Raw genomic sequence first — 53,908 nt, forward strand, 5'->3', positions numbered from 1 at the left:
GCTGGACCGGGCCGGCGGGGGACATCACCGGCGGCGGCGGACAGCCCGCCAAGCTGGTGAACACCACCACGGAGTACGACCGCTGGGGCAACCCGGCCACCGTCACCGACGAGGTCGGCGGGGTGTACCGGACGACCACGACGACGTACGACGGAGCGGGCCGCCCGGTCCACTCGAAGACCACGGGCGGCCTCGGGCAGCAGGTCCCGGAGACCACCACCGAGTACGACGACGCCACCGGAGAGGTCACCAAGGTCTCCTCGACCACCGGCGGGACGATCACCACGGCGTACGACAAGCTCGGCCGCACGATCTCCTACACCGACGCCGACGGCGGTGTCACGAGGACCGAGTACGACAAGCTCGACCGCCGGGTCAAGGTCAGCGACTCGGTCCCGTCCACCGTGACGTACGCCTACGACCACGCGGCCGAACCGCGCGGCCTGGCCACCCGGACCACGGACTCCGTCGCCGGGGCCTTCTCGGCCACCTACGACGCCGACGGATCCGTCGCCACCGAGAAGCTGCCCGGCGGCTACACGCTGAACGTCACCGAGGACAGCACCGGCTCCACCGCCTCGCGCGTCTACACGCGCGACAGCGACGGCATCACCGTCCTCAGCGACCGGGTCAGCGAGTCCGTGCACGGGCAGGTCACCGGACACCAGGGCTGGTCGAGCCAGAGCTACCGCTATGACCGGGTGGGCCGGCTGACCGGCGTCGACGACACGGCCGGCGAGGTCTGCACCCGCCGCACCTACACCTTCGACCAGCGGACCAACCGCACCGCCCTGTCCACCGCGGCCGCCGCCCCCGGGGCCGCCTGCACCTCCACGGGAGCCACCTCCACCACCTCCGCCTACGACAGCGCCGACCGGCTCATCGGATCCGGCCACACCTACGACGCCTTCGGCCGTACCACCGCCCTGCCGGGCAGCACCGTCGAGTACTACGCCAACGACCTCGTCCACCGGCAGACGGCCGACGGCCGGCGCCAGACCTGGCAGCTCGACGCCCAACTGCGCTTCCGCTCCTGGACGGTGGAGTCGGGCTCCGGCTCCGCCTGGACCCGCACCGGCGCCAAGCTCAACCACTACGACAGCGACGGCGACAACCCGCGCTGGATCGTGGAGGACACCGGAACCGGGGCCCTGAGCCGCCATGTCGAGGCCGCTTCCGGCGACCTCGCCGCCACCACGTCCAGAACCGGCGACACGGTGCTCCAGCTCTCCACCGTCCACGGCGACGTGGCCCTCCAGCTCCCGCTGGACGCGAGCCGGGCTCCCGTCGCCCTGGACAGCGACGAGTACGGCAACCCCCGCGAGGGCCAGGAGGCCACCCGCTACACCTGGCTCGGCGCCAAGCGGCGCTCCACGGAGACGCTGACCGGCCTCACGCTCATGGGCGCGCGCCTCTACAACCCGGCCACCGGACGGTTCCTGTCGGTGGACCCGGTGTACGGGGGCAACCTGAACGCCTACGAATACGCCCACGCGGACCCGCTCAACCGCTTCGACCTGGACGGGAAGTGGAGCTGGAAGAAGGCCTGGCGCAAGACCAAGCGCTTCGTCAAGAAGCACAAGTGGGACATCGCGCTCACCGCCGCCGGCTTCATCCCCGGGGTCGGGGCGGTGGCCTGGGGCGTACGCGCCTACCGGGCCTACCGGGTGGTCCGCGCCGCCCGCACGGTGCGCAACGTCCGGCGTGCCGCTCCTCGCAAGAGGTCGTTCACCCGCTACGTCAGTCCGCGCTACCGTGGCGCGGCGAGCTGCGCGGCGAAGTGGGCCGGCGGCGGGGCCCTGGCGGGGTCCTACGGCGGAACGTCGAAATACGTCAGCGGCACCACCACCATGGGTGCGGGGATCGGACTGTGGCGCTTCGCGCGCGGTCGGTGCAGGGGATAGGACATGGACACGACCGAAGAGGCGCGCGGCGCGCGGCTCGCCAACCGGGTGGCCCACGCGGCCGTCACCGCCTGGATCGTGTGGGTGGTGAACACCAGCGCCGCGGCCGTCAGGGGCATCGGCCTCGCCGAGCAGTTCACCGAGCACGTCGCCTGGTGGCAGTACGCGCTCTACGCCGGGCTCGTCGTGATCCGCCCGGTCGCTTCGCGCAGCCTCACGCCCGTGCTCGTCGGACCCGACCGCGACCTGCGGCCCACCGGTCCCGCGGCACGGCTGGGCGCGCTGCTGGCGGTGCTCGCGGCGACCGTCGTCGCCGTCGGCCTGCCGACCCTGGCGGTGGGCGTCCTCATCGAGGGCGACCGTCCCGCCCGGCTGCTGTCCGCCCTCGGCGACCACCTGACCGGGGCCCCCTCCCTGGTCCTGGCCGGTGCGACGGCCGCTTTCGCGTTCCTGTCGCCCGCGGTGTGGCCCGTGGTGCCGCTCCGACGCGAACGGCGTCGCTGACGCACCCGGCCGCGCCCGCCGCGCGGCCTCGCCCGCACCCCGGCACGGCCTTGAGGCCCGTGCCGGGGTGCGGTGCGTTCGACCACCTCAAGGTGCGTTCGACCACGTGAAGATGTCACTCCTTCCGCCCCGTCCCGACGTGATCGGATCGGCAGGTGCGGAAACAGGCGCGGAAACAGGGGCGGAACGCGGTGACGCGGAGGCCGGCGACGGCGGCGGGGATCGAGGTCGCGGTGGTCCGGGCGCTGGCGGCGGCGGTGTACGCGGCGGCGCTCGGGACCTCGGTGCTCGCGGGCCCCCGGATGCTGGTGCTGTTCCTGCCGGCGATGATCGGCTCCGTCGTCGCGGTCCGGCTGGTGCGCCGGGGTGCGACGGCGGCCGAGGCCGCCCGGCGGTCCCGGGCGGCCTGCGACAATCGGGTCCGTGATCAAGGTGCTGGTGGTCGACGACCATGACGTGGTGCGGTCCGGACTGACGGCGCTCCTGACGACCGAGCTGGGCATCGAGGTGGTCGGCCAGGCCGCGGACGGCCCGGCCGCGCTCGCCGAGGCGCAGCGGCTCGGCCCGGACGTCGTGCTGCTCGACATCGATCTGCCCGGGGCGGACGGCATCGCGGTCGCCGCCGGGCTCGCCGAACGGCTGCCCGCCTGCCGGGTCCTGATGCTCACCGCGCTCGACCGCCCGGGGCATCTGCGCCGGGCCCTGGCCGCCGGGGCCGCCGGGTATCTCCTCAAGAGCACCACTCCGGCGCGGACGGCCGACGCCATCCGGCGGATCGCCGCGGGCGGCCGGGTCATCGACCCCCGGATGCGCGGGGAGGAGCGGGCCGGCGCCGGCCCGCTCACCGACAAGGAGGCCGAGGCCCTCCGGCTGGCCGCCGACGGGGCGCACTCCCGGGAGATCGCCGCCGAGCTGTTCCTCAGCGTGGGGACCGTCCGCAACCGGCTCTCGTCCGCGGTCGGCAAGCTCCACGCCCGGACCCTCGTCGACGCCGTGCGCATAGCCAGGGACCAGGGATGGGTGTAGGGCCCCGGTACCTCAGGGCGGTGAGGTAGGGGCCCTACGGTTCACGGGACGGCGGGTCGATCAGGTCCCCGCCGTCCCGGGCGGTGGGGTCGGTCAGACGCCCGCGATCGACTGGATCCAGGACCGGTACGCGGTGACGTTCGTGTACGCGGTCGTGGTCTGCCGGTCGCTGGTGGAGGCCACGCCGACCTGGATGCCGTTCGCCGTCATCGGGCCGCCGGAGTCGCCGCCGGCCGTGATGCCGTTGCCGCGGCGGGCGCAGATCGCCGAGCCGCCGTACGCGTCACCGCAGCCGCCGGTGACCGTCACGTTGGCGACCTTCAGGTAGCGGGACTGGCAGTTGGCCTCGGAGCCGCACTGCGAGGTGGCGCCCCAGCCCCAGACCTGCACGCTCTGACCGACGCTGACCGAGCCGGGCGAGCCGAGGCGGGAGTAGGTCGCCTGCACGGACCGGTCCAGGCGCACCAGCGCCAGGTCCGAGCTGTGGGTGTAGGTCTGGGCGCCGTTCGCGACGACACCGCCGCTGTGCTGGTCGAGGCTGCCGATCCGGAACGACAGGCCGCCGCCGGTGACGCAGTGCTTGGCGGTGAGGATCCAGGTCGGCGCGATGATCGTGGCCGAACAGGTCTCCCTGCCGTTCGAGAAGAGGCGGGCGGCCCAGGGGGCGTTGGTCGCCTGGCCGCCGCCGATGATCTGGGTGGTCGGGGGCGGGGAGTCCTGGAGCGGTGCCTCGGGAGCGGCCGAGGCGGACGGTGCGAAGAGGGCGATGACACAGGCCGCTGCGGCGGCGGCAGCGGGCACGAGCCTGGATATACGCATGATTCCTCGTTTCGCGCGACACGCTGGGGTGTGCGTGTCCGTGGGGGATGGTGGGCAACAGGGTGCCGGAGCGCGACGAGGCCGGGGTACTAACGTTTGGGCATAACACGGCTTTATGGGCCCGGAGTTGGGCCGGGCGTGGCCGCCGCTACGGACGCCACACCCAGGGCGCCGCGTCCGGCCCGAACCCCACGACGGCTACCCGCCGAAGCGCGGCGCGGGTGCGCGCCCGGCCCGCACGGCGACGAGCCGCTCCCGCGCGGCCGGCCGGTAGTACAGCTCCACGGACCCGTCGGGCGCGGCAGGCGCGCCGGGCGCGTGCGCCGGTACGGGGAAGTCGGTGAGCTGAGTACGGGCGGTGACGTCCGTGTCCGGGGCGTCCTGGGTCCAGTGGTGCACGGCATGGTGCCCGGCCGCGTACACGTGGACGGGGAACGGGGCGGAAGGGTTGCGCGGTCGGGCCCGGGCTCGCGCACCGGGAAGACGTCGTCCGGGTCCTCGCTCCCGGGCGCACCCGTGCCGCTCGTGGAGCCGTCGGGCCGCGCTGCCCCGGAGGAGGTTCGGGGGTGCGGCCACCCGCGCCGCGTCCGCGCGGGAGCCGGCCCGGCGGGATTCCGCCAGGGGGCCGTACGGGGGGTTCCGGCAGGTCCGCTGGGGTGTCGGCGCCGCCGGACGCGCGCCCGCGTTTGAGCACTCGCTCGCGCGGGGTAGGATTCCCGACTCGATTGGCCAGGCCCGCGCCCCGTATGGCACACTGACCAGGTTGCTCGGTTGAGTGTCAATGCTGCGCGCCTCCCGCCGGGAGGACCGGAAGCGAGTCCCACAGTACTCGTCGGCCCCCAGGGCCGGACGTACGGGAATCTTTCGGGAAGCAACGCAGGGCGCCGGCCAGGCACCCGGTGGGTGTTCCGCCCCCGGTTCCGCGGCCTCAGGGTCCGCACCCCCTTGGTTGGGATCTCCCTCGGGAGATTTTCGTAGAGGGGATGCGACACGCCCGACCGCGTGGGTCGGAGGGGGAGTCCAGAGAACCCCCGGGTTCCAGAGCGTTAAACAGAGAGACAGGACTACTAGTAGCCATGGCGGGACAGAAGATCCGCATCCGGCTCAAGGCCTACGACCACGAGGTCATCGACTCCTCGGCGAAGAAGATCGTCGAGACGGTGACCCGCACTGGTGCGTCGGTCGCGGGCCCGGTGCCGCTGCCCACTGAGAAGAACGTGTACTGCGTCATCAAGTCGCCGCACAAGTACAAGGACTCTCGCGAGCACTTCGAGATGCGCACCCACAAGCGCCTCATCGACATCCTCGACCCCACGCCGAAGACGGTTGACTCGCTGATGCGCCTCGACCTCCCGGCGGGCGTCGACATCGAGATCAAGCTCTGAAGGGACGGGCCGAGATGAGCAAGAACATCAAGGGCGTCCTGGGCGAGAAGCTCGGCATGACCCAGGTCTGGGACGAGAACAACCGGGTCGTCCCGGTGACCGTCGTCAAGGCCGGTCCGTGCGTCGTGACGCAGGTTCGCACCAACGACAGCGACGGCTACGAAGCGGTCCAGATCGCCTTCGGCGAGATCGACCCGCGCAAGGTGAACAAGCCCCTCAAGGGTCACTTCGCCAAGGCCGACGTCACCCCGCGCCGCCACCTGGTGGAGCTCCGCACCCCTGACGCCAGCGAGTACACGCTGGGCCAGGAGGTCACTGCCGAGGTGTTCGAGTCCGGCGTCAAGGTCGACGTCACGGGCAAGAGCAAGGGCAAGGGCTTCGCCGGTGTCATGAAGCGTCACAACTTCAAGGGCCTCGGCGCCGGGCACGGCACCCAGCGCAAGCACCGTTCCCCCGGTTCCATCGGTGGCTGCGCCACCCCTGGGCGTGTCTTCAAGGGCATGCGCATGGCGGGCCGCATGGGTAACGAGCGCGTCACCACCCAGAACCTGACCATCCACGCGGTTGACGCGGAGAAGGGTCTGCTCCTCATCAAGGGCGCGGTCCCCGGTCCGAACGGCGGCCTCGTCCTGGTCCGTACCGCGGCCAAGGGGGCTTGAGGTAATGAGCACCATTGACATCCTTTCGCCGGCAGGCGACAAGGCCGGTACCGTCGACCTCCCCGCGGAGATCTTCGACGCGAAGACCAGCGTTCCGCTGATCCACCAGGTCGTTGTCGCTCAGCTGGCGGCTGCCCGTCAGGGCACGCACAAGACCAAGCGCCGCGGCGAAGTCCGCGGTGGCGGCAAGAAGCCTTACCGTCAGAAGGGCACCGGCCGCGCCCGCCAGGGTTCGACCCGCGCCCCGCAGTTCGCCGGTGGTGGCGTCGTCCACGGCCCGCAGCCGCGTGACTACTCGCAGCGGACCCCGAAGAAGATGAAGGCCGCCGCCCTGCGCGGAGCCCTCTCGGACCGGGCCCGTCACTCCCGTATCCACGTCGTCACCGGCGTGGTCGAGGGTGCCGCCTCCACGAAGGCCGCCAAGACGCTGCTCGGCAAGATCTCGGAGCGCCAGAACCTGCTCCTGGTCGTCGACCGCGCCGACGAGGCCGCGTGGCTGTCCGCGCGCAACCTGCCCCAGGTGCACATCCTGGAGCCGGGCCAGCTCAACACGTACGACGTGATCGTCTCTGACGACGTGGTCTTCACCCAGGCCGCTTTCGAGTCCTTCGTGTCTGGCCCCCAGACCGCTGAGACCGAAGGGAGCGACGCCTGATGAGCGAGGCGACCGTTACCAGCAAGACGTACTCGGACCCGCGTGACGTTCTCGTCAAGCCCGTGGTCTCCGAGAAGAGCTACGCGCTGCTCGACGAGAACAAGTACACGTTCATCGTCGCGCCCGGCTCCAACAAGACCCAGATCAAGCAGGCCGTCGAGGCGGTCTTCTCGGTCAAGGTCACCGGGGTCAACACGATCAACCGGCAGGGCAAGCGCAAGCGCACCCGCACCGGTTTCGGCAAGCGCGCCGACACGAAGCGCGCCATCGTGACCCTCGCCGAGGGCGACCGTATCGACATCTTCGGCGGCCCGACCTCCTAACGGAGGCCGTGTCGTCCGGAATCGGACGAGGACTGAGAAATGGGTATCCGCAAGTACAAGCCGACGACCCCGGGCCGTCGTGGCTCCAGCGTCGCCGACTTTGTCGAGATCACGCGGTCCACGCCGGAGAAGTCGCTGGTCCGCCCCCTGCACAGCAAGGGCGGCCGTAACAACGCCGGTCGTGTGACCGTTCGCCACCAGGGTGGTGGCCACAAGCGCGCCTACCGCGTGATCGACTTCCGTCGTCACGACAAGGACGGCGTGCCGGCCAAGGTCGCGCACATCGAGTACGACCCGAACCGCACCGCGCGCATCGCGCTGCTGCACTACGCGGACGGCGAGAAGCGTTACATCGTCGCTCCCCGTGGCCTGTCGCAGGGTGACCGTGTCGAGAACGGTCCGACCGCCGACATCAAGCCCGGCAACAACCTGGCGCTGCGCAACATCCCGGTCGGTACGACCATCCACGCCATCGAGCTGCGGCCCGGCGGCGGCGCGAAGTTCGCCCGTTCCGCGGGTGCCTCCGTGCAGCTGCTGGCGAAGGAGGGCACCATGGCCCACCTTCGTATGCCGTCGGGTGAGATCCGCCTGGTCGACGCGCGCTGCCGCGCGACGATCGGCGAGGTCGGCAACGCCGAGCAGTCGAACATCAACTGGGGCAAGGCCGGCCGCATGCGCTGGAAGGGCGTCCGCCCGACCGTCCGCGGTGTCGCGATGAACCCGGTTGACCACCCGCACGGTGGTGGTGAAGGCAAGACCTCCGGTGGTCGTCACCCGGTCTCGCCGTGGGGTCAGAAGGAGGGTCGTACGCGTTCTCCCAAGAAGGCGAGCAACAAGTACATCGTCCGCCGCCGCAAGACGAACAAGAAGCGCTAGGAGCGGGTTTAGATGCCGCGCAGTCTCAAGAAGGGGCCCTTCGTCGACGGACACCTCATCAAGAAGGTGGACGTACAGAACGAGGCAGGCACCAAGAACGTCATCAAGACCTGGTCCCGTCGCTCGATGATCGTCCCGGCCATGCTGGGTCACACCATCGCGGTGCACAACGGCAAGATCCACGTCCCGGTGTTCGTCACCGAGTCGATGGTCGGCCACAAGCTCGGCGAGTTCTCGCCGACTCGCACCTTCCGCGGCCACGTCAAGGACGACCGGAAGTCGAAGCGCCGCTAAGCGCGGGGTGGAAACGACTATGACTTACACCGAAGGGACAACCATGGAAGCCAGGGCCCAGGCGCGGTACATCCGCGTCACGCCCATGAAGGCCCGCCGCGTGGTGGACCTCATCCGTGGCATGGATGCCACGGAGGCTCAGGCGGTCCTGCGTTTCGCCCCGCAGGCCGCGAGCGTGCCGGTTGGCAAGGTGCTGGACAGCGCCATCGCCAACGCCGCACACAACTACGACCACACCGACGCCTCTTCGCTGGTCATCAGCGAGGCGTACGTGGACGAGGGTCCGACCCTGAAGCGGTTCCGTCCGCGTGCCCAGGGCCGTGCCTACCGGATCCGTAAGCGGACCAGCCACATCACCGTGGTCGTCAGCAGCAAGGAAGGAACCCGGTAATGGGCCAGAAGGTAAACCCGCACGGGTTCCGGCTCGGCATCACCACGGACTTCAAGTCCCGCTGGTACGCCGACAAGCTGTACAAGGACTACGTCAAGGAAGACGTCGCCATTCGTCGCATGATGACGAAGGGCATGGAGCGGGCCGGCATCTCGAAGGTCGAGATCGAGCGCACCCGCGACCGCGTCCGCGTTGACATCCACACCGCCCGCCCGGGCATCGTCATCGGTCGCCGCGGCGCCGAGGCCGATCGCATCCGCGGCGAGCTGGAGAAGCTGACCGGCAAGCAGGTCCAGCTGAACATCCTCGAGGTCAAGAACCCCGAGGTGGACGCTCAGCTGGTGGCCCAGGCCGTCGCCGAGCAGCTCTCCTCCCGCGTCTCCTTCCGTCGGGCCATGCGCAAGAGCATGCAGTCCTCGATGAAGGCCGGCGCCAAGGGCATCAAGATCCAGTGCGGCGGTCGCCTCGGCGGCGCCGAGATGTCCCGCTCGGAGTTCTACCGCGAGGGCCGTGTGCCCCTGCACACGCTCCGCGCGAACGTCGACTACGGCTTCTTCGAGGCCAAGACGACCTTCGGCCGCATCGGCGTGAAGGTCTGGATCTACAAGGGCGACGTCAAGAACATCGCCGAGGTTCGCGCCGAGAACGCCGCGGCCCGCGCCGGCAACCGTCCGGCTCGTGGCGGCGCTGACCGCCCGGCCGGCCGCGGTGGCCGTGGTGGCGAGCGTGGCGGTCGCGGCCGTAAGCCGCAGCAGTCGCCGGCAGCCGAGGCCCCCAAGGCCGACGCCGCCGCTGCTCCGGCTGCTGAGAGCACCGGAACGGAGGCCTGACCGAAATGCTGATCCCCCGTAGGGTCAAGCACCGCAAGCAGCACCACCCGAAGCGCAGCGGTATGTCCAAGGGTGGCACGCAGGTTGCGTTCGGCGAGTACGGCATCCAGGCGCTGACCCCGGCGTACGTGACGAACCGTCAGATCGAGTCCGCTCGTATCGCGATGACCCGTCACATCAAGCGTGGCGGCAAGGTCTGGATCAACATCTACCCGGACCGTCCCCTGACGAAGAAGCCCGCCGAGACCCGCATGGGTTCCGGTAAGGGTTCTCCCGAGTGGTGGATCGCGAACGTCAAGCCCGGTCGGGTGATGTTCGAGCTGTCCTACCCGAACGAGAAGATTGCTCGTGAGGCGCTCACCCGCGCTGCTCACAAGCTTCCGATGAAGTGCCGGATCGTTCGGCGCGAGGCAGGTGAGTCGTGATGTCGGCCGGTACCAAGGCGTCCGAGCTGCGCGAGCTGGGCGACGAGGAGCTCCTCAACAAGCTCCGCGAAGCCAAGGAAGAGCTGTTCAACCTCCGCTTCCAGGCGGCGACGGGCCAGCTCGAGAACCACGGCCGGCTCAAGTCCGTCCGTAAGGACATCGCCCGGATCTACACCCTGATGCGTGAGCGCGAGCTGGGCATCGAGACGGTGGAGAGCGCCTGATGAGCGAGAAGACTGTGACTGAGACGAACACCGACCGCGGTTTCCGCAAGACCCGTGAGGGTCTGGTCGTCAGCGACAAGATGGACAAGACCGTCGTCGTCGCTGTCGAGGACCGTGTGAAGCACGCGCTGTACGGCAAGGTCATCCGCCGTACGAACAAGCTCAAGGCCCACGACGAGCAGAACTCCGCCGGCGTCGGCGACCGCGTCCTCATCATGGAGACGCGTCCGCTGTCCGCCTCGAAGCGCTGGCGCATCGTCGAGATCCTCGAGAAGGCCAAGTAATTCCTGAGGGATTCTCCCCTCGGGTCAGTTCCGCCAGGCTCGGTGGGGTGCCTCTCCGGTAGCGGAGAGGCACCCGCCGGGAACCGGCAGACGATCAGGAGATAGACGTGATCCAGCAGGAGTCGCGACTGCGCGTCGCCGACAACACGGGTGCGAAGGAAATTCTCACCATTCGTGTTCTCGGTGGCTCGGGTCGCCGCTACGCGGGTATCGGTGACGTCATCGTCGCCACCGTCAAGGACGCGATCCCCGGTGGCAACGTGAAGAAGGGTGACGTCGTCAAGGCCGTCATCGTTCGCACCGTCAAGGAGCGTCGTCGTCAGGATGGCTCGTACATCCGCTTCGACGAGAACGCCGCCGTCATTCTGAAGAACGACGGCGACCCCCGCGGCACCCGCATCTTCGGCCCGGTGGGCCGGGAGCTGCGCGAGAAGAAGTTCATGAAGATCATCTCGCTCGCGCCGGAGGTGCTGTAAGCATGAAGATCAAGAAGGGCGACCTGGTCCAGGTCATCACCGGTAAGGACAAGGGCAAGCAGGGCAAGGTCATCGTGGCCTACCCCGCTCAGGACCGCGTCCTCGTCGAGGGTGTCAACCGGGTCAAGAAGCACACCAAGGCCGGTCAGACGGCTCGCGGTTCGCAGACGGGTGGCATTGTCACCACCGAGGCCCCGATCCACGTCAGCAATGTTCAGCTGGTTGTGGAGAAGGACGGCAACAAGGTTGTCACCCGCGTCGGCTACCGCTTTGACGACGAGGGCAACAAGATCCGCGTTGCCAAGCGGACCGGTGAGGACATCTGATGACTGCCACCACTGCGCCGCGTCTCAAGACGCGCTACCGCGAGGAAATCGCCGGCAAGCTGCGTGAGGAGTTCTCGTACGAGAACGTCATGCAGGTTCCCGGTCTGGTCAAGATCGTGGTCAACATGGGTGTGGGCGACGCCGCCCGCGACTCCAAGCTGATCGACGGTGCCGTCAAGGACCTCACCACGATCACCGGCCAGAAGCCGGCCGTCACGAAGGCCCGCAAGTCCATCGCGCAGTTCAAGCTGCGCGAGGGCCAGCCGATCGGCTGCCACGTCACCCTCCGCGGTGACCGGATGTGGGAGTTCCTGGACCGTACGCTGTCGCTCGCGCTGCCGCGTATCCGTGACTTCCGTGGCCTGTCGCCGAAGCAGTTCGACGGCCGTGGCAACTACACCTTCGGTCTCACGGAGCAGGTCATGTTCCACGAGATCGACCAGGACAAGATCGACCGGGTCCGGGGCATGGACATCACCGTGGTCACCACGGCGACCAACGACGACGAGGGTCGTGCCCTCCTTCGTCACCTCGGCTTCCCGTTCAAGGAGAACTGACCGTGGCGAAGAAGGCTCTGATCGCTAAGGCCGCCCGTAAGCCGAAGTTCGGCGTCCGCGGGTACACCCGCTGCCAGCGCTGCGGCCGGCCCCACTCCGTCTACCGCAAGTTCGGCCTGTGCCGCGTGTGCCTTCGTGAGATGGCTCACCGTGGCGAGCTGCCGGGCGTGACCAAGAGCTCCTGGTAACTCCCCTCTGCCCTCGGGCAAAGGGAAGTTCCGGAAGCTCTCGGTAAGCATCTGGGTCGGCAGGAGCCCCTCCTTTCATGCCGTAGGCTTGAAGGGTTGGGCGCCTGCCGCCCACGACCGACTTACTACGCCGTAGGTCCCCGCACCGCACCCGTCCCGCCACTGAGTGGGGAGAGGGATGGCGCATACAGGAAACCCCGGCGAGAGAGGCCGAAGGCCAATTCATGACCATGACTGATCCCATCGCAGACATGCTCACGCGTCTGCGTAACGCGAACTCGGCGTACCACGACTCCGTCGTGATGCCGCACAGCAAGATCAAGTCGCACATCGCGGAGATCCTCCAGCAGGAGGGCTTCATCACCGGCTGGAAGGTCGAGGACGCCGAGGTCGGCAAGAACCTCGTCCTGGAGCTGAAGTTCGGCCCGAACCGCGAGCGTTCGATCGCCGGCATCAAGCGCATCTCGAAGCCGGGTCTGCGTGTTTACGCAAAGTCCACCAACCTGCCGAAGGTCCTCGGCGGCCTGGGCGTGGCGATCATCTCCACGTCCCACGGTCTCCTGACCGGCCAGCAGGCAGGCAAGAAGGGCGTAGGTGGGGAAGTCCTCGCCTACGTCTGGTAGTCGGGAAAGGAAGGAAAGCTCATGTCGCGAATCGGCAAGCTCCCCATCCAGGTTCCCGCCGGTGTGGACGTCACCATCGATGGCCGTACGGTCGCCGTGAAGGGCCCCAAGGGTTCCCTCACGCACACCGTCGCCGCGCCGATCGAGGTCTCCAAGGGCGAGGACGGCGTTCTCAACGTCACCCGCCCGAACGACGAGCGTCAGAACAAGGCCCTCCACGGCCTGTCCCGCACGCTGGTGGCGAACATGATCACCGGCGTGACCGCGGGTTACTCCAAGGCGCTCGAGATCAGCGGTGTCGGTTACCGCGTCCAGGCGAAGGGCTCCAACCTGGAGTTCGCCCTGGGCTACAGCCACCCGATCCTCATCGAGGCGCCGGAAGGCATCACCTTCAAGGTCGAGTCGCCCACGAAGCTCAGCGTCGAGGGCATCGACAAGCAGAAGGTCGGCGAGGTGGCCGCCAACATCCGCAAGCTGCGGAAGCCCGACCCGTACAAGGCCAAGGGCGTCAAGTACGCGGGCGAGGTCATCCGCCGCAAGGTCGGAAAGGCTGGTAAGTAGCCATGGCATACGGTGTGAAGATCGCCAAGGGCGACGCGTACAAGCGCGCTGCTCGCAAGCGGCGCCACATCCGCGTCCGCAAGCACCTGTCGGGTTCGCCGGAGCGTCCCCGTCTGGTCGTGACGCGTTCCAACCGCCACATCGTGGCCCAGGTCATCGACGACATCGCGGGCCACACGCTCGCGTCGGCGTCGACCCTGGACACCTCGATCCGTGGTGGCGAGGGCGACAAGAGCGCCCAGGCCCAGCAGGTCGGCGCCCTGGTCGCCGAGCGCGCCAAGGCCGCAGGCGTCGAGGCCGTCGTGTTTGACCGCGGTGGTAACCAGTACGCCGGGCGGATTGCCGCTCTGGCTGACGCCGCCCGTGAAGCCGGGCTGAAGTTCTAAGCCCCGGTTCCTACGCACAGCGGACGTAACAGAGAGAGGTAATTCCAATGGCTGGACCCCAGCGCCGCGGAAGCGGTGCCGGTGGCGGCGAGCGGCGGGACCGGAAGGGCCGTGACGGTGGCGCCAGCGCCGCCGAGAAGACCGCGTACGTCGAGCGCGTCGTCGCGATCAACCGCGTCGCCAAGGTTGTGAAGGGTGGTCGTCGCTTCAGCTTCACCGCGCTGGTCGTGGTGGGCGATGGTGACGGCACCGTCGGTGTCGGATACGGCAAGGCCAAGGAAGTTCCCGCGGCCATCGCCAAGGGTGTCGAAGAGGCCAAGAAGAACTTCTTCAAGGTCCCGCGCATCCAGGGCACCATCCCTCACCCGATCACGGGCGAGAAGGCTGCGGGCGTCGTCCTGCTCAAGCCGGCTTCCCCCGGTACCGGTGTTATCGCCGGTGGCCCGGTGCGTGCCGTGCTCGAGTGCGCCGGCGTTCACGACATCCTGTCGAAGTCGCTTGGCTCGTCCAACGCGATCAACATCGTGCACGCGACCGTGGCGGCCCTCCAGGGCCTGCAGCGTCCCGAGGAGATCGCGGCCCGCCGCGGTCTGCCCCTCGAGGACGTCGCCCCCGCGGCTCTGCTCCGTGCGCGTGCGGGAGCGGGTGCGTAATGGCTCGCCTCAAGATCACGCAGACGAAGTCGTACATCGGCAGCAAGCAGAACCACCGCGACACCCTGCGTTCGCTCGGGCTCAAGCGCCTGAACGACTCGGTTGTCAAGGAGGACCGCCCCGAGTTCCGCGGAATGGTGCACACCGTCCGCCACCTCGTGACGGTTGAGGAGGTTGACTGACATGGCGGAGAACAGCCCGCTGAAGGCCCACAACCTCCGGCCTGCCCCGGGCGCCAAGACCGCCAAGACCCGTGTGGGTCGTGGTGAGGCGTCCAAGGGTAAGACCGCAGGCCGTGGTACCAAGGGTACGAAGGCTCGTTACCAGGTTCCGGAGCGCTTCGAGGGTGGCCAGATGCCCCTCCACATGCGTCTCCCGAAGCTCAAGGGCTTCAAGAACCCGTTCCGCACGGAGTACCAGGTCGTGAACCTGGACAAGCTCGCGACGCTCTACCCCGAGGGTGGAGAGGTCACGGTGGCCGACCTGGTCGCCAAGGGCGCCGTGCGCAACAACCACCTCGTCAAGGTCCTCGGACAGGGCGAGATCTCCGTGGCACTGCAGGTTTCGGTTGACGCCGTCTCCGGCTCCGCCAAGGAGAAGATCACCGCCGCCGGCGGTACGGTCACCGAGCTCGTCTGAGCCGCGGGACACAGAACGGAGCCTGGCCGGCTGCCTCTTCGGAGGTGGCCGGCCAGGCTTTTCTGTGTTTGTGCCGCTGTACGGGAACCGTAAAGGCTCGGGAAAGGTTGAACGGGTGTCCACCGCACCGGCGGTGGGGGAGCGGAGGGGCGTTCACGTCCCAAATGGTGCGGCTTGGCCGGTCTTTCGCGGCGCGGGTCGGGAAGCGTGCGGTGCACCTGTGTGCGGCGCGTGTTTCCCGCTCAGTCCTGGGCCGGGTAGGGTGGCGCCGTTAATCTTTTGTGGCCTCCTTACGATGTAGGGCTGCCTTGTATCCGATCCCATCCAGTCCCATCCAGACCCGTCGCCTCTGACGCATAGCGCGGGGGTCGCAGGAGGCACCGTGTTCACCGCGTTCGCCCGAGCGTTCAAGACGCCCGACCTGCGCAAGAAGCTGCTCTTCACGCTCGGCATCATCGTGATCTACCGGCTCGGGGCGCACATCCCGGCCCCCGGCGTCGACTACTCGAAGGTGCAGCAGTGCATCGACCAGGCCGACTCGGGTGGTCTCCTCGGTCTGATGCAGATGTTCAGCGGTGGCGCCCTGTTGCAGATCACCATCTTCGCGCTCGGCATCATGCCGTACATCACGGCGAGCATCATTCTCCAGCTGCTGACCGTCGTGATCCCGCGCCTGGAAGCCCTGAAGAAGGAGGGGCAGTCCGGCACGGCGAAGATCACGCAGTACACGCGTTATCTGACGGTGGCGCTGGCCATCCTCCAGGGCACCGGCCTGGTCGCCACCGCCCGCAGCGGTGCGCTCTTCCAGAACTGCTCCGTGGGCAGCCAGATCGTTGCGGACAAGTCGATCTTCACGACGATCATCATGGTCCTCACGATGACCGCCGGTACGGCCGCCGTCATGTGGCTCGGTGAGCTGATCACCGACCGCGGCATCGGCAACGGCATGTCGATCCTCATGTTCATCTCGATCGCGGCCACGTTCCCCGGCGCCCTGTGGGCCATCAAGGAGAGCGGCAAGCTGGCCGACGGCTGGATCGAGTTCGGCACGGTCATCCTCATCGGCTTCGTGATGGTCGCCCTCGTCGTCTTCGTCGAGCAGGCCCAGCGCCGCATCCCGGTGCAGTACGCGAAGCGCATGATCGGGCGCCGTTCCTACGGCGGTACGTCCACGTACATCCCGCTCAAGGTGAACCAGGCGGGTGTGATTCCGGTCATCTTCGCCTCGTCGCTGCTCTACATCCCGGCGCTGATCGTCCAGTTCTCCAACTCCCAAGCGGGCTGGGCGACCTGGATCCAGGACAACTTCGTGACCGGTGACCACCCGTACTACATCGCGACGTACTTCGTACTCATCGTGTTCTTCGCGTTCTTCTATGTGGCCATTTCGTTCAACCCCGACGAAGTCGCGGACAACATGAAGAAGTATGGTGGCTTCATCCCGGGTATCCGGGCAGGTCGACCTACTGCCGAGTACCTGAGCTACGTGCTCAACAGGATCACTTGGCCGGGCTCGCTGTATCTGGGCCTGATCGCTCTGGTGCCGACGATGGCGTTGGCAGGCTTCGGCGGGGCTAACCAGAACTTCCCCTTCGGCGGGACGAGCATCCTCATCATCGTGGGTGTGGGTCTGGAAACCGTGAAGCAGATCGAGAGTCAGCTCCAGCAGCGCAATTACGAAGGGTTCCTCCGCTGATGCGAATCGTCCTCGTCGGGCCTCCGGGTGCCGGCAAGGGAACGCAGGCTGCGTACCTTGCTCAGAACCTCTCGATTCCGCACATCGCCACGGGCGACCTCTTCCGCGCCAACATCAGCCAGGGCACCGACCTTGGCAAGCAGGCCCGCGCCTACATGGACGCGGGACAGCTGGTGCCGGACGAGGTCACCATCGGGATGGCCAAGGACCGTATGGCCCAGGCGGACGCCGCCGGCGGCTTCCTGCTGGACGGTTTCCCGCGGAACGTCGGACAGGCCGAAGCCCTTGACGTGATGCTCAAGGACGAGGGCGTGAAGCTCGACGCGGTACTCGACCTGGAAGTCCCCGAGGACGAGGTCGTGAAGCGGATCGCGGGTCGCCGCGTCTGCCGCAACAACAGCGCGCACGTCTTCCACCTGACGTACAACCCGCCGAAGGCCGAGGGCGTCTGCGACGCCTGCGGCGGCGAGCTGTACCAGCGGGACGACGACAGCGAGGAGACGGTCCGTACCCGGCTGGAGGTCTACCACACGCAGACCGAGCCGATCATCGACTACTACCGGGCCCAGGGCCTGGTGGTGACCATCTCCGCGCTGGGCAAGGTCGCGGACGTGACCGCCCGCGCCATGGAGGCGCTGAAGGCCTCGGACGAGGGCTGAGCGTCACCACCGCACCACCCGTAGTGCAAGCCGGCCGCGGCGCCCCAGGGCGCCGCGGCCGACTGCTTGCGCCCGTATCGTTGAACACGCCGAGCCGTACCCGTCACCGTCGATGCAGAGAGGCGCCGAGCAATGGTGCAGATCAAGACCCCCGAGCAGATCGCGAAGATGCGCGAGGCGGGCCTGGTGGTCGCTGCCATTCACGCCGCCACCCGTGAGGCGGCCGTTCCCGGGGCCACCACGCACGACCTGGACCAGGTCGCCCGCAAGGTGATCGCCGACCACGGCGCCACGTCGAACTTCCTGGGGTACGGCGGGTTCCCCGCGACCATCTGCACCTCGGTCAACGAGGTCGTCGTCCACGGCATCCCGGACGAGAAGACGGTGCTGAAGGACGGCGACATCATCTCGATCGACGCCGGCGCGATCGTCGACGGCTGGCACGGCGACGCGGCCTACACCGCCTTCGTGGGCACCGGTCACGCTCCGGAGCTGGTCGAGCTCTCCCGGGTGACCGAGGAGTCCATGTGGGCCGGGATCGCCGCCATGAAGGTGAACAACCGCCTGGTCGACATCTCCCGGGCGATCGAGTCCTTCATCCGCCGCCAGCCCCGCCCGGCGACCGGCAAGTACGGGATCATCGAGGACTTCGGCGGCCACGGCATCGGCACCGAGATGCACATGGACCCGCACCTGCTGAACTACGTCTCCCGCAAGCGCGGCAAGGGCATCAAGCTGGTGCCCGGCGTCTGCCTGGCGATCGAGCCCATGGTCTCCCTCGGCACGGCGCGGACGGAGACCCTCGCCGACGACTGGACGGTCATCACGACGGACGGCACCTGGTCCTCGCACTGGGAGCACTCCATCGCGCTGACCGAGCAGGGCCCGCTGGTGCTGACCGCCCCGGACTGCGGCCGGGCGAAGCTCGCGGAGTACGGCGTGGAGGCGGCGCCCGACCCTCTCGGGTGATGTGACCCCCCGGGGAGGTCTAAGGATCACTCCGGCTGGGCAAACTTGACGGATTCGTCTTTTGGAGTCCGCTGACGTAGACTGACTCGTCGGCTCTCGTGCATCCGTGTGCCCGCATATCAGCACACGGAGAAGCAGGAGTCGATCAAGGTAGCCGATTCGAAAGGCGAAGCGTGGCCAAGAAGCAAGGTGCCATCGAGATTGAGGGCACCGTGATCGAGTCCCTCCCGAACGCAATGTTCAAGGTGGAGCTCCAGAACGGTCACAAGGTCCTGGCGCACATCAGCGGCAAGATGCGGATGCACTACATCCGAATCCTCCCCGATGACCGGGTTGTGGTGGAGCTCTCTCCGTACGACCTGACGCGTGGCCGGATCGTCTACCGCTACAAGTAGATCTTGCCGGCACCCCGTTTCGGCGGGTGATGGCACTGACCCGGAGAACCTGACATCCCATGAAGGTCAAGCCGAGCGTCAAGAAGATCTGCGACAAGTGCAAGGTGATCCGCCGTCACGGTCGGGTCATGGTCATCTGCGACAACCTGCGCCACAAGCAGCGCCAGGGCTGACGCACGACCGCCTGCATCTCGCAGTTCTTCGCGCGACGCACGTAATACGTACATACGCAGTACCCGTCCAAGCCACGGCTGACGACACCTCCGGCGGGGGCCGGGGACCCGGACGTACCACTGCTCCTCGTGAGCGGTCGGCGGCCGGGAGTGGCACTGCGGAAGACCCCCGATCTAACAACTGGAGCCATTGAATGGCACGCGTTTCAGGTGTTGACATCCCGCGCGAAAAGCGCGTGGAGGTTGCCCTCACCTACGTCTTCGGTATCGGGCGCACCCGGTCCAAGGAGATCCTCGCCTCCACCGGCGTGAACCCGAACACCCGCGTTCGCGACCTGGCCGAGGAAGACCTCGTCAAGATCCGCGAGCACGTGGACGCCAACCTCCGCACCGAGGGTGACCTCCGCCGTGAGGTCCAGGCGAACATCCGCCGCAAGGTCGAGATCGGCTGCTACCAGGGCATCCGCCACCGTCGTGGCCTGCCGGTCCACGGTCAGCGCACCAGCACGAACGCCCGTACCCGCAAGGGCCCGCGTCGCGCCATCGCCGGTAAGAAGAAGCCGGGCAAGAAGTAGTCCTCAGCGGACGCACTGCGGAGCTCCGGCTCTCCGGAATCCGCAGCAACCAGCGGTCTTCGCTGTAGGACCGATCACCTCCCCTCTCCATCTGGAGTCAAGACATGCCCCCCAAGGGTCGTCAGGGCGCAGCCAAGAAGGTGCGTCGCAAGGAAAAGAAGAACGTCGCTCACGGCCACGCGCACATCAAGAGCACGTTCAACAACACCATCGTCTCGATCACGGACCCCTCGGGCAACGTGATCTCCTGGGCCTCCGCCGGCCACGTCGGCTTCAAGGGCTCGCGCAAGTCCACCCCCTTCGCCGCGCAGATGGCCGCCGAGTCGGCCGCCCGCCGCGCGCAGGAGCACGGCATGCGCAAGGTGGACGTCTTCGTCAAGGGTCCCGGCTCCGGCCGTGAGACCGCGATCCGTTCGCTCCAGGCCACCGGCCTGGAGGTCGGTTCGATCCAGGACGTCACCCCGACGCCGCACAACGGCTGCCGTCCGCCGAAGCGTCGCCGCGTCTGACCCGCAGCGGCCGGTGACGGCCGTGCGTCAGTAGCGCCGGGTCCGGGCGGTACGCCTCTTACGGGGCGTACCGCCCGTACCCTTGTTACATCTGTCGGGCATCAAATAGTGGGTGCCCACGACTGAAGGATCACCGCATGCTTATCGCTCAGCGTCCGTCGCTGACCGAAGAGGTCGTCGACGAGTTCCGCTCCCGGTTCGTGATCGAGCCGCTGGAGCCGGGCTTCGGTTACACCCTCGGCAACTCCCTCCGCCGTACGCTCCTCTCCTCGATCCCCGGTGCGGCTGTCACCAGCATCCGGATCGACGGTGTCCTGCACGAGTTCACCACCGTGCCGGGCGTCAAGGAGGACGTCACCGACCTCATCCTCAACATCAAGCAGCTGGTCGTCTCCTCGGAGCACGACGAGCCGGTCGTGATGTACCTGCGCAAGCAGGGCCCGGGTCTGGTCACCGCCGCCGACATCGCGCCCCCGGCCGGTGTCGAGGTGCACAACCCCGACCTCGTTCTCGCCACGCTCAACGGCAAGGGCAAGCTGGAGATGGAGCTGACCGTCGAGCGCGGTCGCGGCTACGTCTCCGCCGTCCAGAACAAGCAGGTCGGCCAGGAGATCGGCCGCATCCCGGTCGACTCCATCTACTCGCCGGTGCTCAAGGTCACGTACAAGGTCGAGGCGACCCGTGTCGAGCAGCGCACCGACTTCGACAAGCTGATCGTCGACGTCGAGACCAAGCAGGCCATGCGTCCCCGTGACGCCATGGCGTCGGCCGGCAAGACCCTGGTCGAGCTGTTCGGTCTGGCGCGCGAGCTCAACATCGACGCCGAGGGCATCGACATGGGCCCGTCCCCGACGGACGCCGCTCTCGCCGCCGATCTGGCCCTGCCGATCGAGGAGCTGGAGCTCACGGTCCGTTCGTACAACTGCCTCAAGCGCGAGGGCATCCACTCCGTGGGTGAGCTCGTGGCCCGCTCCGAGGCGGACCTGCTCGACATCCGCAACTTCGGCGCCAAGTCGATCGACGAGGTCAAGGCGAAGCTGGCCGGTATGGGCCTCGCGCTCAAGGACTCGCCTCCCGGCTTCGACCCGACCGCCGCCGCCGACGCCTTCGGCGCCGACGACGACGCGGACGCCGGTTTCGTGGAGACCGAGCAGTACTGAGTCGCCTCCCGGCTGGGGTGCCCGGTTTCGCGGGTGCCCCGGGCCGGGGCTGAGGCTCTGTCCTCAAACGCCGGGCGGGCTTGATCGCCGCCCGGCAGCCATGACTTCCGGGAGGCGTCCGCCTCGCGGGAACTGACATCGGTACCTGATACGGCCGGTGCAGCACACAAGGAGAATCACCATGCCGCGTCCCGCAAAGGGTGCCCGTCTGGGCGGCAGCGCCGCGCACGAGAAGCTGCTCCTCGCCAACCTGGCGAAGTCGCTGTTCGAGCACGGCCGCATCACGACGACCGAGGCCAAGGCCCGCCGCCTGCGTCCGGTCGCCGAGCGCCTCGTCACCAAGGCGAAGAAGGGCGACATCCACAACCGTCGCCTGGTGCTCCAGACGATCACGGACAAGAGCGTCGTCCACACGCTCTTCACCGAGATCGCTCCCCGGTACGAGAACCGCCCCGGTGGTTACACCCGTATCACCAAGATCGGCAACCGTCGTGGCGACAACGCCCCGATGGCGGTCATCGAGCTGGTCGAGGCGCTGACCGTGGCCCAGCAGGCCACCGGTGAGGCCGAGGCCGCGACGAAGCGTGCGGTCAAGGAAGACGCCCTCAAGAAGGACGAGGCCCCCGCGGCCGAGTCCGTCGAGGACGCCAAGCCGGCCGAGGACGCGCCCGCCGCGGAAGCGGCCGACGACAAGGGCAAGGACGCCTGAGCGTTCTGAGGACCACGGGACGGGCCCGCACCACCCTTCGGGGCGGTGCGGGCCCGTTTCGCTGACCAGGGGTGTGGAGAGGGAGACACGGTGAGTGACCAGGCCGAGCCCGGTTTCGTACGGGTACGACTGGACCTGTCCTACGACGGCAAGGATTTCTCCGGCTGGGCGAAGCAGACCAGCCGGCGCACGGTGCAGGGCGAGATCGAGGACGCGCTGCGGACCGTGACCCGCTCGTCGGTGACGTACGACCTGACGGTGGCGGGCCGCACGGACGCCGGGGTGCACGCACGCGGCCAGGTGGCCCATGTGGACCTGCCGGAGGCGGTCTGGGCGGAGCACGAGGAGAAGCTGCTGAGGCGGCTGGCGGGCCGGCTGCCGCTGGACGTGCGGATCTGGCGGGCGGCCCCGGCCCCGGCAGGGTTCAACGCCCGGTTCTCCGCGCTGTGGCGGCGGTACGCGTACCGGGTGGGAGACCGGCCCGGGGGCGTCGATCCGCTGACCCGGGGTCATGTGCTGTGGCACGACCGGCCGTTGGACCTGGACGCGATGAACGAGGCCGCCGCGCTCATGGTCGGCGAGCACGACTTCGCCGCGTACTGCAAGAAGCGCGAGGGCGCGACGACCATCCGTACGCTCCAGAAGCTGAGGTGGGTACGGGACCCGGCGACCGGAGTCCTCACCGCGACCGTGCAGGCGGACGCGTTCTGCCACAACATGGTGCGGGCGTTGATCGGGGCGGCGCTGTTCGTCGGCGACGGCCGCCGTCCGGCCGCCTGGCCCGCCGAGGTGCTCGCCGCGAAGGTGCGCGACCCGGGGGTGCACGTCGTGCGCCCGCACGGGCTGACGCTGGAGGAAGTCGCCTACCCGGCCGACGCGTTGCTGGCCGCCCGTGCCGCGGAGGCGCGGAACGTGCGGACGCTGCCGGGAGCGGGCTGCTGCTGAGTCCCGGCCCCGGGCGTCGGGTCAGCCGTTGGGCTCGGCCGCGGCCTGGGAGGCCTGGAGCTGTCCCCGGCGGTGGATCTGACGGAAGGTGAAGTTCGTCAGGTCCTTGTTGACCGCGTAGACGTTCTCGTCGGCGGTGGTGACCCGCTTGCCGTTCACGAACCCGCCGACGGTGAAGTAGGCGTAGCGACCGTAGGAGTTGGCGGTGCGCAGGCAGACCGTGCCGCCCCGGCAGAAGGTGTCGACACCGCCGCCGCTGAGGGAGGCGAGGCCGCCCGAGGACTGGTCGACGGCCTTCTTCGCGCGGGCCTCCGTCGAGAAGACGGCGACGCCGACGGTGACCGCCACCCCGTCCTTGCGGTAGGTGGCCCGGATGAGCTGCTCGCAGCCGTTGTTCGCGAGGACCGTGCCGAGCGCGCCCTGGGTGCCCGTCGCGCACTTCGCGGTGGTGTCCGTCGCGCCCTTGAGGTGGACGCGGTCGCCCATGGTGAGCTTCTTGCCGGGGAAGAACCCGTCGACGGTGACGGGCGCCTTGTCCTTGTCGGCGCTGGATATGTAGTCCTTGGGGTCCGGCGGGGGAGGCGGTGCGACCGAGGAGAACGAGGGCGCGGGCGCGGAGGTGTCCTCGGGGAGGTCGGCGGGGGCGGGCAGTCGGCTCGCGTTCCTGTCGCCCTTGCCGGCGCCGCCGCCGTTCGACGTGACCACGGCCGTGGTCACGATCGCGCCGATCGCCACGGTGGCCAGCGCGCCACCGCCGATCATCATCAGCTTCTTCCGGCGGGCGCGCGCCGCGGATTCCTCCGCCAGCGCCGCCCAGTCCGGAGTCCCGTCGCCCCCGGGCCCCCAGGAGGCCCCCCCTTGCCCAAAGCTCATGCGCGCAGTTTAGGGCTATCGGTAAACCGGTTGGGCCGGGAGTTCGCGGACCGTGACAATGCTCGGTATGGGACATCTCGAAGCGGGCCACCTGGAGTACTACCTACCGGACGGGCGGGTGCTGCTCGGCGACGCCTCGTTCCGGGTGGCGGACGGGGCGGTCGTCGCGCTCGTCGGGGCGAACGGGGCGGGCAAGACGACTCTGCTGCGGCTGCTCGCCGGTGAGCTCCAGCCGCACGGCGGCACGGTGTCGGTGAGCGGCGGGCTCGGCGTGATGCCGCAGTTCGTGGGCTCGGTGCGGGACGAGCGCACGGTGCGGGACCTGCTGGTGTCCGTGGCGCAGCCGCGGATCCGGGAGGCCGCGAAGGCCGTCGACGCCGCCGAGGAACGCATCCTCACGGTCGACGACGAGGCCGCGCAGATGGCGTACGCGCAGGCGCTGAGCGACTGGGCGGAGGCGCGCGGGTACGAGGCCGAGACGGTCTGGGACATGTGCACCATGGCCGCGCTGGGCGTCCCGTACGACAAGGCGCAGTGGCGCGAGGTCCGCACGCTCAGCGGCGGTGAGCAGAAGCGGCTGGTGCTGGAGGCGCTGCTGCGGGGGCCCGACGAGGTCCTGCTGCTGGACGAGCCGGACAACTATCTGGACGTGCCGGGGAAGCGGTGGCTGGAGGGAAAGCTGAAGGAGACGCGCAAGACGGTCCTCTTCGTCTCCCACGACCGGGAGCTGCTGTCCCGTGCCGCCGAGAAGATCGTCAGTGTCGAGCCGAGTCCGGCGGGCAGCGACGTATGGGTGCACGGCGGCGGCTTCGCCACGTACCACGACGCGCGCAAGGAGCGCTTCGCCCGCTTCGAGGAGCTGCTGCGGCGCTGGCAGGAGGAGCACGCCCGGCTGAAGGCGCTCGTCCTGCGGATGCGGCAGCAGGCGGCGAACAGCCCCGACATGGCGAACCGCTACCACGCGATGCAGACCCGCTTCAAGAAGTTCGAGGAGGCCGGCCCGCCGCCGGAGCCGCCGCGCGAGCAGGACATCAGGATGCGGCTGCGCGGCGGCCGGACCGGGGTGCGGGCGGTCACCTGCAAGGGCCTGGAGCTGACCGGGCTGATGAAGCCGTTCGACCTGGAGATCTTCTACGGGGAGCGCGTCGCGGTCCTCGGCTCCAACGGGTCGGGCAAGTCGCACTTCCTGCGGCTGCTGGCGGGGGAGCCGGTGGCGCACACGGGGGAGTGGAAGCTCGGGGCGCGGGTCGTGCCCGGGCACTTCGCGCAGACGCACGCGCATCCGGAGCTGCTCGGCAGGACGCTGGTGGACATCCTGTGGTCCGAGCACGCCAAGGACCGGGGCGGGGCGATGTCGGTGCTGCGGCGGTACGAACTGGAGCGGCAGGGGGACCAGCCGTTCGAGAAGCTGTCCGGCGGGCAGCAGGCACGGTTCCAGATCCTGCTGCTGGAGCTGGCGGGGACCACGGCGCTGCTCCTGGACGAGCCGACGGACAACCTGGACCTGGAGTCGGCGGAGGCGTTGCAGGACGGTCTGGAGGTGTACGACGGCACGGTGATGGCCGTCACGCACGACCGGTGGTTCGCGAAGTCCTTCGACCGCTATCTGGTCTTCGGGTCGGACGGGGTCGTGCGGGAGACGACGGAGCCGGTGTGGGACGAGCGGAGGGTTGACCGGGTGCGGTGACCTCCTGCGGTCGGCGGCGGGGGTGTGTGGCAGGGGCGGTGCGGTGCGGGGTGCCGTGCGGCGCCGTCGCGGGGGCACTGCCCCCGGGCCCCCGCGCCTCGAACGCCGGCGGGGCTGGAAGGTGTGGGGGCGTTTTGACCCGTGCGGGGGGTCCCCGGTAGGCTCTCCGTTTGTTATACGTATTGGCTTCGTCGTTCTCACGCGAAGGGCCTTACGTAGGTTCCCTGGAGCAGTTACCAGTGGCTCGCATACGGGCAGCGTCCCCGGCATTGTGAGCCCCAGCTGCATGATCGCTTCAAGGGTGCCGTGTGTCTGGATCCCATCCACTGAAGAAGCGAAGGCTGCGAAGTGCGTACGTACAGCCCCAAGCCCGGCGATGTCACGCGCCAGTGGCACATCATTGACGCTCAGGACATCGTCCTGGGCCGTCTGGCCACCACGGCTGCGAACCTCCTCCGAGGCAAGCACAAGGCGATCTACGCCCCCCACATGGACATGGGCGACTTCGTCATCATCATCAACGCCGACAAGGTTCACCTGTCCGGCAACAAGAAGACCCAGAAGATGGCGTACCGCCACTCCGGCTTCCCGGGCGGTCTCCGTTCGGTGCGCTACGACGAGCTTCTTGCGAAGAACCCCGAGAAGGCCGTCGAGAAGGCCATCAAGGGCATGATCCCCAAGAACACCCTGGGCCGTCAGATGCTCTCGAAGCTCAAGGTCTACGCGGGCGACCAGCACCCGCACGCTGCTCAGCAGCCGGTCCCGTTCGAGATCACCCAGGTCGCGCAGTAGTTCCGGCCACCCCCTAAGACGTACAGAAAGATCTGAGGAGAATCGTGGCCGAGACCACTGTTGAGACCCCCGTCGAGGGCACCGAGGGCGAGGAGACCTTCGCCGAGGTGACCACCTTCGAGTCCGAGGTCCCCGTCGAGGGTGAGTACACCTCCGAGTCGCTCGCGGGCCGCTTCGGCGACCCGCAGCCCGCGGCCGGCCTTGGCCGTCGCAAGAACGCCATCGCCCGCGTCCGGATCGTCCCGGGCACCGGCAAGTGGAAGATCAACGGTCGCACCCTTGAGGACTACTTCCCCAACAAGGTGCACCAGCAGGAAGTCAACGAGCCCTTCAAGGTTCTCGAGCTCGACGGTCGCTACGACGTCATCGCCCGCATCTCGGGTGGCGGTGTCTCCGGCCAGGCCGGCGCCCTGCGCCTCGGTGTGGCCCGCTCGCTGAACGAGGCGGACGTGGACAACAACCGCGCCACGCTGAAGAAGGCCGGCTTCCTCTCCCGCGACGACCGTGCGGTCGAGCGCAAGAAGGCCGGTCTCAAGAAGGCCCGCAAGGCCCCGCAGTACAGCAAGCGCTAAATATCGCCTGCTCGACTGTCACGTTCGCCCCGGCGGCACGCTCTGTGCTGCTGGGGCGTTCGTTTATCGGCGCTCGCGGGCGTATAACGGCATAAGACGTTCATCGGACCGGCCGGGATCGCGGACCGTTGGGCGCCGTCGCGCATGCGGCAGGTCGTGTCCGCCGGCTCGTGCCGGGCAGGTCGTACCGGGCGGGCCGGTAACCCGGCAGCCCGTACCGGGCGGGTCGTCAACCCGGCAGGGTCGGTCGCGCCATGCCGACCGACGTGCCCTTGTGCGTCTTTTCCTTGCTTTCGTTGTTTGGTTGCTCAGTTCGTTTCGTTTGCTGTGCAGTGGTTTTTGTGGTTTCGGAGCACTTCGGAGGACACCAGTGGGACGACTCTTCGGTACGGACGGAGTACGCGGTGTCGCCAACGCCGATCTGACGGCCGAGCTCGCGCTCGGCCTCTCGGTCGCGGCGGCGCACGTACTCGCCGAGGCGGGCACCTTCGCGGGCCATCGGCCGACCGCCGTGGTCGGACGCGATCCGCGAGCCTCCGGAGAGTTCCTGGAGGCCGCCGTCGTGGCGGGCCTGGCCAGCGCCGGTGTGGACGTGCTGCGCGTCGGTGTCCTTCCGACGCCCGCCGTGGCGTATCTGACCGGCTCGCTCGGCGCGGACATCGGCGTGATGCTCTCCGCCAGCCACAACGCGATGCCCGACAACGGCGTCAAGTTCTTCGCGCGCGGCGGCCACAAGCTCGCCGACGAGCTGGAGGACCGGATCGAGACGGTCTACGAGCAGCACCGCACCGGTGAGCCGTGGAGCCGCCCGACCGGGGCCGGCGTCGGCCGCGTCACCGACTACACGGAGGGCTTCGACCGGTACGTCGCCCACCTCATCGGCGTCCTGCCCAACCGCCTCGACGGTCTCAAGGTCGTCCTGGACGAGGCGCACGGCGCCGCCGCCCGGGTCTCGCCCGAGGCGTTCGCGCGGGCCGGGGCCGAGGTCGTCACCATCGGGGCGGACCCGGACGGCCTCAACATCAACGACGGCTGCGGCTCCACCCACCTGGAACTGCTGCGCGCCGCCGTCGTCGAGCACGGGGCCGACCTCGGCATCGCGCACGACGGCGACGCCGACCGCTGCCTCGCCGTGGACGCGGCGGGCGAGGAGGTCGACGGCGACCAGATCCTCGCCGTGCTGGCCCTGGCGATGCGGGACGCCGGTCAGCTGCGCAAGGACACCGTCGTCGGCACGGTGATGTCGAACCTCGGCTTCAAGCTGGCCATGGAGCGCGAGGGCATCCGGCTCGTCCAGACGGCGGTCGGCGACCGGTACGTCCTGGAGTCGATGAAGGCCGAGGGCTTCGCGCTCGGCGGCGAGCAGTCCGGGCACGTCATCGTCCTGGACCACGCCACGACCGGTGACGGCACGCTGACCGGCCTGATGCTCGCGGCGCGCGTCGCCGCCACGGGCCGGAGCCTCGCCGAACTGGCCGGCGTCATGCAGCGCCTGCCGCAGGTCCTGATCAACGTCCCCGACGTCGACAAGACCCGGGTCAACACCTCGTCCGAGCTGGCCACCGCGGTCGTCGAGGCGGAGCGCGAGCTGGGCGAGAACGGGCGCGTGCTGCTGCGCCAGTCGGGCACGGAGCCGCTGGTGCGGGTCATGGTCGAGGCCGCCGACATCGAGCAGGCGCGGGCCGTCGCGGGCCGGCTGGCCGATGTGGTGAAGTCCGCGCTGGGCTGAGCCCGGCCGTTCGCCGGAAGCCCCCGGCGGCCACGGGAGTCCCCGTGGCCGCCGGGGGCTTCTTCGCGCCGTCACTCCGGGGGGAGGGCGGGGCGGGTGACGACGACCAGGGCGGCGTCGTCGTTCAGGTGTCCGCCGACGTGGCGCAGCAGGTCGCGGCGGAAGCGGTCGAGGAAGGCGTCGGGGTCGCTCCCGCGCCAGCCGGTGACGCGGTCGGTGAGCGGGTAGAAGGCGCCGGTGGCGTCGCGGGCCTCGGTGACGCCGTCCGTGTACAGCAGCAGGAGGTCGCCCGGCTCGAACGGGAAGCTGTCGACGTGGTAGCGGGGGTGCGCCAGCTCGCCCAGGCCCAGTGGGGGCGCGGGGCGGCGGACGTCCACGGTTGCCGGGCGGCCGTCGCGCAGGACGACCGGGGGCGGGTGCCCGCAGGAGATCATCCGGACCGGGCCGCCCCGGTCGGGGATGTCCAGGACGGTGGCCGTGATGAACGTTTCTCCGTAGCGGCTCGTCTCGCCCGGTTCCGTCAGGTCCCAGCACACGCTCCGGTCGAGGTAGGTCACCAGCTCGTCCAGGTCGGACCGGCGGTGGGCGGCGACGCGGAACGCCCCGAGCAGCAGGGCGGCGTCGTTCACCGCGGTCATTCCCTTGCCCTGCACATCGCCGATGATCAGCCGGGTGCCGGAGGTGGTCCGGGCCGCGGCGTACAGGTCCCCGCCGATCCGGGCCTCGGCCTCGGCGGCGAGGTAGAGGGCGGAGGCGCGCAGCGGGCCGAGCCGCCCGGGCAGCGGCGGCAGGACCACGCGCTGGGCGACCTCCGACACGTACCGCACCTGTGTCAGCTCCTTCGCCCGGCGCTCCCGCAGGACGCAGAAGACCACCAGGCTCGCGCCGACCAGGATCAGGGCGATGATCTGCGCCTCGTGGTTGGCCGAGAGGAGGTCGTCGGGGTCGCGGATGACCCCGATGAGCGTCTGCGCGACGACCGCCAGCGCCGCGACCAGGCCCACCGTCCTCGGTCCGCCGAACGACGGCGTGATCGCCGGGGCCGCGACGAGCAGCGGACCGAGATGGATGTCGGGCGGGGCGAGGATGTCGATCACGGACACCGCGACGATCCACGCGATCGGGACGGCGACCAGCGCCCACCGGGGGCGGGGGCCTGCGCGGCGCTCGGACATGCCTCCTCTCTACACCGCCCCCGCACGGTCCGCACCGGCAGCGGGAAGCGGGCCCGCCCCTCCCGGGGGAAAGGCGGCCGACGGGGGCGGACCGCGTTCCCCGGGCCCACGGGTCGGGCCCGTCCGGCGGTGGCGTCCGATCGGCCACGGCCTTCGGCGATGGCGCCCGGTGGGTCAGGACCGTACGGCGGCGCCCGGTGTGTCCGCCGGAGGCTTGCGCGCGCGCCGGAACCTCCACAGGGCCTTCTGGAGCAGCAGCGTCAGCGTGCCGGCGAGGATGATCCCGCCGAGGTTGGCGAGCAGTTGCTGCCCGGAGCCGACGGTCTGCTGGTAGTCGGAGTAGCTGAACGCGACGGCCGCGTTGGCGGCGGCCGGGACGGTCGTCACCGAGATCGCCACCCCGATCAGGGCCCCGGACTTCGCGGAGGTGAGCGAGAGCGTTCCGGCGACGCCCGCGAGGAACGCCACCACGAACGACATCCAGTCCGGGTGCCAGATGAACCCGGTGTTGGGCCGGGATTCGTCGATCATTCCGCTGGTGAAGAGGCCGAAGGCGTCCATCAGCCAGGCAAAGCCCGCGGTGATCAGCATCGCCAGGGCGAACCCGCCGATCAGCGCCCACAGCGACCGCGCCACCAGGCGCGGGGCGCGTTGCACCACGGCCGTGGAGATCCCGGCCAGTGGCCCGAACTCCGGGCCGACCGCCATCGCCCCCACGATCAGCACCGCGTTGTCGAGCATCACCCCGCAGGCGGCGAGCATCGTGGCGATGGCGAGGAAGGAGACGTAGGTGATGGAGAACGTCGACTCCTCGTGCGTCGCCTCCGTCAGCTCCTCCCACAGCACCGCGTCGGCGCTGTCGCCCGGGGCCTCCTCCTCCGCCCGGTCGGCATGATCGGAGAGGGTCAGCTCCATGTTCTCCATGGTGATCGACCCGGACTTCTCCAGACCGAGGCCCCGCAGATCCCGGATCAGCTCGTCGCCCGCCTCGCGCGCCACGTCGCACATCACCACGTCACCGGCGGGGGAGCGGGCTGCGCCCGGCAGGACCACGAGGTGGGCGGTGCCGACGGTGGTCTCCAGCAGCGCGACCACCTCGTCGGTGGTGTCGGTGGGCACGATCAGACGCAGGTGCAGCACGCGGGCAGCCGCCCTTCCGGGTCGCGGTGGTCGGACCGCTCGGTGGTCAGAGCTTGCGCAGGGACAGCTTCTGGACCTTGTGGTCCGGGCCCTTGCGGAGCACCAGGGTGGCACGGCCGCGCGTCGGGGCGACGTTCTCCAGCAGATTCGGCTTGTTGATGGTCCGCCACATGGTGCGGGCGTAGTCCAGCGCCTCCTCCTCGGAGACCTGGGTGTACTTGCGGAAGTACGAGGACGGGTCCTGGAACGCGGTGGCGCGCAGCTTGCGGAAGCGGTTCAGGTACCAGGTCTCGATGTCCTCGGCCCGGGCGTCCACGTACACGCTGAAGTCGAAGTAGTCGGCGAGCCCGACCCTGGTGCGGCCGTCGCTGCCCGGCAGCGCGGGCTGGAGGACGTTGAGCCCCTCGACGATGAGGATGTCGGGGCGGCGCACGGTGAGCCGCTCGCCGGGGACGATGTCGTAGATCAGGTGTGAGTAGACGGGCGCGGTCACCTCGTCCTTGCCCGCCTTGATGTCGGCGACGAAGCGGGTCAGGGCCCGCCGGTCGTACGACTCCGGGAACCCCTTGCGGGAGGTCAGCCCGCGTGCCTTGAGCTCCTTCATCGGCAGCAGGAACCCGTCCGTGGTCACCAGTTCGACGCGCGGGTGCTCGGGCCAGCGGGCCAGCAGCGCCTGGAGGATGCGGGCGCTGGTGGACTTGCCGACGGCGACACTGCCCGCGACCCCTATGACGAAGGGGGTGCCGCGCTGCGCCCCGTGTCCGTTGCCGGCGTCGCCGAGGAAGGTGTTCAGCGCGCCGCGCAGCCCGGAGGTGGCCTGGACGTACAGGTTGAGCAGCCGGGAGAGCGGCAGGTAGACGTCCCGTACCTCGTCCAGGTCGATGACGTCCCCGAGCCCCCGCAGCCGCTCCACCTCGTCGGCGGTCAGCGGCAGCGGGGTCTTGTCCCGCAGCGCACTCCACTCGTCGCGCGAGAGGTCGACGTACGGGGTCGGCGCGTGCTCGGTGCGGCGCTGGGGGCTCCGTGCGGTCGATGTGATCACCCTTCATTGTTGCGGGAGTTTTAACGGAGTGGGGGGTGGGCTCGGTCACGTGGGTGGCGGTGCGGGGCGGGCGCCCGGGGCGGCCGACGGGCGCGGGCCCGGTGTCCGCTCCCCTGTGCCGGACACCGGGCCCGCGCCCGCACTCTGTGCCGCTCGTGCGGTCAGGGCTTCTGCCCCTCGGTGTCGACCACGGCGGCCCTGGTCCTGGCGATGTCGATCAGGACGTCACCGCGCCGGTAGACCATGGGTGCGAGCCCGGCGGGTCCGGGCACCTCGTGTGTCCGGGTGACCACGTCGCGCTCGCCCGCGTAGCTGTAGTCCACCGGGTCGATGAGGAGCTCGCGCCGGCTGTCGCCCCGGTCGTACGCGCGGGTGACCGCGATGACCTGGCGGCCGGAGGCGTCCCGGATCAGGTGGTCGGTCACCTCGACGCCCCCGACGGTCGCCATCGCCCGGTAGACGCGGGCCTGGGCGTCGGGCGGGATCGGGTACGACTCCAGCAGGACGGACAGGGCGCGGAAGCTGTGCTCGTCCTTGGCCTCGGGGGGGCCGTCGGGGCCGCTGCCGGTGGGGAAGATCCTGCGGAGTTCCGCGAGGAGCGCCTCGGGGTCCTCCGGGAGGTCCGCCGCGATCTCGTAGGACTCGCGGGCGGTGCGGTGGTCCGTGTCGCCCGGGTCGTTCTCGGCGGCCTTGTCGTCGTACGGGATCCAGGATTCGGGATCCCCGTGGTCCACGACGACCGACGTCCCGGAGCCCTTCCCGTCCTTCCTGGTCGGCTGGGCCGGCTCTCCGCTGACGGCCCGGAGGTAGATCCACTGGTCGGCGCGCGGCTCGGGGGGCGCCTCCTGCCGGTCCAGATAGTCGGCGGCCCGGCCCAGGGCGGCGGCCGGGCTGGACAGGTCGAGATCGCCCGTCACGGTCGCCGGGGCCGTGGCCCGGGGGGCGGGGGCGTCGACGAGCTGGGTGATGACCAACGCCGCCGCGGTGATCGCCACCACCGCGCCGAGCGAGGCGACCCGCCAGTCGGCCCGCAGCACGCGGGTGCGGCGGTTCCTGCCCGTGATGGCGTCGGTCAGGCGCTTCCGGCCGGGGGCGAGGGCGGTGCGGTCGGGGACGGGGGCGTCGGCGCGCAGCTCACGCAGCCGGGTCATTTCGTCCATGACGGGGTCAGCTCCTGTTCGGCCGAGGTGAACGCGGGGTCGGTGGTCAGGGACTCGCGGACCTTGCGGCGGGCCCGGTTCAGACGGGATCTGACCGTGCCCAGCGGTATCCGCAGCGCGTCGGCGACCTCCTGGTAGCCGAGGTCCGCCCAGGCGACGAGCAGCAGGACGTGCCGGTCGCCGGGGGAGAGCGAGGCCAGTGCCCCCGCCAGCGGGGCCCGGACGGCCAGCCGGTCGTCCGAGCGTTCGCTCCAGGAGGCGGCCACCGGGTCGTGGCCCGTCCGGGCGAGCGCCTTCAGCGCGCGGACCTCGGTACGGCGGTGCTTGCCGATCAGGTTGGCGGCGATGCCGTACAGCCAGGGCCGGGCCAGCCGGCGTGCGGTGTCGTAGCGGTCGCGGGTACGGAACGCGATGAGGAACGTCTCCGCCGTGATGTCGTCCGCCGCGCCCTCCCCGAGGCGGCGGGCGGCGTAGCGGTGGATGTCCGGGGCGTGCCGGTCGTACAGTCCGGCGAAGAGTTCGGGCTCGTCGAGGGAGCGCGCGATGACGTCGGCGTCGTCTCCCGCCCGGCCCTCGCCCTCGCCCCCGCCCGCGTGCTCGGTGCCGGGGCGGGCCGGAGGTGGTCCGGTCACTGCGCCTCCAAGGGTGCGTCGGTCGGTGTGGCTGTCACCCCTGTTGTCCGCGGCGGGCGGAAAGGTTCACGGCGGGAGGCGGACGGGCGGTGGGGCCCCGCGAGGGGCCCACCGCCCGTCCGTCGGCCTTCCCTCCCGCCCGTCCCTTCCGCGTACGGGCGGGAGGCCGCTCCCGGGCCCTGTCGTCGAACTGCGTGACGAAGCCCGTCTCTCCCCGCAGGTGATGCGATGGACACCCGTGACGGTAGAGGGTGGCCCCCGCGCGGTCCGCCGCGTCGCCGCCTGCCGACTTGACCGCGCTTTGACTGCGCTCTGCGAAGGTCTGGGCATGGCTGACCTCACATCGGACCCGGTGGACGTGGGCGGTGCCCTTCCCCGGGCCGGGTACGTGATCCTGACCGCGAGAACCCCGTGACCAGGCCGGCGGCGTCCCGGCCGCGTCCCGGTGACAGCGAACCCGGCTCCGCACCGCCGCCGGTCTGGGACAGGGCCGTGGTCCTGGGCGGCGGCTACGCGGGGCTCCTGGCCGCCCGCGTTCTGACCGGGCACTTCCGCCAGGTCACCGTCATCGAGCGGGACCCGCCCCCCGCACCCGGTGAGCCCGCGACCCGCTCCGGCGTCCCGCAGGCTCACCACCCCCACGCCCTGCTGGCCCGCGGCGCCGAACACCTGGAGGAGCTCTTTCCCGGGCTCCGTGAGGAACTGGCCGCCCGCGGCTGCCCGGTCGAGGACTTCGCCGCGGCCACCCGCATGCTGTTCCCCACCGGCTGGGCGCCCCGCATCCCCGTCGGCTTCGACGTCCAACTGGTGGCGCGCCCCGCACTCGAACAGGTGCTGCGCGAGCGGGTCACCGCCCTGCCGTCGGTCACCTTCCGCTACGGCGTGCGCGCCGAAGCGCTCCTCCTGGACCAGCAGCAGGACGGCGTGGGGGTGACGGTCCGTCCGCGCGACGGCGAGGCGCGGGACGAGGTGGTCCGGGCGGACCTGGTCGTGGACGCCACCGGCCGCGCGACCCGACTGCCCCGCTGGCTGGAGGAGGCGGGCCATCCCCTTCCCGACACCCTCGTGGTCGACGGCAAGGTCACCTACGCCTCGCGCTTCTACACCTTCCGGCCGGACCCGGGCCAGGACTGGTTCGCCTCCTACCAGCCGACCCTCGCCCCGCACTCACCGCGCGGTGGCGTCGCGGCCCGGGTCGGCCCCGACCTGTGGCAGCTCGGCCTGATCGGCGCGGGCGGCCAGGCCCCGCCCGCCGACGAGGACGGCTTTCGCGCGTACGCCGCGACCCTCGACAACCCCGACTTCGCCCACATCATCGACCACGGCACACCCCAGGGCCCCGTCAGACAGACCCGTTCCACCGTCAACCGCTGGCACCGTTACGACCGTCTGCCGCACTGGCCCGGACGCCTCATCGCCCTCGGCGACAGCATCTGCGCGCTCAACCCCGTCTACGCACAGGGCATGACCGTCGCCGCCCGGCAGGCCACCCTCCTCGACGCCCTCCTCACCCGCCACGCGCACACGGCCCGCACCAAGGGCGCGTCCGGCACGCTGGACCGGCTGGGGCCGGTGTTCCAGCGACGGGCCGCCGCCCTCGCCCGCGGCCCGTGGCTCCTCAACACCTCCGCCGACCGCGCCTGGCAGCCCGCCACCGCACCGCTGGGCACGCGCCTCGCCACCCGCTACCTCGCGGCCGTCACCGCACGCCTGCCCCACCACCCGGCCCTCTTCCTGCGGTTCGCCCGCAGCCTGCACATGCTCGACGGCCCCACCACCCTGGCCACTCCCCGGGCCCTCGCCCAGCTCGCCTCCCTCCCGTCCCTCCCGCGCCACGAAGCGGTCTGCACCTGCCCGGCGGGCAGCCGGTAGACCGGTCACCCGCCGGGCGGGCGCGGTGAGAGCCGCCACCTGCCCGGCGGGCCGCCGCCGCGTACCGTCGTGAAAAAGACGCGGCCGGTGTGTCGATCGAGCCAGGTCCCGATCGTCGTCATGGTGTAAGCAGCCCCGAGGGCTGGCACCACACAGGCGAGAGAGGGAACCGACCATGAAGTACATGCTGCTGATCCACAGCGGGGCCGTCGACGAGCGGGGCGGCGCGCCCGAGTGCACCGTCGAGGACTGGATGGCCTACGACAAGGCCGTGCGCGACGCGGGAATCCACGTGTCCGGGGAGTCGCTGGCCGATCTGGTGACCGCGACCACCGTGCGGGTCTCGCCGACGGGGGAGCGGACCGTGACGGACGGGCCGTTCGCCGAGACGCGCGAGCTGCTGGGCGGGTTCCTCGTGATCGACGTGCCCGACCTCGACGCCGCCCTCGACTGGGCCGCACGCTGTCCCGGCTCCCGCGACGGCGGCTCGGTCGTCGTCCGGCCGGTCGCGGACTTCGGGGCCTGAGAGCCGTGCCGGGCGAGGGCGTGCCCCCGGGGGAGGGCTCGGTGGCCGCCGAAGCCGTCGCGGCGGTGTTCCGGGAGGAGCGCGGGCTGCTGCTCGCCTCCCTCGTCCGCCGGTTCGGGGACCTCGACCTGGCCGAGGAGGTGACGTCCGAGGCGATCGAGGCCGCGCTGCGGCACTGGCCCGCCGAGGGCGTCCCCGCCCGCCCCGGGGCCTGGCTGCTGACGACCGCGCGGCGCAGGGCCGTGGACCGGCTCCGGCGCGACCGGGCGTACGCGGCCCGGCTCGCCGTCCTCCGGGCCGACGCGGAACGGGCCGAGGCGCAGCGGGTCGAAGCCGTCACCCCCGCGGCCGGTGCGGCCACGATCGGCGATCTCCCCGATGAACGGCTCCAGTTGTTCTTCACCTGCGCCCACCCCGCCCTCGCCGCCGAGGACCGCACCGCCCTGACCCTGCGGTGCCTCGCCGGGCTCACCACGCCGGAGGTGGCGCGGGCGTTCCTCGTACCGACCGCGACCCTGGCCCAGCGCGTCGTGCGGGCCAAGAAGAAGATCCGCGAGGCCCGGATCCCGTTCCGGGTGCCCGGCCCCGACGAACTGCCCGAGCGGCTGCCCGGTGTCCTCCAGGTCGTCTACTCGGTCTTCACCGAGGGGTACGCGGCCAGTTCGGGGCCCCGCCTCCAGCGGCTCGACCTGGCCGAGGAGGCGATCAGGCTGGCCCGGATACTGCACCGGCTGCTGCCCGCCGAGCGGGAGAGCGCCGGACTCCTCGCGCTGCTGCTCCTCGTCCACGCCCGGCGTGACGCGCGGACCGGGCCGGAGGGCGAGCCGGTGCTCCTGGAGGACCAGGACCGGGGGTGCTGGGACCGGGCGATGATCGAGGAGGGCCGCGCCCTGGTGGTCAGGGCGCTGACCGGCGGGCCGGCCGGCCCGTACGGGGTGCAGGCCGCCATCGCCGCCCTGCACGACGAGGCGGCAGACGTGGCGGCCACGGACTGGCCGCAGATCGTGGCCCTGTACGACGTGCTCCTCACGCTCACCCCGTCCCCCGTGGTGGCGTTGAACCGTGCCGTGGCGGTGGCGATGCGGGACGGGCCGGGCGCCGGACTGGCGCTGCTCGACGCGTTGGCGGGGGAGCCCCGGCTGCGGGAGTACCCGCCGTACGCCGTGGCGCGGGGGGACCTGCTCGGCCGGCTGGGGCGGGACGGGGAGGCCGCCGACGCGTACCGGGAGGCGCTGGAGCTGGCCCGCTCCGAGCCGGAGCGGGCCGCGTTGCGCCGGAAGCTGGGGGAGTGAGGGCTGTCCCGCGCCTCCCGGCGGGCGATCCGCCGCCAGGAATCGCGGGACAGCCCCCGGCAGGGGAAGGCCGGGGAGCCCGGGGGGCGGCGGCGGCCCTTCGCGTTCCCGTGGCGGCAGGAGCGGTTCACGGCAGCCGGGCCGCTGTCCGGCGAGCGCCGCGCCCACCGGTGGCCGGAACGCCTATCTTGACCCGCTCATGACATGAGTTCATTCTGTGCCCGTCGCACAGCTCCACCCCCACCCCGACGGACCCAGGAGATGCCAGCATGCGACTCGTCACCGCACGGAGACCCCGGCCGACGAAGGGCCGACGCAACGCCGCCCTGACCGTTCTGCTCGCCCTCGCCCTCGCGGCCCCCGCCACCGCCGTGGCGACCGCCGGGAACGCGGCCCCGAACGCGGCCGTCGCCGCGGACGAGCGGACGCTCCAGTACGAGATCACCGGGCGCACCACCCCTGCCGCCCGCACCGACATCGCCCGAGCGGGCGTCTCGATCGACGAGGTCCACGACCACGGCGTCGTGATCACCGCGGACGCCGCCCAGGCCCGGAAGCTCCGGGCGCGCGGCCACGTCCTGGAGGCCCTGCCCGCCCCGGACGCCGCGCCGCGCGCGGCGGACGGCGTGAGCGCCCTCGACTTCCCGCCCGCCGACTCCCGCTACCACAACTACGCCGAGATGAACGCGGCGATCGACGCCCGCATCGCCGCGAACCCCTCGATCATGAGCAAGCGCGTCATCGGCAAGACCTACCAGGGCCGTGACGTCATCGCGGTCAAGGTCAGCGACAACGTCGCCACCGACGAGGCCGAGCCCGAGGTCCTGTTCACCGCGCACCAGCACGCCCGCGAGCACCTGACCGTCGAGATGGCGCTCTACCTGCTCCGCGAACTGGGCCAGGGCTACGGGTCCGACTCCCGGATCACGCAGGCGGTCAACGGCCGCGAACTGTGGATCGTGCCGGACATGAACCCGGACGGCGGCGAGTACGACATCGCCTCCGGCTCGTACCGCAGCTGGCGCAAGAACCGGCAGCCCAACGCCGGCTCCAGCGCGGTCGGCACCGACCTCAACCGCAACTGGGCCTACAAGTGGGGCTGCTGCGGCGGCTCCTCCTCCAGCCCCTCGTCCGAGACCTACCGGGGTGCGGCCGCCGAGTCCGCGCCCGAGACGAAGGTCGTGGCGGACTTCGTGCGCAGCCGGGTGGTCGGCGGGAAGCAGCAGATCACGGCGGCCATCGACTTCCACACGTACAGCGAACTGGTGCTGTGGCCCTTCGGCTACACGTACAACGACACCGCCCCCGGCATGACCGCCGACGACCGCAACGCGTTCGCGGCGGTGGGGCAGAAGATGGCGGCCAGCAACGGCTACACCGCCGAGCAGTCCAGCGACCTGTACATCACCGACGGGTCGATCGACGACTGGCTGTGGGGCTCGCAGAAGATCTTCGGCTACACCTTCGAGATGTACCCGCGCTCGGCGTCCGGGGGCGGCTTCTACCCGCCCGACGAGGTCATCGAGCGCGAGACCTCCCGCAACCGCGACGCGGTGCTCCAGCTGATCGAGAACGCGGACTGCATGTACCGGTCGATCGGCAAGGAGGCGCAGTACTGCTCCTGACGGAGCGGCGCGACTCCGCCGCTCGGCGCGGCCCGGTCCCGGCCCTGCGTGGCCGGGACCGGGCCGCCCGGCCGGGGACGGGGTGCGCGGTCGGGGACGGGCCGCGCGGATTCCTGCCGTGAGGGGCTTTCGGCCTTAAGGTGCCGCTATGTGCGGAATCGTGGGTTATGTCGGTGGCCAGTCGGCGCAGGACGTCGTCGTCGCGGGACTCAAGCGCCTCGAATACCGGGGCTACGACTCGGCGGGCGTCGCCGTTCTCGCGGACGGCGGGCTCGCCGCCGCGAAGAAGGCGGGCAAGCTCGTCAATCTGGAGAAGGAGCTGGGCGACCGGCCGCTGCCGGCCGGGCGGACCGGCATCGGGCACACCCGGTGGGCGACGCACGGAGCGCCCACCGACACCAACGCCCACCCGCATCTGGACAACGCCGGCCGGGTCGCCGTCGTGCACAACGGGATCATCGAGAACTTCGCGGCCCTGCGCCGCGAGCTGACCGGACGCGGCCACGCCCTGGAGTCGGAGACGGACACCGAGGTCGTCTCGCACCTGCTGGCCGAGGCCTTCTCGGCCGGCGGGGACCTCGCGGAGGCGATGCGCCAGGTGTGCCGGCGGCTGGAGGGGGCGTTCACCCTGGTCGCCGTGCACGCGGACCAGCCGGGCGTGGTGGTCGGCGCCCGACGCAACTCCCCGCTCGTCGTGGGCGTCGGGCAGGACGAGTGGTTCCTCGCCTCGGACGTCGCCGCCTTCATCGCGCACACCCGGACCGCCGTCGAGCTGGGCCAGGACCAGGTCGTCGAGCTGAGCCGCCAGGGCGTCGTCGTCACCGGGTTCGACGGAGAGCTCGCCGAGGTGCGCGAGTACCACGTCGACTGGGACGCGTCGGCCGCCGAGAAGGGCGGCTACGCCTCCTTCATGCTCAAGGAGATCGCCGACCAGCCCCAGGCCGTCGCCGACACCCTCCTCGGCCGGGTGGACGGGGAGGGCGCGCTCCACCTCGACGAGGTGCGCATCCCGGCCGCGGAGCTGCGCGAGGTCGACAAGGTCGTCATCGTCGCCTGCGGCACCGCCTTCCACGCCGGAATGATCGCCAAGTACGCCATCGAGCACTGGACCCGGCTGCCCTGCGAGACCGAGCTCGCCAGCGAGTTCCGCTACCGGGACCCGATCCTGGACCAGCGCACCCTGGTCGTCGCCATCTCCCAGTCCGGCGAGACGATGGACACCCTGATGGCGCTGCGGCACGCCCGTGAACAGGGCGCGAAGGTGCTCGCCATCTGCAACACCAACGGCTCGACCATCCCCCGCGAGTCCGACGCCGTCCTCTACACGCACGCCGGGCCCGAGGTCGCCGTCGCCTCCACCAAGGCCTTCCTCACCCAGCTCGTCGCCTGCTACCTCGTGGCGCTCTACCTCGGCCAGGTCCGCGGCACCAAGTGGGGCGACGAGATCCGTACGGTGGTGCGCCAGCTCTCCGCGATCTCCGACGAGGTCGACCGGGTCCTGGAGACGATGGAGCCCGTGCGCGAGCTGGCCCGGTCCCTCGCCCACCATGACACCGTGCTGTTCGTCGGCCGGCATGTCGGCTACCCGGTCGCCCTCGAAGGCGCGCTCAAGCTCAAGGAACTCGCCTACATGCACGCCGAGGGCTTCGCGGCCGGCGAGCTGAAGCACGGGCCGATCGCGCTCATCGAGGAGGGGCTGCCGGTCGTCGTCATCGTCCCCTCGCCGCGCGGGCGTTCGGTCCTCCACGACAAGATCGTGTCCAACATCCAGGAGATCCGGGCCCGGGGCGCACGCACCGTCGTCGTCGCCGAGGAGGGCGACGAGGCCGTCGTCCCGTACGCCGACCACCTCATCACGGTCCCCGCAACGCCTACGCTGCTTCAGCCGCTGGTCGCCACCGTGCCGCTCCAGGTCTTCGCCTGCGAGCTCGCGACGGCCCGCGGCAACGAAGTGGACCAGCCGCGCAACCTGGCGAAGTCCGTGACCGTGGAGTGAGCCGGGGCGCGCGTCCCGGGTGATGGGGATGGCGAGGGTGGGTTCGTGATCATTGGGGTCGGCATCGACGTGGCCGAGATCGAGCGCTTCGGCGCGGCGCTGGAGCGTACGCCCCAGCTGGCCGACCGACTCTTCGTCGGAAGCGAGCTGACGCTGCCCAGCGGCGAGCGTCGCGGAATCGCCTCGCTCGCCGCCCGGTTCGCCGCGAAGGAGGCCCTGGCCAAGGCGCTCGGCGCACCCGGCGGGCTGCTCTGGAGCGACGCGGAGGTCTGGGTCGAGGAGAGCGGGCAGCCCCGGCTGCGGGTCAGCGGCACGGTCGCCGCCCGCGCCGCGGAACTGGGCGTACGCGGCTGGCACGTCTCGCTCAGCCACGACGCGGGCGTGGCGTCGGCGGTGGTGATCGCGGAGGGATGACCCCCGGCCGGCCGGACGGGCCACGGTGCTGCCCCACCCGGCGGCCGGGCGGCGGTGACGCCCACGGCCCGGCCGGAACGCCCGCGGGCGCGCCCACCGCCCGGCCGGAACGGGCCGGCACGGCCTCGCGGGGGTGGCGTACGCCCGCGTGATCGCGGAGGGTTGGACCCATGCGACGTGCCTACAGCGTGGAGACCGTACGGGCCGCCGAGGCCGCCCTCATGCAGCGGCTGCCGGAGGGCGAGCTGATGCGGCGCGCCGCCGCCGGGCTCGCCGTGGCCTGCGGCGATCTGCTGCGCCGCAACGGCAGGGTGTACGGGTCCCGGGTCCTGCTCCTGGTCGGCAGCGGCGACAACGGCGGCGACGCGCTGTACGCCGGTGCCCGCCTGGCGCGCCGGGGCGCGGGCGTCCGGGCCCTGCTGCTCGCCCCCGACCGGGCCCACCCCGGGGGCCTCGCCGCGCTGCTGGCGGCCGGGGGGCAGGTCGTCGACGGGCCGGACGGGCTCGGCGTGCTCGACCTGGTGGTGGACGGCATCACCGGGATCGGCGGGCGCGGCGGGCTGCGCGAGGACGCCACCGGGCTGCTGCACACGGTGACCCGGGACCGCACCCCGGTCCTCTCCGTCGACCTGCCGAGCGGGGTGGAGGCCGACACCGGCGAGGTCCACGGGGACGCGGTCCGGGCGGACGCCACCGTCACCTTCGGCACGTACAAGCCCGGCCTCCTGATCGACCCGGCCGCCGAACACGCCGGGGCCCTGCGGCTGGTGGACATCGGGCTCGGCCCGGAACTGCCCGAGCCGCCGGACCTGGAGGCCCTCCAGTACGCCGACGTCGCCGCGCTGCTCCCGGCGCCGGGACCGGAGAGCGACAAGTACCGGCGCGGGGTCGTCGGCGTCGTCGCCGGGTCCGAGCGCTACCCGGGCGCCGCGGTCCTCGCGGTCGCGGGCGCGCTGCACGGCGGGGCCGGGGCCGTGCGGTACGTCGGACCGGGCGCCGACGCGGTGATCGCCCGCTACCCCGAGGCGCTGGTGCACGCCGGGCCGCCGTCGGAGGCCGGGCGGGTGCAGGCCTGGGTGGTCGGGCCGGGGCTCGGCGACGGGCGGGGCGCGGAGGCGGCCGTCGCCGACGTGCTGGCCGCCGACGTCCCCGTGCTCGTCGACGCGGACGGGCTGCGGCTGCTGGACGCGGAGACCGTCCGGACCCGGACCGCCCCCACCGTCCTGACCCCGCACGCGGGGGAGGCCGCGGCCCTGCTCGGCACGGCCCGCGAGGAGGTCGAGGCCGGGCGGCTCGCCGCCGTCCGCGAACTGGCCGCCCGCTACCGCGCCACCGTGCTCCTCAAGGGCTCCACGACCCTGGTCGCGGAGGCCCGCGACACACCCGTACGGGTCAACCCGACCGGCACGTCCTGGCTCGCCACGGCGGGCAGCGGCGATGTGCTCTCCGGGCTCACCGGGTCCCTGCTCGCGGCCGGACTCGCCCCGCGTGACGCCGCGTCCGTGGGCGCGTACCTGCACGGGCTCGCCGCCCGGCACGGCTCGGACGGGGCCCCGGTCTCCGCGCAGGACGTCGCGGAGGGCATCCGGGCCGCCTGGCGCGACGTGCGGGCGGGCTGAGCCGGGGGGAGGGTGGAGGCCCGGGAGAGGAAGGGCGGCCGGACATGGCGAGCGGCAGCGGACCCGTACGCGTACGGAGGGTCTACGACCCGCCGGAGGACGGCGACGGCACCCGGGTGCTCGTCGACCGGCTCTGGCCCCGGGGCGTCTCCAAGGAGCGCGCCGCGATCGACGTGTGGCTGAAGGACGTCACCCCCTCGGACGAACTGCGCTCCTGGTACCACCAGGACCGCTCCGGCGCGCGCCACGACGCCTTCGTCGAGCGCTACCGCGCCGAACTGGACGACCCGGCGCACACGGAGGCCGTCGAGCGGCTCCTCGGCCTGGTGCGCGAGGGCGGTCCCGTCACCCTGATCACCGCCGTCAAGGACGTGGCCGACAGCCATGTCCCCGTCCTGGTCGACCACCTGGGCCATGTGAGGAAACGTACATAGGGCCGGATACCGGTGTGCACCGCCGGGGAGGCGGCCCACGCCTCTGAGAGACTGGGCGCGATGAACGAGACAGCGTCCCTGAGAGCCCGTGCCGAGATCGACCTCGCCGCGCTGCGCGCCAACGTGCGCGTCCTGCGCGAGCGCGCGGCCGGGGCCCAGCTCATGGCCGTGGTGAAGTCCGACGGTTACGGGCACGGGGCCGTGCCCTGCGCACGGGCCGCCCGCGAGGCAGGGGCCACCTGGCTGGGCACCGCGACCCCGCAGGAGGCCCTCGCCCTGCGCGCGGCCGGACTCGACGGCCGGATCATGTGCTGGCTGTGGACGCCCGGAGGGCCCTGGCGCGAGGCGATCGAGGCCGACATCGATGTGTCGGTCGGCGGTATGTGGGCGCTGCGCGAGGTCGTCGCGGCCGCCGCGGCGGCGGGCCGGACGGCCAGGATCCAGCTCAAGGCCGACACCGGCCTCGGCCGCGGCGGCTGCCAGCCCGCCGACTGGCCCGAGCTGGTCGGCGAGGCGCTGGCCGCCGAGCGGGCGGGCCGGGTGGAGGTCACCGGCCTCTGGTCCCACTTCGCCTGCGCCGACGAGCCCGGCCACCCCTCGATCGCCGCCCAGCTCGCCGTCTACCGCGACCTGGTGGCGTACGCCGAGAAGGAGGGCGTGGAGCCCGAGGTGCGGCACCTGGCCAACTCACCGGCGACGCTCACGATCCCCGAGGCGCACTTCGACCTCGTGCGGACCGGCATCGCGATGTACGGCGTCTCGCCCGCCCCCGAACTCGGCACGTCCGCCGACCTCGGACTGCGGCCCGTGATGACGCTCGCCGCGTCCGTCGCCCTGGTCAAGGACGCCCCGGCCGGACACGGCATCAGCTACGGCCACCACTACACGACGACGGCCGAGACGACCCTCGGCCTGATCCCCGTCGGCTACGCGGACGGCGTCCCGCGCCACGCGTCGGGCACGGGCCCCGTCCTGGTCGGCGGGAAGGTGCGCCGCGTCGCCGGCCGGGTCGCCATGGACCAGTTCGTCGTCGACCTCGACGGCGACCGGCCGGAGGCGGGCGCGGAGGCGGTGCTGTTCGGCCCGGGCGACCGGGGCGAGCCGACCGCGCAGGACTGGGCGGAGGCCGCCGGCACCATCGCGTACGAGATCGTCACCCGCATCGGCACCCGGGTGCCGCGGGTGTACGTGGACGGCGCGGCCGGTCCGGGCGAGGCGGCCGGAGGCGGGCGGCGGTGAGCGGGAGCAGCGCGGAAGAGGTGGTCGCCGCGACCGCAGCCGGCGCGGCCGGCTGGCGCCGGGCCGGGATCGCCGGGGCCGCCATAGGGGTGCTCGCCGCCGGTGCCGCCGCCGGGGTCGCCGTCGAGCGGCTCACCGTCGGGCGCGGCATGCGCAAGAAGGCCCGCCTCGCGCTGGACGCCACCGGGCCCTACGGCTCGCTGCGCGGCACGCCGGGCCGGGCCGTCGCCGACGACGGCACCGAACTGCACTACGAGATCGACGAGGTGGAGGACGCGTCCCCGGGCGAGGAGGGAACCGGCTCCGCGGGCTCCCGCCGCCGCCGGCTTTTCGGGCGCAAGGCCCCCGCCCCGGTCACCGTCGTCTTCAGCCACGGCTACTGCCTCGGCCAGGACTCCTGGCACTTCCAGCGGGCCGCCCTGCGCGGCCTCGTCCGCGCCGTCTACTGGGACCAGCGCAGCCACGGCCGCTCCGGGCGGGGCCGGACCCAGGCGGACGGGGTGCCGGTCGGCATCGACCAGCTCGGCCGCGACCTCAGGGCGGTCATCGACGCGGCGGCCCCCGAGGGCCCGCTGGTGCTGGTCGGGCACTCCATGGGCGGCATGACGATGATGGCGCTGGCCGACCAGTACCCGGCCCTGATCCGCGACCGGGTCGCCGCCGTCGCCCTGGTCGGCACCTCCAGCGGCAAGCTCGGCGAGGTGAACTTCGGGCTGCCGGTGGCGGGCGTCAACGCGGTGCGCCGGGTGCTGCCCGGGGTGCTGAAGGCGCTCGGCTCGCAGACGGAGCTGGTGGAGAAGGGGCGGCGGGCCACCGCGGACCTCTTCGCCGGGCTGATCAAGCGGTACTCGTTCGGTTCGCGGGACGTCGACCCGGCGGTCGCCCGGTTCGCGGAACGGCTCATCGAGTCCACCCCGATCGACGTGGTCGCCGAGTTCTACCCGGCCTTCACCGAGCACGACAAGAGCGGTGCGCTGCCCGCGTTCCGGGACGTGCCCGTGCTGATCCTGGCCGGGGACAAGGACCTGGTCACCCCCAGCTCGCACAGCGAGGCCATCGCCGACGTCCTGCCCGACGCCGAGCTGGTGATCGTGCCGGACGCCGGGCACCTGGTGATGCTGGAACACCCGGAGACGGTCACCGACCGGCTGGCCGACCTGCTCGTACGCAGCGGCACGGTGCCGGGCGCTAACGTTGGCGGACATGGAAGCACCGCACGGCGGCCCGGCCGCTGAGACCGTTCCGGAGACCGCGGGGACGACCGCCCCCGAGCCCGCCGGGGCCGTACCCGAGGCCGTGGAGGTGACGCTCGCCGTCACCTCCCCCGAACAGATGCAGGACCTGGGCCGCCGGCTCGCCCGGGTGCTGGCCCCCGGCGACCTGGTCATGCTCACCGGCGAGCTGGGCGCCGGGAAGACGACCCTGACCCGGGGCCTGGGCGAGGGCCTCGGCGTGCGCGGCGCGGTCACCTCGCCGACCTTCGTCATCGCCCGCGTCCACCCCTCGCTGACCGGGGGCCCCGCCCTGGTCCACGTCGACGCGTACCGCCTGGGCGGCGGGCTCGACGAGATGGAGGACCTGGACCTGGACGTGTCGCTGCCGGAGTCCGTGGTGGTCGTGGAGTGGGGCGACGGCAAGGTCGAGGAGCTGGCGGACGACCGGCTGCGGGTCCTCATCGACCGGGCGAAGGGCGACACCGACGACGAGCGGCGCGAGGTGACCCTGGTCGGCATCGGGGCGCGCTGGGCGGGGCTGCGGGCGGATCTGGCGTGAGGTTCCGGGAGTAGCCTTCCCGACAGGGCGTCGGTAAATTGTTGCGTCCGGACCCGTGGTCGTGGTCACATGGGTGACGAGGTGTGGTTAGGCTTGCCTAACCAGGCCCTCCATCGGAGCATCAAGGAGGCATCCATGCCGACGCCCGAGCGCGCAGCGCAGCCGCGACCGACTCCGTCCGCCCTGTCGATGAGAGACCTGCTGGCCTCGTGCGCCGCGGCCACCGTGATCTCCACCCCGCCGAACGACGAGGCCGCTGAGCCGGAGGCGGCGGATCGGGGCGTGATCCCCCCGCCGGCCAGGCGCGACGCCGCCTAGGTCGTGCCGTCGGACGGCCGTCGCCGCCCGCGGGGCGGGCGGCGGTTCGACGACGGGGCCCGGGGAGTGTCCGCACCGTGTCGTCGGCCGCCCGTCGCGGGCCGGACGAGACGGTGCGGACGCGACCTGGCGGGGGCGCCTTTGCTACGGGACGACGACGACCTTCGCGCCGACCGTCGCGAAGGTCCACATGGCCTTGCCGTCCGCGCGCTTCATCCGGACGCCGCCGGTCTTCGACGTCGGGTCCGGGGTGGCCATCGAGCCGTCCTGCGCCGCGCTGAAGCCGATCGCCACCTCGTCCACGTTCGCGAAGCGCACCACGTGCTCGATCGGGACGCCGTCCGAGCCCTGGACCGTGCCCGAGCGCGAGGTGACCTTGTGGACCCCGGGCGGCGGGCTGACGGGGCTCGGCATCACGGTGAAGGTGCGGATCGCCTCGTTGTCCCCGCCGACCAGCCACACCCGGCGGTCCGCCAGCGCGTACACGACGCGCTCGCCCTTCCCGGACGCCGCCGGGACCGCCAGCGGGTCGGCCGTGGGCTTCGGCTTGGCGGAGGGCTGGGCCGAGGCCGAGGCGGTGGGCTTCTTGCCGGGCGTGGACGCCACCGAGGCGGGGGCGTTCGCCGAGGCCTGGTAGGCCAGGAAGGCGACCGCGGCGACCGCCGCCGCAGTGAGCCCGGCCACGATTCCCGAGCTTCCCCTAGCCACCGTGAACTCCCCTTTCGACTGCCGTTGCCGCATGTCGTACAAGCGTTTACGTCGTACCCGCGGATACCCGGTGACGGTAGCAGCAGGGAGGGGGCGGACCGGGACGCCGTACGGACGCGGTAACGCCGTCGGCGGAGCCGTAGGCTGTTTGCGTGCTCTTGCTCGCCATGGATACCGCCACCCCCGCCGTCACCGTCGCCCTGCACGACGGCACGTCCGTCATCGCCTCCTCGGGGCAGGTCGACGCCCGCAGGCACGGGGAACTGCTGCTCCCCGCCGTCGACCGGGTCCTCGCCGAGGCCGGGACGGAGCTCGACGCCGTGACGGGCCTGGTCGTGGGCGTCGGCCCCGGCCCCTACACCGGCCTGCGGGTCGGCCTGGTCACCGCCGCCACCTTCGGCTCCGCCCTCTCCGTACCGGTGCACGGCCTGTGCACCCTGGACGGCCTCGCGTACGCCGCCGGACTGGAGGGGCTGGAAGGGCCGTTCGCCGTGGCGACCGACGCGCGCCGCAAGGAGGTCTACTGGGCGCGGTACGAGGACGCCCGCACCCGTTCGGGCGAACCCGCCGTCGACCGGCCCGCCGACATCGCCGAAGCCCTCGCCGGGCTCCCCGTCGTCGGCGCGGGCGCGGTGCTCTACCCGGACGCCTTCCCGGACCCGCGCGGCCCCGAGCACGTCGCCGCCGGGGCGCTCGCCGCGCTCGCCGCCGAACGCCTCGCCGCCGGACAGGAGCTGCTGGAGCCGCAACCGCTCTATCTGCGCCGGCCCGACGCGCAGGTCCCGAAGAACTACAAGGTGGTCACCCCCACGTGAGCACCGCCACCGCCGCCGTACTGCGCGAGATGCGCTGGTGGGACATCGCACCGGTGCTGGAGCTGGAACACGAGCTGTTCCCGGACGACGCCTGGTCGCCCGGGATGTTCTGGTCCGAGCTGGCCCACGCCCGCGGCCCCGGCGCCACCCGCCACTACGTCGTCGCCGAGGACCCCGCCACCGGCCGGATCACCGGTTACGCCGGGCTCGCCGCCCTCGGCGACCTGGCCGACGTCCAGACGATCGCGGTCAGCCGCGAGGCGTGGGGCACCGGCCTCGGCTCGGAACTCCTCACCGACCTGCTGAAGGCCGCCACCGACTTCGAGTGCGCCACGGTCCTGCTGGAGGTCCGGGTCGACAACGCCCGGGCGCAGAGGCTGTACGAGCGCTTCGGCTTCGAACCGATCGGCTTCCGGCGCGGCTACTACCAGCCGGGGAACATCGACGCCCTGGTCATGCGCCTGACCATGCAAGAACAAGCAGTGCACGAGCACGCACCAGAGACCGGGACTGAATGATGGCTGCCGAAGAACCCCTCGTACTCGGCATCGAGACCTCCTGCGACGAGACCGGCGTGGGCATCGTGCGCGGCACGACCCTGCTCGCGGACGCCGTCGCCTCCAGCGTCGACACCCACGCCCGCTTCGGCGGCGTCGTCCCGGAGATCGCCTCCCGCGCCCACCTGGAGGCGATGGTCCCCACCATCGAGCGCGCCCTGAAGGAGGCCGGGATCAGCGCCCGCGACCTCGACGGGATCGCCGTCACCTCGGGCCCCGGCCTCGCCGGAGCCCTGCTCGTCGGCGTCTCGGCCGCCAAGGCGTACGCGTACGCGCTCGGCAAGCCGCTCTACGGGGTCAACCACCTCGCCTCGCACATCTGCGTCGACCAGCTGGAGCACGGCCCGCTGCCCGAGCCGACGATGGCCCTGCTGGTCAGCGGCGGCCACTCCTCGCTGCTCCTGGCCCCCGACATCACCGCCGACGTCCGGCCGCTCGGCGCGACGATCGACGACGCGGCGGGCGAGGCCTTCGACAAGATCGCCCGGGTGCTGAACCTCGGCTTCCCCGGCGGCCCCGTCATCGACCGGCTGGCACGCGAGGGCGACCCGAAGGCCATCGCCTTCCCGCGCGGTCTGACCGGCCCGCGCGACGCCCCGTACGACTTCTCCTTCTCCGGGCTCAAGACCTCCGTCGCCCGCTGGATCGAGGCGAAGCGCGCGGCGGGCGAGGAGGTGCCCGTACGGGACGTGGCGGCGTCCTTCCAGGAGGCCGTGGTGGACGTGCTCACCCGCAAGGCGGTCCGGGCCTGCAAGGACGAGGGCGTCGACCACCTGATGATCGGCGGCGGCGTCGCCGCCAACTCCCGGCTCCGCGCCCTGGCCCAGGAGCGGTGCGAGCGGGCCGGCATCCGGCTGCGGGTGCCGCGCCCGAAGCTCTGCACCGACAACGGTGCGATGGTCGCCGCGCTCGGCGCGGAGATGGTCGCCCGCAACCGGCTCCCCTCCGACCTGGAGCTGTCGGCGGACTCCTCGCTTCCGGTGACGGAGCCGCACGTGCCGGGGGCCGCGCACGCCCACTCGCACGACCACGATCACGTGCACGAGATCAGCAAGGACAACCTCTACTCATGAGCGCCGCGACCATCGTCCTGATGTGGGAGGCCCGGGCCGCCGAGGGCCGCGGCGGCGAACTCCTGGAGTGGGCGCGGGCGCGGTCCGCCGAGCTGTCCCGCGAACCGCACCGCCGCGAACTGCTGCGCGCCCCGCAGGACCGGGTGCTCGTGATGACGTGGTGGCAGGACGCCTCGTACGGCGACGACCTCCCCGAACTCCCCGAGCCCGACGCCGCCCTGATCACCCGCCCGGTGCACCGCTGGCGCTTCGAGGCGGTGGGCTGAACGCGCGGGGCCGGGCTGCCGCCCCGGACCCCGGCGGCCCGGTGAGGCCCTCGGGCGGCGGCCGGGAGGGATGCCCGGCGGCGGGGCGGCCCGGTCAGGCCTTCGCGCCCCGCGCCCCCCGGCCGAGCAGGCCGTCCACGATCGCGTCGAGCTCCTCGACCGTCTCGTAGTCCGCGGCGTACTCCCGCCAGCGGTCCTTGACCTCGGTGAGCCGGGGCAGCTCCGCCGCGTCCCTCTCCGTGACCATCTCCGGGAAGAACTCCCGGCGCGACGGGTTCTCCGCCCGGCGGGCCGCCGCCCTGCGGAAGACCAGGTCCCCGTAGACGTAACTCCAGATCGTCCGGTACGCCCGCACCGAGCGGGCCGGGGAGAGACCGCAGGCGAGCGCGCAGTCGATGATCTCCTCCACCATCCACAGCGCGTTGCGGTCGGTCAGCTCGCCCAGCGCCAGGATGTCCAGCACCCAGGGGATCCGGCCGATGATGTCGTGCATGTGCGCGGCCACCGCCACCAGCCGCTCGCGCGGGTCCACGGGCAGCTCCGGGCGGGGGAACGCCGCCGCCGTGCCGGACAGGGTGAGCATCAGCAGCTCGTCCTTGTCCTGCACGTAGTGGTAGAGCGCCATGGGCGTGCTGCCCAGCTCCTTCGCCACCCGCCGCATGGACAGGGCGGCCACGCCCTCCTCCTCGACGATGCGGCGCGCGGTGGCGACCATCACCTCCGGGTCCAGCCTGCGGGGCCGCCCCACGGGCCGTCCCGTGGGGCGCCCGGCCGCGCCCGGTTTGCCGCCCGTCACCGGATTCTTCGTCTTCTTCGTCTTTTCGGTCTTCTCGGTGCCTGACACCTGGGCATTCTCTCCTTCCGGGGCCCTGCTCCGGTCCGCCGCGGGACCGTCCCGGTGCTCCGGCGTCTAATTTCTTTATGTGTACGATAATTCCCGGTCGAGGGAAGCGCGAGGGGAAGGGGACGTCATGGGCGGCGCGGGGAAGAGCGGGACGGGAAGAGACCCCGAGGGCGGGGCCGCGGGGGCTCCGGGCGCGGGGACCGCCGAGGGCGCGGGGGAGCGGCACGCGCGGTGGCTGCTGGTGGTGGCGCTCACGGTGCAGTTCCTGGTGTCGCTGGACATGTCCGTGGTGAACGTCGCGCTGCCCGACATCCGCGAGGACCTCGGCTTCGGCGGGGACGGGCTGCTCTGGGTGGTGAACGCCTACGCCCTCGCCTTCGGCGGGCTCCTCATGCTCGGCGGCCGGCTCGCCGACCTGGCCGGCCCGCGGCGCGTCCTGACGGCGGGCCTGGTGATCTTCGGTCTGGCCAGCCTGGCCGGCGGGCTCGCCTGGTCGCCCGGGTCGCTGGTGGCGGCGCGGGCCGTCCAGGGCGTCGGCGCGGCGGCCCTCGCCCCGGTGGCGTTCGCCCTGATCACCCTCGCCTTCCCGGCCGGCCCGGCCCGGTCCCGGGCGCTCGGGCTGTGGGGCATGGCCGGCGCGGCGGGCGGCGCGGTCGGGGTGCTGGCGGGCGGCGTCCTCACCGACGCGACGGGCTGGCGGTCCGTGATGCTGGTCAACGTGCCGATCGTCGCCTTCGCCCTGGCCGCTGCCGCGCGCACCGGCCCGGTCGGCGGTGGGCGGCGGCCCGGGGCACGGCTGGACGTGGCCGGGGCGCTGCTGGTCACGGCCGGGACGACGCTGCTGGTCCTCGGCCTGGTGCGGACCTCGGACCACGGCTGGGGCTCGGCGGTCACGCTCGCCTCCCTCGGCGCCGCGGCGTTCCTGCTGGCCGCCTTCGTCGCCGTCGAGCTGCGGACGGAGTCCCCGCTGTTCCGGCCCGGCCTGCTGCGGGGGCGACCGGTGCTGACGGCGAACCTGTTCTGTCTGCTGCTGGCCTCGGCCCAGTTCGGCGCCTTCTACTTCGTCTCGCTCTACATGCAGTTGGTCCTCGGGTTCGGGGCGACCGCCGCCGGGTTCGCGTTCCTGCCGTTCTGCGTGGGCGTCGTCGCCGGCTCGATCCTCGCCACCCGCGCGGTCGCCGCGCTCGGCATCCGGCGGCTGATGACGGTGGGGGCGACGCTGGCCGCGCTCGGCATGGCCTGGTTCGCGTCGACCGCGACGGTCGACGGCGGCTTCCTCGTCTCCATCCTCGGCCCGTCGCTGGTCTGCTCCTTCGGCATAGGGCTCTGCTTCGTCCCGCTCGGCACGGCCGCGACGACCGACGTGGCCACCGGCGAGACCGGCATGGCCTCCGGGCTGCTCAACAGTTCGCGGCAGGTCGGCGGCTCGCTCGGCCTCGCGGTGCTGGTCACCGTCGCCGCCCAGGTCACCGGCGGCTCCACCGGCCGCGCCGAGCTGTCCTCGGGGTACGAGGCCGCCTTCTGGTCCGCCGCGGCGCTTCTGGCGTCGGCCGCGCTCGCGGCGTACGTCCTGCTGCCGGCGGAGCCGAAGGCCCCCGGCCGCCGGGCGGTGGCCGACGGGCCCGTCGCCGCGGAACACGAGGGCGACGCCTCCGCCGCCCGCTGAGCCTCCTCGCGGCGTCCGGGCGGCGTGTCCGATGAGTCCGGGCGGCCGGGCCGGTCTACCTTCCACGACGTCCGGACCTCTGGCCCGGACGTGCGGACGGTCCGACGAGGAGAAGACCATGCAGAAGATCACCCCCTGTCTCTGGTACGACGGTCAGGCCGAGGAGGCGGCCGAGCGCTACGTCGCGATCTTCGGCGGGGACTCCCGGATCCTGGACGTCACCCACTACGGCGAGTCCGCCCCGGGCGAGACGGGTTCCGTGCTCACCGTCGGGTTCCGGCTCGCGGGCCAGGACTACATCGGGCTCAACGGCGGCCCGCAGTTCCCGTTCACCGAGGCGATCTCGCTCTCCGTGGACTGCGCCGACCAGGCCGAGGTGGACCGGTTCTGGGACGCGCTCTCCGAGGGCGGCGAGGAGGGCCGGTGCGGCTGGCTCAAGGACCGGTACGGCGTCTCCTGGCAGATCGTGCCGAACGAACTGCCGCGCCTGCTGGCCGACCCGGACCCGGCGAAGGCGGACCGGGCGATGAAGGCGATGCTCGGCATGGGGAAGCTGGACATCCAGGCCCTGCGCGACGCCTGAGCCGCCGGGGCCGCCCGGGCCGGGGCCCGCTCCCGGATAGTGTCTGGTCCATGTCACGCCGCCCCCCGCTGCCCCCGCCCCCGCCTCCCGTGGAGGTCCGCGCCTGGCCGGACCGCGAGGCGATGCTCGCCGACCGGGCGCTGATCCTGCGGGCTCTGGTGGGGATGCACCTGGGGCCGGGGCGGCTCGGGGTGCTGGTGATGTGGGCCGGGCTCGCCGCGTTCGGCTGGCTGCTCGTGGGCTCCGGACTCGTCATGTTCGAGCAGGCGTCGGCGGACTTCTTCAGCGGGATCGCCGGAGTCCTGGCCCTGCTCCTCGGGGCCGCTGCGCTGATACCGGCGGTCGTCCTCGGCTCCCTCCACGTCGCCCGGGACCGGGAGATCCGCGCGCTGCTGCTGGCCTGGGGAGCGCTGGACCGGGATCCGGAGCGCGACCGGGAGCTGCGGCTGCCGGGGACGAGCCTGGTCTGGCTGCTGCTGTCGTTCGTCCTGGCGGCGGGCGGGCTGGCGCTCTGCGTGATCGGCCCGGCGAGCGCCCGGCCCGGCGACGACACGTACGGCACGGTCGCCCTGATCATGGGCCTCGGCATGATCGCCTGGCTCACCGGACTCATCGGCGGCGTCAAGGCGTCGGCGCACCGCCGCTGGGTGCTGGGCGTCCTGACGGGAACCGGCGGGCGGGTCAGCCC

At 71.5% G+C, this 53,908-nt stretch carries 68 protein-coding genes (2 of these 68 running past the window's edge); 57 read left to right on the plus strand and 11 right to left on the minus strand.

Annotated features, from left to right (window positions below; all coding sequences use genetic code 11):
* The 4 genes from DTB53_RS17065 to DTB53_RS17080 form a co-directional block, all read left to right on the plus strand.
* Window positions 1-1,904 carry the final stretch of a DNRLRE domain-containing protein gene (locus DTB53_RS17065; protein ID WP_202549596.1) on the plus strand. Its footprint begins 4,306 nt before the window's first position, so the window shows 1,904 of its 6,210 coding nt (coding positions 4,307-6,210); its start codon lies beyond the left edge, outside the window; the stop codon is at window positions 1,902-1,904.
* Window positions 1,905-1,907: 3 nt separating this feature from the next.
* A complete protein-coding gene (locus DTB53_RS17070) occupies window positions 1,908-2,408 on the plus strand; it encodes a hypothetical protein (protein ID WP_003966965.1) in 501 nt (166 codons plus the stop codon).
* Window positions 2,409-2,599: 191 nt separating this feature from the next.
* Complete coding sequence (locus tag DTB53_RS17075) at window positions 2,600-2,863, plus strand: hypothetical protein (protein WP_234345324.1); 264 nt, start codon at window positions 2,600-2,602, stop codon at window positions 2,861-2,863.
* Window positions 2,832-3,434: a response regulator transcription factor gene (locus tag DTB53_RS17080; RefSeq protein ID WP_012379461.1), complete on the plus strand. Its 603-nt coding sequence runs from the start codon at window positions 2,832-2,834 to the stop codon at window positions 3,432-3,434. The genes DTB53_RS17075 and DTB53_RS17080 overlap by 32 nt, the downstream gene beginning before the upstream one ends.
* Before the next feature lie 93 nt (window positions 3,435-3,527).
* On the opposite strand, the gene DTB53_RS17085 is transcribed toward DTB53_RS17080, so the two are convergent.
* A complete protein-coding gene (locus tag DTB53_RS17085; RefSeq protein ID WP_003966962.1) occupies window positions 3,528-4,253 on the minus strand; it encodes a S1 family peptidase in 726 nt (241 codons plus the stop codon).
* 198 nt (window positions 4,254-4,451) lie between these two features.
* Window positions 4,452-4,652, minus strand: coding sequence for a hypothetical protein (locus DTB53_RS17090; RefSeq protein WP_012379460.1), 201 nt, complete (start codon window positions 4,650-4,652; stop codon window positions 4,452-4,454).
* Window positions 4,653-5,329: 677 nt separating this feature from the next.
* On the opposite strand from DTB53_RS17090, the gene rpsJ reads away from it, so the two are divergent.
* The 31 genes from rpsJ to truA all read left to right on the plus strand — a co-directional run bounded on the left by rpsJ (window position 5,330) and on the right by truA (window position 22,798).
* Window positions 5,330-5,638 (plus strand): 30S ribosomal protein S10, encoded by a 309-nt coding sequence (gene rpsJ / locus DTB53_RS17100; RefSeq protein WP_003948644.1) that lies wholly within the window; start codon window positions 5,330-5,332, stop codon window positions 5,636-5,638.
* Window positions 5,639-5,652: 14 nt separating this feature from the next.
* Window positions 5,653-6,297, plus strand: coding sequence for a 50S ribosomal protein L3 (gene rplC, locus DTB53_RS17105; protein WP_003966960.1), 645 nt, complete (start codon window positions 5,653-5,655; stop codon window positions 6,295-6,297).
* 4 nt (window positions 6,298-6,301) lie between these two features.
* Window positions 6,302-6,952 carry a 50S ribosomal protein L4 gene (gene rplD, locus DTB53_RS17110; protein WP_003966959.1) on the plus strand — a complete coding sequence of 217 codons (651 nt, stop codon included), beginning with the start codon at window positions 6,302-6,304 and terminating at the stop codon, window positions 6,950-6,952.
* Window positions 6,952-7,275, plus strand: coding sequence for a 50S ribosomal protein L23 (rplW, locus tag DTB53_RS17115; RefSeq protein WP_003966958.1), 324 nt, complete (start codon window positions 6,952-6,954; stop codon window positions 7,273-7,275). The genes rplD and rplW overlap by 1 nt, the downstream gene beginning before the upstream one ends.
* Window positions 7,276-7,314: 39 nt before the next feature.
* The gene (rplB, locus tag DTB53_RS17120) at window positions 7,315-8,151 is read left to right on the plus strand and encodes a 50S ribosomal protein L2 (protein ID WP_003966957.1); all 837 of its coding nucleotides are present in this window, start codon (window positions 7,315-7,317) and stop codon (window positions 8,149-8,151) included.
* A gap of 12 nt (window positions 8,152-8,163) precedes the next feature.
* Complete coding sequence (gene rpsS / locus DTB53_RS17125) at window positions 8,164-8,445, plus strand: 30S ribosomal protein S19 (RefSeq protein WP_003966956.1); 282 nt, start codon at window positions 8,164-8,166, stop codon at window positions 8,443-8,445.
* Window positions 8,446-8,488: 43 nt separating this feature from the next.
* Complete coding sequence (gene rplV, locus DTB53_RS17130; RefSeq protein ID WP_004571827.1) at window positions 8,489-8,836, plus strand: 50S ribosomal protein L22; 348 nt, start codon at window positions 8,489-8,491, stop codon at window positions 8,834-8,836.
* Window positions 8,836-9,666: a 30S ribosomal protein S3 gene (gene rpsC, locus DTB53_RS17135; protein WP_003966954.1), complete on the plus strand. Its 831-nt coding sequence runs from the start codon at window positions 8,836-8,838 to the stop codon at window positions 9,664-9,666. The genes rplV and rpsC overlap by 1 nt, the downstream gene beginning before the upstream one ends.
* Before the next feature lie 5 nt (window positions 9,667-9,671).
* Window positions 9,672-10,091: a 50S ribosomal protein L16 gene (gene rplP / locus DTB53_RS17140; RefSeq protein WP_003966953.1), complete on the plus strand. Its 420-nt coding sequence runs from the start codon at window positions 9,672-9,674 to the stop codon at window positions 10,089-10,091.
* Complete coding sequence (rpmC, locus tag DTB53_RS17145) at window positions 10,091-10,315, plus strand: 50S ribosomal protein L29 (RefSeq protein WP_003966952.1); 225 nt, start codon at window positions 10,091-10,093, stop codon at window positions 10,313-10,315. The genes rplP and rpmC overlap by 1 nt, the downstream gene beginning before the upstream one ends.
* Complete coding sequence (gene rpsQ / locus DTB53_RS17150; RefSeq protein WP_003966951.1) at window positions 10,315-10,599, plus strand: 30S ribosomal protein S17; 285 nt, start codon at window positions 10,315-10,317, stop codon at window positions 10,597-10,599. Before rpmC ends, rpsQ begins: the two co-directional genes overlap by 1 nt.
* Before the next feature lie 107 nt (window positions 10,600-10,706).
* Window positions 10,707-11,075, plus strand: coding sequence for a 50S ribosomal protein L14 (gene rplN, locus DTB53_RS17155; protein WP_003966950.1), 369 nt, complete (start codon window positions 10,707-10,709; stop codon window positions 11,073-11,075).
* A 2-nt stretch (window positions 11,076-11,077) separates the two neighbouring features.
* Entirely contained in the window at window positions 11,078-11,401 is a 324-nt protein-coding gene (rplX, locus tag DTB53_RS17160) for a 50S ribosomal protein L24 (RefSeq protein ID WP_003966949.1), read from the plus strand.
* On the plus strand, window positions 11,401-11,958 hold the full coding sequence (gene rplE, locus DTB53_RS17165; protein WP_003966948.1) for a 50S ribosomal protein L5: 558 nt from the start codon (window positions 11,401-11,403) through the stop codon (window positions 11,956-11,958). The genes rplX and rplE overlap by 1 nt, the downstream gene beginning before the upstream one ends.
* A gap of 2 nt (window positions 11,959-11,960) precedes the next feature.
* Window positions 11,961-12,146 (plus strand): type Z 30S ribosomal protein S14, encoded by a 186-nt coding sequence (locus DTB53_RS17170; protein ID WP_003948630.1) that lies wholly within the window; start codon window positions 11,961-11,963, stop codon window positions 12,144-12,146.
* A 224-nt stretch (window positions 12,147-12,370) separates the two neighbouring features.
* Window positions 12,371-12,769, plus strand: coding sequence for a 30S ribosomal protein S8 (gene rpsH, locus DTB53_RS17180; protein ID WP_003966947.1), 399 nt, complete (start codon window positions 12,371-12,373; stop codon window positions 12,767-12,769).
* 21 nt (window positions 12,770-12,790) lie between these two features.
* Complete coding sequence (gene rplF / locus DTB53_RS17185; RefSeq protein ID WP_003966946.1) at window positions 12,791-13,330, plus strand: 50S ribosomal protein L6; 540 nt, start codon at window positions 12,791-12,793, stop codon at window positions 13,328-13,330.
* A 2-nt stretch (window positions 13,331-13,332) separates the two neighbouring features.
* Complete coding sequence (gene rplR / locus DTB53_RS17190) at window positions 13,333-13,716, plus strand: 50S ribosomal protein L18 (protein ID WP_003966945.1); 384 nt, start codon at window positions 13,333-13,335, stop codon at window positions 13,714-13,716.
* Between the two features lie 47 nt (window positions 13,717-13,763).
* Window positions 13,764-14,369: a 30S ribosomal protein S5 gene (rpsE, locus tag DTB53_RS17195; protein WP_003966944.1), complete on the plus strand. Its 606-nt coding sequence runs from the start codon at window positions 13,764-13,766 to the stop codon at window positions 14,367-14,369.
* Window positions 14,369-14,551 carry a 50S ribosomal protein L30 gene (rpmD, locus tag DTB53_RS17200; protein WP_003966943.1) on the plus strand — a complete coding sequence of 61 codons (183 nt, stop codon included), beginning with the start codon at window positions 14,369-14,371 and terminating at the stop codon, window positions 14,549-14,551. The genes rpsE and rpmD overlap by 1 nt, the downstream gene beginning before the upstream one ends.
* Before the next feature lies 1 nt (window position 14,552).
* Window positions 14,553-15,008 carry a 50S ribosomal protein L15 gene (gene rplO / locus DTB53_RS17205; RefSeq protein WP_003966942.1) on the plus strand — a complete coding sequence of 152 codons (456 nt, stop codon included), beginning with the start codon at window positions 14,553-14,555 and terminating at the stop codon, window positions 15,006-15,008.
* Window positions 15,009-15,390: 382 nt separating this feature from the next.
* A complete protein-coding gene (gene secY, locus DTB53_RS17210) occupies window positions 15,391-16,704 on the plus strand; it encodes a preprotein translocase subunit SecY (RefSeq protein WP_003966941.1) in 1,314 nt (437 codons plus the stop codon).
* The gene (locus tag DTB53_RS17215) at window positions 16,704-17,363 is read left to right on the plus strand and encodes an adenylate kinase (protein WP_012379459.1); all 660 of its coding nucleotides are present in this window, start codon (window positions 16,704-16,706) and stop codon (window positions 17,361-17,363) included. The genes secY and DTB53_RS17215 overlap by 1 nt, the downstream gene beginning before the upstream one ends.
* A 132-nt stretch (window positions 17,364-17,495) precedes the next feature.
* On the plus strand, window positions 17,496-18,332 hold the full coding sequence (map, locus tag DTB53_RS17220; RefSeq protein ID WP_003966939.1) for a type I methionyl aminopeptidase: 837 nt from the start codon (window positions 17,496-17,498) through the stop codon (window positions 18,330-18,332).
* Window positions 18,333-18,505: 173 nt separating this feature from the next.
* Window positions 18,506-18,727, plus strand: a complete 222-nt coding sequence (gene infA / locus DTB53_RS17225) for a translation initiation factor IF-1 (protein WP_003956442.1) — start codon at window positions 18,506-18,508, stop codon at window positions 18,725-18,727.
* A 59-nt stretch (window positions 18,728-18,786) separates the two neighbouring features.
* A complete protein-coding gene (gene rpmJ / locus DTB53_RS17230; RefSeq protein ID WP_003956441.1) occupies window positions 18,787-18,900 on the plus strand; it encodes a 50S ribosomal protein L36 in 114 nt (37 codons plus the stop codon).
* Window positions 18,901-19,094: 194 nt separating this feature from the next.
* Window positions 19,095-19,475 carry a 30S ribosomal protein S13 gene (gene rpsM, locus DTB53_RS17235; protein WP_003966938.1) on the plus strand — a complete coding sequence of 127 codons (381 nt, stop codon included), beginning with the start codon at window positions 19,095-19,097 and terminating at the stop codon, window positions 19,473-19,475.
* 104 nt (window positions 19,476-19,579) lie between these two features.
* Window positions 19,580-19,984 (plus strand): 30S ribosomal protein S11, encoded by a 405-nt coding sequence (gene rpsK, locus DTB53_RS17240; protein ID WP_003956432.1) that lies wholly within the window; start codon window positions 19,580-19,582, stop codon window positions 19,982-19,984.
* Between the two features lie 137 nt (window positions 19,985-20,121).
* Window positions 20,122-21,144: a DNA-directed RNA polymerase subunit alpha gene (locus tag DTB53_RS17245; protein ID WP_003966937.1), complete on the plus strand. Its 1,023-nt coding sequence runs from the start codon at window positions 20,122-20,124 to the stop codon at window positions 21,142-21,144.
* A 181-nt stretch (window positions 21,145-21,325) separates the two neighbouring features.
* On the plus strand, window positions 21,326-21,853 hold the full coding sequence (gene rplQ / locus DTB53_RS17250; protein WP_003966936.1) for a 50S ribosomal protein L17: 528 nt from the start codon (window positions 21,326-21,328) through the stop codon (window positions 21,851-21,853).
* A 90-nt stretch (window positions 21,854-21,943) separates the two neighbouring features.
* Window positions 21,944-22,798 carry a tRNA pseudouridine(38-40) synthase TruA gene (gene truA / locus DTB53_RS17255; RefSeq protein ID WP_012379458.1) on the plus strand — a complete coding sequence of 285 codons (855 nt, stop codon included), beginning with the start codon at window positions 21,944-21,946 and terminating at the stop codon, window positions 22,796-22,798.
* Window positions 22,799-22,819: 21 nt separating this feature from the next.
* Here the strand turns inward: truA and DTB53_RS17260 are convergent, their stop codons facing one another.
* Complete coding sequence (locus DTB53_RS17260; protein ID WP_012379457.1) at window positions 22,820-23,671, minus strand: membrane protein; 852 nt, start codon at window positions 23,669-23,671, stop codon at window positions 22,820-22,822.
* Between the two features lie 67 nt (window positions 23,672-23,738).
* On the opposite strand from DTB53_RS17260, the gene DTB53_RS17265 reads away from it, so the two are divergent.
* From DTB53_RS17265 to glmM, 4 genes are all read left to right on the plus strand, one after another.
* Entirely contained in the window at window positions 23,739-25,358 is a 1,620-nt protein-coding gene (locus tag DTB53_RS17265) for an ABC-F family ATP-binding cassette domain-containing protein (protein WP_012379456.1), read from the plus strand.
* 348 nt (window positions 25,359-25,706) lie between these two features.
* Window positions 25,707-26,150 carry a 50S ribosomal protein L13 gene (gene rplM / locus DTB53_RS17270; RefSeq protein ID WP_003966932.1) on the plus strand — a complete coding sequence of 148 codons (444 nt, stop codon included), beginning with the start codon at window positions 25,707-25,709 and terminating at the stop codon, window positions 26,148-26,150.
* 44 nt (window positions 26,151-26,194) lie between these two features.
* A complete protein-coding gene (gene rpsI / locus DTB53_RS17275) occupies window positions 26,195-26,722 on the plus strand; it encodes a 30S ribosomal protein S9 (protein WP_003966931.1) in 528 nt (175 codons plus the stop codon).
* Window positions 26,723-27,092: 370 nt separating this feature from the next.
* A complete protein-coding gene (gene glmM / locus DTB53_RS17280; RefSeq protein WP_003966930.1) occupies window positions 27,093-28,451 on the plus strand; it encodes a phosphoglucosamine mutase in 1,359 nt (452 codons plus the stop codon).
* A gap of 71 nt (window positions 28,452-28,522) precedes the next feature.
* Here the strand turns inward: glmM and DTB53_RS17285 are convergent, their stop codons facing one another.
* From DTB53_RS17285 to DTB53_RS17305, 5 genes are all read right to left on the minus strand, one after another.
* A complete protein-coding gene (locus DTB53_RS17285) occupies window positions 28,523-29,626 on the minus strand; it encodes a PP2C family protein-serine/threonine phosphatase (RefSeq protein ID WP_012379455.1) in 1,104 nt (367 codons plus the stop codon).
* A gap of 174 nt (window positions 29,627-29,800) precedes the next feature.
* Complete coding sequence (locus DTB53_RS17290; RefSeq protein WP_012379454.1) at window positions 29,801-30,766, minus strand: DUF389 domain-containing protein; 966 nt, start codon at window positions 30,764-30,766, stop codon at window positions 29,801-29,803.
* A gap of 46 nt (window positions 30,767-30,812) precedes the next feature.
* Window positions 30,813-31,808 carry a type I pantothenate kinase gene (gene coaA, locus DTB53_RS17295; protein WP_003966927.1) on the minus strand — a complete coding sequence of 332 codons (996 nt, stop codon included), beginning with the start codon at window positions 31,806-31,808 and terminating at the stop codon, window positions 30,813-30,815.
* Between the two features lie 161 nt (window positions 31,809-31,969).
* A complete protein-coding gene (locus DTB53_RS17300) occupies window positions 31,970-32,968 on the minus strand; it encodes a CU044_5270 family protein (RefSeq protein WP_012379453.1) in 999 nt (332 codons plus the stop codon).
* Window positions 32,956-33,600, minus strand: a complete 645-nt coding sequence (locus DTB53_RS17305; RefSeq protein ID WP_012379452.1) for an RNA polymerase sigma factor — start codon at window positions 33,598-33,600, stop codon at window positions 32,956-32,958. Before DTB53_RS17305 ends, DTB53_RS17300 begins: the two co-directional genes overlap by 13 nt.
* A gap of 411 nt (window positions 33,601-34,011) precedes the next feature.
* Between DTB53_RS17305 and DTB53_RS37890 the strand changes: the two genes are divergently transcribed.
* The 12 genes from DTB53_RS37890 (at window position 34,012) to DTB53_RS17365 (ending at window position 46,708) form a co-directional block, all read left to right on the plus strand.
* Window positions 34,012-35,472 (plus strand): FAD-dependent oxidoreductase, encoded by a 1,461-nt coding sequence (locus DTB53_RS37890; RefSeq protein ID WP_012379451.1) that lies wholly within the window; start codon window positions 34,012-34,014, stop codon window positions 35,470-35,472.
* A gap of 175 nt (window positions 35,473-35,647) precedes the next feature.
* Window positions 35,648-35,998 carry a YciI family protein gene (locus DTB53_RS17315; protein ID WP_003966923.1) on the plus strand — a complete coding sequence of 117 codons (351 nt, stop codon included), beginning with the start codon at window positions 35,648-35,650 and terminating at the stop codon, window positions 35,996-35,998.
* Window positions 35,999-36,003: 5 nt separating this feature from the next.
* Entirely contained in the window at window positions 36,004-37,290 is a 1,287-nt protein-coding gene (locus DTB53_RS17320; RefSeq protein WP_012379450.1) for an RNA polymerase sigma factor, read from the plus strand.
* A 269-nt stretch (window positions 37,291-37,559) separates the two neighbouring features.
* Window positions 37,560-38,915: a M14 family metallopeptidase gene (locus tag DTB53_RS17325; protein ID WP_003966921.1), complete on the plus strand. Its 1,356-nt coding sequence runs from the start codon at window positions 37,560-37,562 to the stop codon at window positions 38,913-38,915.
* A gap of 148 nt (window positions 38,916-39,063) precedes the next feature.
* Window positions 39,064-40,911 (plus strand): glutamine--fructose-6-phosphate transaminase (isomerizing), encoded by a 1,848-nt coding sequence (glmS, locus tag DTB53_RS17330; protein WP_003966920.1) that lies wholly within the window; start codon window positions 39,064-39,066, stop codon window positions 40,909-40,911.
* Window positions 40,912-40,956: 45 nt separating this feature from the next.
* Window positions 40,957-41,325, plus strand: a complete 369-nt coding sequence (locus tag DTB53_RS17335) for a holo-ACP synthase (protein WP_012379449.1) — start codon at window positions 40,957-40,959, stop codon at window positions 41,323-41,325.
* A gap of 170 nt (window positions 41,326-41,495) precedes the next feature.
* Window positions 41,496-42,944, plus strand: coding sequence for a bifunctional ADP-dependent NAD(P)H-hydrate dehydratase/NAD(P)H-hydrate epimerase (locus tag DTB53_RS17340; RefSeq protein ID WP_012379448.1), 1,449 nt, complete (start codon window positions 41,496-41,498; stop codon window positions 42,942-42,944).
* Between the two features lie 44 nt (window positions 42,945-42,988).
* Window positions 42,989-43,378 carry a DUF488 domain-containing protein gene (locus tag DTB53_RS17345; RefSeq protein WP_003966917.1) on the plus strand — a complete coding sequence of 130 codons (390 nt, stop codon included), beginning with the start codon at window positions 42,989-42,991 and terminating at the stop codon, window positions 43,376-43,378.
* Window positions 43,379-43,438: 60 nt separating this feature from the next.
* Window positions 43,439-44,617, plus strand: a complete 1,179-nt coding sequence (gene alr, locus DTB53_RS17350) for an alanine racemase (RefSeq protein WP_012379447.1) — start codon at window positions 43,439-43,441, stop codon at window positions 44,615-44,617.
* Complete coding sequence (locus tag DTB53_RS17355; RefSeq protein WP_003966915.1) at window positions 44,614-45,852, plus strand: alpha/beta fold hydrolase; 1,239 nt, start codon at window positions 44,614-44,616, stop codon at window positions 45,850-45,852. Before alr ends, DTB53_RS17355 begins: the two co-directional genes overlap by 4 nt.
* On the plus strand, window positions 45,821-46,390 hold the full coding sequence (gene tsaE / locus DTB53_RS17360; protein WP_003966914.1) for a tRNA (adenosine(37)-N6)-threonylcarbamoyltransferase complex ATPase subunit type 1 TsaE: 570 nt from the start codon (window positions 45,821-45,823) through the stop codon (window positions 46,388-46,390). The genes DTB53_RS17355 and tsaE overlap by 32 nt, the downstream gene beginning before the upstream one ends.
* A 135-nt stretch (window positions 46,391-46,525) precedes the next feature.
* A complete protein-coding gene (locus DTB53_RS17365) occupies window positions 46,526-46,708 on the plus strand; it encodes a hypothetical protein (RefSeq protein WP_012379445.1) in 183 nt (60 codons plus the stop codon).
* 144 nt (window positions 46,709-46,852) lie between these two features.
* Here the strand turns inward: DTB53_RS17365 and DTB53_RS17370 are convergent, their stop codons facing one another.
* Window positions 46,853-47,449, minus strand: a complete 597-nt coding sequence (locus DTB53_RS17370; protein ID WP_003966912.1) for a L,D-transpeptidase — start codon at window positions 47,447-47,449, stop codon at window positions 46,853-46,855.
* A gap of 134 nt (window positions 47,450-47,583) precedes the next feature.
* Between DTB53_RS17370 and tsaB the strand changes: the two genes are divergently transcribed.
* Genes tsaB through DTB53_RS17390 form a run of 4 tightly spaced genes read left to right on the plus strand, consistent with a single transcriptional unit; the run spans window position 47,584 to window position 50,127 of the window.
* Window positions 47,584-48,231: a tRNA (adenosine(37)-N6)-threonylcarbamoyltransferase complex dimerization subunit type 1 TsaB gene (gene tsaB / locus DTB53_RS17375; protein ID WP_003966910.1), complete on the plus strand. Its 648-nt coding sequence runs from the start codon at window positions 47,584-47,586 to the stop codon at window positions 48,229-48,231.
* A gap of 29 nt (window positions 48,232-48,260) precedes the next feature.
* Window positions 48,261-48,749 (plus strand): ribosomal protein S18-alanine N-acetyltransferase, encoded by a 489-nt coding sequence (gene rimI, locus DTB53_RS17380; RefSeq protein ID WP_012379442.1) that lies wholly within the window; start codon window positions 48,261-48,263, stop codon window positions 48,747-48,749.
* Complete coding sequence (tsaD, locus tag DTB53_RS17385) at window positions 48,749-49,861, plus strand: tRNA (adenosine(37)-N6)-threonylcarbamoyltransferase complex transferase subunit TsaD (protein ID WP_042496365.1); 1,113 nt, start codon at window positions 48,749-48,751, stop codon at window positions 49,859-49,861. The genes rimI and tsaD overlap by 1 nt, the downstream gene beginning before the upstream one ends.
* A complete protein-coding gene (locus DTB53_RS17390) occupies window positions 49,858-50,127 on the plus strand; it encodes a hypothetical protein (protein WP_003966906.1) in 270 nt (89 codons plus the stop codon). Before tsaD ends, DTB53_RS17390 begins: the two co-directional genes overlap by 4 nt.
* A 94-nt stretch (window positions 50,128-50,221) precedes the next feature.
* Here the strand turns inward: DTB53_RS17390 and DTB53_RS17395 are convergent, their stop codons facing one another.
* The gene (locus DTB53_RS17395) at window positions 50,222-50,971 is read right to left on the minus strand and encodes a TetR/AcrR family transcriptional regulator (protein WP_003966905.1); all 750 of its coding nucleotides are present in this window, start codon (window positions 50,969-50,971) and stop codon (window positions 50,222-50,224) included.
* A gap of 127 nt (window positions 50,972-51,098) precedes the next feature.
* Between DTB53_RS17395 and DTB53_RS17400 the strand changes: the two genes are divergently transcribed.
* Window positions 51,099-52,637, plus strand: a complete 1,539-nt coding sequence (locus tag DTB53_RS17400; RefSeq protein WP_012379440.1) for an MFS transporter — start codon at window positions 51,099-51,101, stop codon at window positions 52,635-52,637.
* 118 nt (window positions 52,638-52,755) lie between these two features.
* Window positions 52,756-53,220, plus strand: coding sequence for a VOC family protein (locus tag DTB53_RS17405; RefSeq protein ID WP_003966903.1), 465 nt, complete (start codon window positions 52,756-52,758; stop codon window positions 53,218-53,220).
* A gap of 681 nt (window positions 53,221-53,901) precedes the next feature.
* Here the strand turns inward: DTB53_RS17405 and DTB53_RS17415 are convergent.
* On the minus strand, window positions 53,902-53,908 hold the 3' portion of the coding sequence (locus DTB53_RS17415) for a THUMP-like domain-containing protein (protein WP_012379438.1). It continues 1,217 nt past the right edge of the window; the window shows 7 of its 1,224 coding nt (coding positions 1,218-1,224); its start codon lies beyond the right edge, outside the window — the gene reads right to left on this strand; the stop codon is at window positions 53,902-53,904.

It is taken from the genome of Streptomyces griseus (assembly GCF_900460065.1).
Taxonomy (GTDB): domain Bacteria; phylum Actinomycetota; class Actinomycetes; order Streptomycetales; family Streptomycetaceae; genus Streptomyces; species Streptomyces griseus.

Coding starts and splice junctions, on each gene's coding strand:
- DTB53_RS17370 (WP_003966912.1), bottom strand. CDS start 47,449: ATGCGGCAACGGCAGTCGAAAGGGGAGTTCACGGTGGCTAGGGGAAGC.
- DTB53_RS17285 (WP_012379455.1), bottom strand. CDS start 29,626: ATGTCCGAGCGCCGCGCAGGCCCCCGCCCCCGGTGGGCGCTGGTCGCC.
- glmS (WP_003966920.1), top strand. CDS start 39,064: ATGTGCGGAATCGTGGGTTATGTCGGTGGCCAGTCGGCGCAGGACGTC.
- rplE (WP_003966948.1), top strand. CDS start 11,401: ATGACTGCCACCACTGCGCCGCGTCTCAAGACGCGCTACCGCGAGGAA.
- rpsK (WP_003956432.1), top strand. CDS start 19,580: ATGCCCCCCAAGGGTCGTCAGGGCGCAGCCAAGAAGGTGCGTCGCAAG.
- rplF (WP_003966946.1), top strand. CDS start 12,791: ATGTCGCGAATCGGCAAGCTCCCCATCCAGGTTCCCGCCGGTGTGGAC.
- rpmD (WP_003966943.1), top strand. CDS start 14,369: ATGGCTCGCCTCAAGATCACGCAGACGAAGTCGTACATCGGCAGCAAG.
- rpmC (WP_003966952.1), top strand. CDS start 10,091: ATGTCGGCCGGTACCAAGGCGTCCGAGCTGCGCGAGCTGGGCGACGAG.
- rpsM (WP_003966938.1), top strand. CDS start 19,095: ATGGCACGCGTTTCAGGTGTTGACATCCCGCGCGAAAAGCGCGTGGAG.
- DTB53_RS17315 (WP_003966923.1), top strand. CDS start 35,648: ATGAAGTACATGCTGCTGATCCACAGCGGGGCCGTCGACGAGCGGGGC.
- DTB53_RS17085 (WP_003966962.1), bottom strand. CDS start 4,253: ATGCGTATATCCAGGCTCGTGCCCGCTGCCGCCGCCGCAGCGGCCTGT.
- DTB53_RS17390 (WP_003966906.1), top strand. CDS start 49,858: ATGAGCGCCGCGACCATCGTCCTGATGTGGGAGGCCCGGGCCGCCGAG.
- rplC (WP_003966960.1), top strand. CDS start 5,653: ATGAGCAAGAACATCAAGGGCGTCCTGGGCGAGAAGCTCGGCATGACC.
- rplV (WP_004571827.1), top strand. CDS start 8,489: ATGGAAGCCAGGGCCCAGGCGCGGTACATCCGCGTCACGCCCATGAAG.
- DTB53_RS17405 (WP_003966903.1), top strand. CDS start 52,756: ATGCAGAAGATCACCCCCTGTCTCTGGTACGACGGTCAGGCCGAGGAG.
- DTB53_RS17340 (WP_012379448.1), top strand. CDS start 41,496: ATGCGACGTGCCTACAGCGTGGAGACCGTACGGGCCGCCGAGGCCGCC.
- rplO (WP_003966942.1), top strand. CDS start 14,553: ATGGCGGAGAACAGCCCGCTGAAGGCCCACAACCTCCGGCCTGCCCCG.
- tsaD (WP_042496365.1), top strand. CDS start 48,749: ATGGCTGCCGAAGAACCCCTCGTACTCGGCATCGAGACCTCCTGCGAC.
- DTB53_RS17265 (WP_012379456.1), top strand. CDS start 23,739: ATGGGACATCTCGAAGCGGGCCACCTGGAGTACTACCTACCGGACGGG.
- rpsC (WP_003966954.1), top strand. CDS start 8,836: ATGGGCCAGAAGGTAAACCCGCACGGGTTCCGGCTCGGCATCACCACG.
- DTB53_RS17070 (WP_003966965.1), top strand. CDS start 1,908: ATGGACACGACCGAAGAGGCGCGCGGCGCGCGGCTCGCCAACCGGGTG.
- rplD (WP_003966959.1), top strand. CDS start 6,302: ATGAGCACCATTGACATCCTTTCGCCGGCAGGCGACAAGGCCGGTACC.
- DTB53_RS17215 (WP_012379459.1), top strand. CDS start 16,704: ATGCGAATCGTCCTCGTCGGGCCTCCGGGTGCCGGCAAGGGAACGCAG.
- DTB53_RS17365 (WP_012379445.1), top strand. CDS start 46,526: ATGCCGACGCCCGAGCGCGCAGCGCAGCCGCGACCGACTCCGTCCGCC.
- DTB53_RS17260 (WP_012379457.1), bottom strand. CDS start 23,671: ATGAGCTTTGGGCAAGGGGGGGCCTCCTGGGGGCCCGGGGGCGACGGG.
- rplQ (WP_003966936.1), top strand. CDS start 21,326: ATGCCGCGTCCCGCAAAGGGTGCCCGTCTGGGCGGCAGCGCCGCGCAC.
- rpsQ (WP_003966951.1), top strand. CDS start 10,315: ATGAGCGAGAAGACTGTGACTGAGACGAACACCGACCGCGGTTTCCGC.
- rplX (WP_003966949.1), top strand. CDS start 11,078: ATGAAGATCAAGAAGGGCGACCTGGTCCAGGTCATCACCGGTAAGGAC.
- map (WP_003966939.1), top strand. CDS start 17,496: ATGGTGCAGATCAAGACCCCCGAGCAGATCGCGAAGATGCGCGAGGCG.
- rplP (WP_003966953.1), top strand. CDS start 9,672: ATGCTGATCCCCCGTAGGGTCAAGCACCGCAAGCAGCACCACCCGAAG.
- DTB53_RS17245 (WP_003966937.1), top strand. CDS start 20,122: ATGCTTATCGCTCAGCGTCCGTCGCTGACCGAAGAGGTCGTCGACGAG.
- rpsE (WP_003966944.1), top strand. CDS start 13,764: ATGGCTGGACCCCAGCGCCGCGGAAGCGGTGCCGGTGGCGGCGAGCGG.
- DTB53_RS17300 (WP_012379453.1), bottom strand. CDS start 32,968: ATGGACGAAATGACCCGGCTGCGTGAGCTGCGCGCCGACGCCCCCGTC.
- rplB (WP_003966957.1), top strand. CDS start 7,315: ATGGGTATCCGCAAGTACAAGCCGACGACCCCGGGCCGTCGTGGCTCC.
- rplR (WP_003966945.1), top strand. CDS start 13,333: ATGGCATACGGTGTGAAGATCGCCAAGGGCGACGCGTACAAGCGCGCT.
- rpsH (WP_003966947.1), top strand. CDS start 12,371: ATGACCATGACTGATCCCATCGCAGACATGCTCACGCGTCTGCGTAAC.
- rpsJ (WP_003948644.1), top strand. CDS start 5,330: ATGGCGGGACAGAAGATCCGCATCCGGCTCAAGGCCTACGACCACGAG.
- tsaE (WP_003966914.1), top strand. CDS start 45,821: ATGGAAGCACCGCACGGCGGCCCGGCCGCTGAGACCGTTCCGGAGACC.
- rimI (WP_012379442.1), top strand. CDS start 48,261: ATGCGCTGGTGGGACATCGCACCGGTGCTGGAGCTGGAACACGAGCTG.
- DTB53_RS17400 (WP_012379440.1), top strand. CDS start 51,099: ATGGGCGGCGCGGGGAAGAGCGGGACGGGAAGAGACCCCGAGGGCGGG.
- DTB53_RS17325 (WP_003966921.1), top strand. CDS start 37,560: ATGCGACTCGTCACCGCACGGAGACCCCGGCCGACGAAGGGCCGACGC.
- rplW (WP_003966958.1), top strand. CDS start 6,952: ATGAGCGAGGCGACCGTTACCAGCAAGACGTACTCGGACCCGCGTGAC.
- alr (WP_012379447.1), top strand. CDS start 43,439: ATGAACGAGACAGCGTCCCTGAGAGCCCGTGCCGAGATCGACCTCGCC.
- tsaB (WP_003966910.1), top strand. CDS start 47,584: ATGGATACCGCCACCCCCGCCGTCACCGTCGCCCTGCACGACGGCACG.
- rpmJ (WP_003956441.1), top strand. CDS start 18,787: ATGAAGGTCAAGCCGAGCGTCAAGAAGATCTGCGACAAGTGCAAGGTG.
- rpsS (WP_003966956.1), top strand. CDS start 8,164: ATGCCGCGCAGTCTCAAGAAGGGGCCCTTCGTCGACGGACACCTCATC.
- DTB53_RS17345 (WP_003966917.1), top strand. CDS start 42,989: ATGGCGAGCGGCAGCGGACCCGTACGCGTACGGAGGGTCTACGACCCG.